40 protein-coding genes (1 of these 40 running past the window's edge) are annotated in these 42,386 nt (G+C 37.0%); 28 read left to right on the forward strand and 12 right to left on the reverse strand.

Features of this window, described 5'->3' with window-relative positions:
• The 4 genes from P2Q73_RS17370 to P2Q73_RS17385 form a co-directional block, all read left to right on the forward strand.
• On the forward strand, window positions 1-254 hold the 3' end of the coding sequence (locus P2Q73_RS17370) for a transketolase family protein (RefSeq protein WP_275789422.1). The gene continues 679 nt to the left of window position 1, outside the view; only the last 254 of its 933 coding nucleotides appear in the window; its start codon lies off the left edge, out of view; its stop codon occupies window positions 252-254.
• A 273-nt stretch (window positions 255-527) separates the two neighbouring features.
• Complete coding sequence (locus P2Q73_RS17375; RefSeq protein ID WP_275789424.1) at window positions 528-1,847, forward strand: ABC transporter substrate-binding protein; 1,320 nt, start codon at window positions 528-530, stop codon at window positions 1,845-1,847.
• Window positions 1,848-2,089: 242 nt separating this feature from the next.
• Window positions 2,090-3,001: a carbohydrate ABC transporter permease gene (locus tag P2Q73_RS17380; RefSeq protein WP_275789426.1), complete on the forward strand. Its 912-nt coding sequence runs from the start codon at window positions 2,090-2,092 to the stop codon at window positions 2,999-3,001.
• Window positions 2,998-3,855, forward strand: a complete 858-nt coding sequence (locus P2Q73_RS17385; protein WP_275789428.1) for a carbohydrate ABC transporter permease — start codon at window positions 2,998-3,000, stop codon at window positions 3,853-3,855. The genes P2Q73_RS17380 and P2Q73_RS17385 overlap by 4 nt, the downstream gene beginning before the upstream one ends.
• A gap of 339 nt (window positions 3,856-4,194) precedes the next feature.
• On the opposite strand, the gene P2Q73_RS17390 is transcribed toward P2Q73_RS17385, so the two are convergent.
• A complete protein-coding gene (locus P2Q73_RS17390; protein ID WP_345798859.1) occupies window positions 4,195-4,371 on the reverse strand; it encodes a carboxymuconolactone decarboxylase family protein in 177 nt (58 codons plus the stop codon).
• Between P2Q73_RS17390 and P2Q73_RS20350 the strand changes: the two genes are divergently transcribed.
• From P2Q73_RS20350 to P2Q73_RS17405, 4 genes are all read left to right on the forward strand, one after another.
• Window positions 4,371-4,565, forward strand: a complete 195-nt coding sequence (locus P2Q73_RS20350) for a GntR family transcriptional regulator (RefSeq protein WP_345798857.1) — start codon at window positions 4,371-4,373, stop codon at window positions 4,563-4,565. The two genes, P2Q73_RS17390 and P2Q73_RS20350, sit on opposite strands and share 1 nt — an antisense overlap.
• Window positions 4,566-4,669: 104 nt before the next feature.
• Window positions 4,670-5,401: an FCD domain-containing protein gene (locus P2Q73_RS17395; RefSeq protein ID WP_275789430.1), complete on the forward strand. Its 732-nt coding sequence runs from the start codon at window positions 4,670-4,672 to the stop codon at window positions 5,399-5,401.
• 24 nt (window positions 5,402-5,425) lie between these two features.
• Window positions 5,426-6,982, forward strand: coding sequence for a Na+/H+ antiporter NhaC family protein (locus P2Q73_RS17400; RefSeq protein WP_275789432.1), 1,557 nt, complete (start codon window positions 5,426-5,428; stop codon window positions 6,980-6,982).
• Between the two features lie 26 nt (window positions 6,983-7,008).
• Window positions 7,009-8,439 carry an amidohydrolase family protein gene (locus P2Q73_RS17405; protein ID WP_253278853.1) on the forward strand — a complete coding sequence of 477 codons (1,431 nt, stop codon included), beginning with the start codon at window positions 7,009-7,011 and terminating at the stop codon, window positions 8,437-8,439.
• A gap of 795 nt (window positions 8,440-9,234) precedes the next feature.
• On the opposite strand, the gene P2Q73_RS17410 is transcribed toward P2Q73_RS17405, so the two are convergent.
• The 4 genes from P2Q73_RS17410 to P2Q73_RS17425 form a co-directional block, all read right to left on the reverse strand.
• Window positions 9,235-9,657 carry a carboxymuconolactone decarboxylase family protein gene (locus P2Q73_RS17410; RefSeq protein ID WP_275789434.1) on the reverse strand — a complete coding sequence of 141 codons (423 nt, stop codon included), beginning with the start codon at window positions 9,655-9,657 and terminating at the stop codon, window positions 9,235-9,237.
• A complete protein-coding gene (locus tag P2Q73_RS17415; RefSeq protein ID WP_275789436.1) occupies window positions 9,620-11,254 on the reverse strand; it encodes a thiamine pyrophosphate-binding protein in 1,635 nt (544 codons plus the stop codon). Before P2Q73_RS17415 ends, P2Q73_RS17410 begins: the two co-directional genes overlap by 38 nt.
• A gap of 21 nt (window positions 11,255-11,275) precedes the next feature.
• A complete protein-coding gene (locus tag P2Q73_RS17420) occupies window positions 11,276-13,501 on the reverse strand; it encodes an EAL domain-containing protein (protein ID WP_275789439.1) in 2,226 nt (741 codons plus the stop codon).
• A 629-nt stretch (window positions 13,502-14,130) separates the two neighbouring features.
• On the reverse strand, window positions 14,131-14,913 hold the full coding sequence (locus tag P2Q73_RS17425) for a hypothetical protein (protein ID WP_275789441.1): 783 nt from the start codon (window positions 14,911-14,913) through the stop codon (window positions 14,131-14,133).
• A 603-nt stretch (window positions 14,914-15,516) separates the two neighbouring features.
• Between P2Q73_RS17425 and P2Q73_RS17430 the strand changes: the two genes are divergently transcribed.
• Together P2Q73_RS17430 and P2Q73_RS17435 are read left to right on the forward strand one after the other, a co-directional pair.
• Window positions 15,517-16,392, forward strand: a complete 876-nt coding sequence (locus tag P2Q73_RS17430; protein ID WP_275789510.1) for a helix-turn-helix domain-containing protein — start codon at window positions 15,517-15,519, stop codon at window positions 16,390-16,392.
• Window positions 16,393-16,571: 179 nt separating this feature from the next.
• Window positions 16,572-17,225: a glucose-6-phosphate isomerase gene (locus tag P2Q73_RS17435; protein WP_275789442.1), complete on the forward strand. Its 654-nt coding sequence runs from the start codon at window positions 16,572-16,574 to the stop codon at window positions 17,223-17,225.
• 134 nt (window positions 17,226-17,359) lie between these two features.
• Here the strand turns inward: P2Q73_RS17435 and P2Q73_RS20450 are convergent, their stop codons facing one another.
• On the reverse strand, window positions 17,360-17,524 hold the full coding sequence (locus P2Q73_RS20450) for a DUF2599 domain-containing protein (protein WP_481747168.1): 165 nt from the start codon (window positions 17,522-17,524) through the stop codon (window positions 17,360-17,362).
• A gap of 123 nt (window positions 17,525-17,647) precedes the next feature.
• Here P2Q73_RS20450 and P2Q73_RS17440 point away from each other — a divergent pair, with 123 nt between their 5' ends.
• Together P2Q73_RS17440 and P2Q73_RS17445 are read left to right on the forward strand one after the other, a co-directional pair.
• Window positions 17,648-18,313, forward strand: coding sequence for a ribonuclease H family protein (locus tag P2Q73_RS17440; protein ID WP_275789444.1), 666 nt, complete (start codon window positions 17,648-17,650; stop codon window positions 18,311-18,313).
• A gap of 284 nt (window positions 18,314-18,597) precedes the next feature.
• Window positions 18,598-19,791 (forward strand): M14 family zinc carboxypeptidase, encoded by a 1,194-nt coding sequence (locus tag P2Q73_RS17445; protein WP_275789446.1) that lies wholly within the window; start codon window positions 18,598-18,600, stop codon window positions 19,789-19,791.
• Window positions 19,792-19,960: 169 nt separating this feature from the next.
• Here P2Q73_RS17445 and P2Q73_RS17450 read toward each other — a convergent pair whose 3' ends face one another.
• A complete protein-coding gene (locus tag P2Q73_RS17450; protein ID WP_275789448.1) occupies window positions 19,961-20,449 on the reverse strand; it encodes a sigma-70 family RNA polymerase sigma factor in 489 nt (162 codons plus the stop codon).
• 269 nt (window positions 20,450-20,718) lie between these two features.
• On the opposite strand from P2Q73_RS17450, the gene P2Q73_RS17455 reads away from it, so the two are divergent.
• Together P2Q73_RS17455 and P2Q73_RS17460 are read left to right on the forward strand one after the other, a co-directional pair.
• Complete coding sequence (locus P2Q73_RS17455; protein WP_275789450.1) at window positions 20,719-21,171, forward strand: competence protein ComK; 453 nt, start codon at window positions 20,719-20,721, stop codon at window positions 21,169-21,171.
• A gap of 372 nt (window positions 21,172-21,543) precedes the next feature.
• A complete protein-coding gene (locus P2Q73_RS17460) occupies window positions 21,544-22,023 on the forward strand; it encodes a metal-dependent hydrolase (protein ID WP_275789452.1) in 480 nt (159 codons plus the stop codon).
• Window positions 22,024-22,177: 154 nt separating this feature from the next.
• On the opposite strand, the gene P2Q73_RS17465 is transcribed toward P2Q73_RS17460, so the two are convergent.
• From P2Q73_RS17465 to P2Q73_RS17475, 3 genes are read right to left on the reverse strand one after another with little or no spacing between them, the layout of a single operon-like run.
• Window positions 22,178-22,435, reverse strand: a complete 258-nt coding sequence (locus P2Q73_RS17465; RefSeq protein WP_275789454.1) for a hypothetical protein — start codon at window positions 22,433-22,435, stop codon at window positions 22,178-22,180.
• A gap of 16 nt (window positions 22,436-22,451) precedes the next feature.
• A complete protein-coding gene (locus P2Q73_RS17470) occupies window positions 22,452-23,510 on the reverse strand; it encodes an aspartate aminotransferase family protein (RefSeq protein WP_275789456.1) in 1,059 nt (352 codons plus the stop codon).
• Between the two features lies 1 nt (window position 23,511).
• On the reverse strand, window positions 23,512-25,248 hold the full coding sequence (locus P2Q73_RS17475; protein ID WP_275789458.1) for a sigma 54-interacting transcriptional regulator: 1,737 nt from the start codon (window positions 25,246-25,248) through the stop codon (window positions 23,512-23,514).
• A gap of 179 nt (window positions 25,249-25,427) precedes the next feature.
• On the opposite strand from P2Q73_RS17475, the gene P2Q73_RS17480 reads away from it, so the two are divergent.
• The 5 genes from P2Q73_RS17480 (at window position 25,428) to P2Q73_RS17500 (ending at window position 31,913) form a co-directional block, all read left to right on the forward strand.
• Window positions 25,428-26,585 carry an amidohydrolase family protein gene (locus tag P2Q73_RS17480; RefSeq protein ID WP_275789460.1) on the forward strand — a complete coding sequence of 386 codons (1,158 nt, stop codon included), beginning with the start codon at window positions 25,428-25,430 and terminating at the stop codon, window positions 26,583-26,585.
• Between the two features lie 19 nt (window positions 26,586-26,604).
• Complete coding sequence (locus P2Q73_RS17485; protein WP_275789462.1) at window positions 26,605-27,987, forward strand: APC family permease; 1,383 nt, start codon at window positions 26,605-26,607, stop codon at window positions 27,985-27,987.
• Window positions 27,965-29,137, forward strand: coding sequence for a M20 metallopeptidase family protein (locus tag P2Q73_RS17490; RefSeq protein WP_275789464.1), 1,173 nt, complete (start codon window positions 27,965-27,967; stop codon window positions 29,135-29,137). The genes P2Q73_RS17485 and P2Q73_RS17490 overlap by 23 nt, the downstream gene beginning before the upstream one ends.
• 19 nt (window positions 29,138-29,156) lie before the next feature.
• Window positions 29,157-30,509: a glutamine synthetase family protein gene (locus P2Q73_RS17495; protein ID WP_275789466.1), complete on the forward strand. Its 1,353-nt coding sequence runs from the start codon at window positions 29,157-29,159 to the stop codon at window positions 30,507-30,509.
• A gap of 507 nt (window positions 30,510-31,016) precedes the next feature.
• Entirely contained in the window at window positions 31,017-31,913 is an 897-nt protein-coding gene (locus P2Q73_RS17500; protein ID WP_275789468.1) for an NAD-dependent epimerase/dehydratase family protein, read from the forward strand.
• 54 nt (window positions 31,914-31,967) lie between these two features.
• On the opposite strand, the gene P2Q73_RS17505 is transcribed toward P2Q73_RS17500, so the two are convergent.
• The gene (locus tag P2Q73_RS17505) at window positions 31,968-33,236 is read right to left on the reverse strand and encodes a S8 family peptidase (protein WP_275789470.1); all 1,269 of its coding nucleotides are present in this window, start codon (window positions 33,234-33,236) and stop codon (window positions 31,968-31,970) included.
• 129 nt (window positions 33,237-33,365) lie between these two features.
• On the opposite strand from P2Q73_RS17505, the gene P2Q73_RS17510 reads away from it, so the two are divergent.
• The gene (locus P2Q73_RS17510; RefSeq protein WP_275789472.1) at window positions 33,366-34,598 is read left to right on the forward strand and encodes a helix-turn-helix domain-containing protein; all 1,233 of its coding nucleotides are present in this window, start codon (window positions 33,366-33,368) and stop codon (window positions 34,596-34,598) included.
• On the forward strand, window positions 34,595-34,729 hold the full coding sequence (locus tag P2Q73_RS17515) for a hypothetical protein (protein ID WP_256363911.1): 135 nt from the start codon (window positions 34,595-34,597) through the stop codon (window positions 34,727-34,729). The genes P2Q73_RS17510 and P2Q73_RS17515 overlap by 4 nt, the downstream gene beginning before the upstream one ends.
• A 104-nt stretch (window positions 34,730-34,833) precedes the next feature.
• On the opposite strand, the gene P2Q73_RS17520 is transcribed toward P2Q73_RS17515, so the two are convergent.
• Window positions 34,834-35,643, reverse strand: a complete 810-nt coding sequence (locus P2Q73_RS17520) for an alpha/beta fold hydrolase (protein ID WP_275789474.1) — start codon at window positions 35,641-35,643, stop codon at window positions 34,834-34,836.
• A 265-nt stretch (window positions 35,644-35,908) separates the two neighbouring features.
• Here P2Q73_RS17520 and P2Q73_RS17525 point away from each other — a divergent pair, with 265 nt between their 5' ends.
• From P2Q73_RS17525 to P2Q73_RS17555, 7 genes are all read left to right on the forward strand, one after another.
• Complete coding sequence (locus P2Q73_RS17525; protein ID WP_275789476.1) at window positions 35,909-36,649, forward strand: gluconate 2-dehydrogenase subunit 3 family protein; 741 nt, start codon at window positions 35,909-35,911, stop codon at window positions 36,647-36,649.
• Between the two features lie 24 nt (window positions 36,650-36,673).
• A complete protein-coding gene (locus P2Q73_RS17530) occupies window positions 36,674-38,386 on the forward strand; it encodes a GMC family oxidoreductase (RefSeq protein WP_056827852.1) in 1,713 nt (570 codons plus the stop codon).
• A gap of 235 nt (window positions 38,387-38,621) precedes the next feature.
• Window positions 38,622-39,164 (forward strand): peroxiredoxin, encoded by a 543-nt coding sequence (locus tag P2Q73_RS17535; protein WP_053590413.1) that lies wholly within the window; start codon window positions 38,622-38,624, stop codon window positions 39,162-39,164.
• A gap of 121 nt (window positions 39,165-39,285) precedes the next feature.
• Entirely contained in the window at window positions 39,286-39,741 is a 456-nt protein-coding gene (locus P2Q73_RS17540) for a TlpA family protein disulfide reductase (protein ID WP_053590412.1), read from the forward strand.
• A 222-nt stretch (window positions 39,742-39,963) separates the two neighbouring features.
• Window positions 39,964-40,422 carry a nucleoside deaminase gene (locus P2Q73_RS17545; protein ID WP_275789480.1) on the forward strand — a complete coding sequence of 153 codons (459 nt, stop codon included), beginning with the start codon at window positions 39,964-39,966 and terminating at the stop codon, window positions 40,420-40,422.
• Between the two features lie 102 nt (window positions 40,423-40,524).
• Window positions 40,525-41,226 carry a gamma-glutamyl-gamma-aminobutyrate hydrolase family protein gene (locus P2Q73_RS17550; RefSeq protein ID WP_275789482.1) on the forward strand — a complete coding sequence of 234 codons (702 nt, stop codon included), beginning with the start codon at window positions 40,525-40,527 and terminating at the stop codon, window positions 41,224-41,226.
• 156 nt (window positions 41,227-41,382) lie between these two features.
• Window positions 41,383-42,381, forward strand: coding sequence for a M23 family metallopeptidase (locus tag P2Q73_RS17555; protein ID WP_275789513.1), 999 nt, complete (start codon window positions 41,383-41,385; stop codon window positions 42,379-42,381).
• Window positions 42,382-42,386 lie beyond the last annotated feature (5 nt).

Here is a 42,386-nt window from a genome sequence, read left to right on the forward strand (position 1 = left end):
AAGAACTGTTATTGAAAGGTGCAAAAGCCGTGCACCTTGTCGTAACGGTGGAAGAACACTATATACGTGGGGGGTTAGGTAGCATTGTTTCGGAAATTTTATCAGAACACCTACCTAAAAAAGTCTACAGAATCGGAGTTTCCGATGCGTTCTCTGGTTGTGGGACAGATGATGAGTTATTAGAAGTGCATGGACTTTCTAGTGAAAAAATAAAAGAACAAATTATCAAAAAGTGGAACGAGGGATTCAAATGAATTCAAGAAATATATCGTTCCTATCAAAGAAGAAATACACTCATATCTAGCAACTTAATTGCATACGATTCACTTACGGTATTCCCGTTAGATTAAAACAAAACTAAGAGAAATTCTAACAGAATAAGGATTTTTTCTTCCCGTTCCGACATGTCGGAACGGTTTTTTCTTTGATTTCAAAGATTTTAGCGAAATAAAGTTTATATTCAGATAAAAGTGGGAAAAGGGGGTGTGTATTTCTATTTTTCTATTATTCTAGAGGAGGAGAATGGGTTGTTTAAAAAGAGAATATTGTTTTCCCTTGTTGTTATGATGCTGATGCTCTCGGGTTGTGCTGGCTTCCAGGTTGGGGGCGATAATGAAACAACTGTTGAGGCGGATGCAGAAGGAAAGGTAGTTGTCGATTTCTGGAGTTTTTGGGGATCGGAAATTAGACGGCCGGTAATCGAAAAGATTATAGAGGACTTCAATAAATCGCAGGATGAAATTGTTGTTAAACATACTTTTATCCCTTGGGGAGATATTTGGACGAAAGAGCTTGCGGCTATTGCAGCGGGAGATCCGCCAGATGTAGTCATTAATGATATTAATGCGACTGCACTCCGCGGAGAGAAAAAGCAGGCGATGAATTTATCGAAGTTCTTGGAGAAAGATGATATTTCGAAGCGTTTCTATCCGGAACTTTGGGATGCAACTTTATATGAAGGGGATTCATATGGAATTCCGTTTAATACAGATACACGTATTCTTTATTACAACAAAGCTGCCTTCAAAGAAGTAGGGCTTGACCCAGAAAAGCCACCAACTACTTGGGAAGAGCTTGAAGAGTATGCAGCTAAATTGGATAAGAAGAACGGCAATACATATGACCGTTTAGGTTTCTATCCGCTATTCGGTATCAATTACGACGTATGGATGTTGAACGCTTCTGGCAAGAACTTTGTCGATGCTGAAGGAAATGTCGAAGTCGATTCAGATGTAAATCGAGAGACATTAAATTGGTTATTAAATTGGAAGGAACGTTATGGCGATAACGTGGTCAATTCCTATAAATCACAAATTGACAGCCAACAGTCAAATCCATTTTTTACAGAGAAATTGGGTATGTTTATCAACACGCCAACATTCTATACACAAATTAGAGACTATGCACCTGAACTTGATTTTGGTGTAGCGATGTTGCCGGAACGTGAACCAGGTAACGGCCATACAAGCTGGGGCGGAGGCTTTGTAGCAGAAATTCCTGAAGGTTCAAGCCACCCAGAAGAAGCTTGGGAATTCATCAAATACTTGACTGACAAGGAAGCGCAAGAATACTGGGCAGTTAAAAACTATGACAATGTAGCAAATGTAGAAGCAGCCGAAGCAGCAGCAAAGAGCTCCGAAATGCCGGAGAAAGACCAAGTTGTTTATCAAATGGCAGTTGATAACATGGAACATACATTATTGACCCCAACGCCTCTTCACGCACCAGACTTCCCAACCCTTATCAATCCAGAGATTGATAATGTAATGCTAGGGAATAAGACTCCTGAACAAGCATTGAAGGATGCACAAGCAGCTGTCGAACAATTAGTGCAAGAAAACAAATAAAGATAGATAAAAGGGGAGCAGAAATGCTCTCTCAGATTAGTTACACTCCATCTTTGAAAACAGAACCTCAGACTGATGAAAACGCTTGTCAGTCGAGACACGCAGTGCGAGGCGGAAGCGAATAGACCTTGAGGTCATGAGCTTACAACGATGCGCAAGTAACGAAGAATGCGAGCGTTTGTCAACGTCTGAGGGAGCAGAAATGCTCTCCTCCTTTTCTAATTAATAAGGGGAGAGTTGCATTGAAAAAGAGAAAGTTCAACTATAAGCGACAAGAAGGTCTTGTCGGATACATATTCATCCTTCCTTGGATCATCGGTTTCCTCGTCTTTACCGCAGGGCCGCTTTTATTTTCTTTAGTTGCCAGTTTCACGAATTATAATATTACTTCTCAGATGGATTTTATCGGGACTAATAATTACGAGAAATTACTATTTAACGATCAGCTTTTTTGGACATCGCTCTACAATACGTTGTATTACGTAGCCTTTTCTGTTCCACTCACGACAATTGGGGCAATTTTCCTTTCCGTCCTACTCAATCAGGATGTACCAGGTCTACGATTCTTCCGTACCATTTATTATTTACCGGCAGTCCTATCGGGCGTAGGTGTTTATCTTCTTTGGATGCAGTTGCTCGACCCGGGTACAGGTTTCGTCAACATGTTTCTTGGCTGGTTCGGGATTGATGGGCCAAATTGGCTGTTTGATCCAGAATGGACAAAGCCTTCACTTATATTAATGAAGCTTTGGAGTGTCGGCGGTGGGATGCTTCTGTACTTGGCAAGTCTGCAGGGAGTTCCAAAGTCACTTTATGAAGCAGCGGAAATCGATGGAGCAAGTAAATGGCAGCAATTCTGCTATATAACCCTCCCGATGATTACACCGGTAATCTTTTTTGATGTAGTGACAAGTCTTATTGGCGGATTCCAGATTTTCCAGGAAGCATACGTTATGACTAATGGAGGCGGTGGAGCAGTTAATTCACTTTTTTTCTATAATTACTACATGTGGAATAAAGCTTTTAAAGTATTTGATATGGGCTATGCAATGGCGATGTCATGGATTTTGTTCATCATCGTTTTCATACTCACGATGATTAATTTGAAGCTAGCTCCTCGCTGGGTTCATTATGAAGGGGAGTCGAAACGATGAGAGAATCCTATTTTAATAGCATGGCAAATCGGAAGAAAGTACTGAAAATTGTCAACTTCATCTTATTGTGCGTCGGCAGTCTATTATTCCTTTCTCCGCTTTGGTGGATGATTTCAACTTCACTAAAGACAATGCAAGAAGTAATGAGTTTTCCGCCGACTTTCTTCCCGAAAGATTGGAAGTGGGAGAACTTCGTTAAGACTTGGGAGTCTGCGCCATTTGATTTGTATACGGTTAATACGTTGACCATTACGGTGCTGGTTGTGATTGGTCAAGTGTTTGTCAACTCATTCATTGCCTATGGCTTTGCAAAAATTCCATTTAAAGGGCGGAATGTTTTATTTACGATTGTACTTTCGACAATGATGATTCCAGGTTTCGTGACTCTGATCCCGCAGTATGTGTTGTTCTCAAAACTGGGTTGGATCAATACATACTTCCCACTCGTAATTCCTGCTTTCTTCGGAAGTGCGTTCAATATTTTCTTGCTTCGTCAATTTTATATGACGATTCCGAACGAAATGATCGAGGCAGCGAGGATGGAAGGGGCAAGTCACTTTTTGATTTGGAGAAAGATCGGAATCCCATTGACGAAGCCTGCACTAGCGACAGTAGCAATCTTTTCATTCAATGGAGCTTGGAATGACTTTTTAGGTCCACTCCTTTATGTGAACAATGAGAAACTTTATACACTTCAGTTAGGGCTTCAGGTATTTAAAGGAGAGATGAATACCCAGTGGAACTACTTGATGGCAGGTTCGTTGCTTGTCCTACTACCCGTTATCATCCTGTTCTTCTTCTTCCAAAAGTATTTTATAGATGGCATCAATTTACAATCCGGAGGAAAGTCTTGATAGGTTGTGTGTCTTGTTAGAGTGGTTGTACTTGCGATTTAAGTTGCCGTAATAATAGATTAATGCTTTAGAAAAAGAAAAAGAACGAATCGTCTCACAGTTTATTATTTGTACTTACAATGGTGATTTCAAATTTTAGCCCATTTGTAAGTATAATAGATTAAATCTTCTTCGGCTGTAAATCTAGCCCAAAAAAACCCCGCAAATGTTAGTTTAGTCTCTAACATTTACGGGGCAAATCATAAATATTCGGCTGCCATTTTTGATAAAACAAAAAGTATTTTTCTACTGTTAAAATACATAGAAACGCTAAACTCTTACCGTGTTTCCTCTGTTTCCTTAAACATCTCCCCAGATATTTCCCATTGCCTGAACGGCTTTTGGAAACCCGGCGTATCCGGCACAGTGCATGATGAGCTCAATAATTTCTTCTTTGGAGAGCCCAACGTTTAGGGCTGCCTCGATATAATATGAAATCGTACAGCAAAATAAAAAAATAGATATTTGAAGATGAATTGCAGAATGGGGAAAAAATTACAGAATTGCAGATGGCACAAGATTTAGATGTGAGCCGAACTTTTGTACGAGAGGCGATATTACTTTTGGAGTTGGAAGGTCTGCTTTTTACTGAATCAAATAAAGTATATAATCTAGATTTCCGAACAATTCACGGTCTGGGTATCTTTTTTAGGAGGGGAACTAATATCTAATCTGCACTCTTTAAAATTATTAATTCTGAAAATATAGATTGTTTTTACTAGAAAAATAAATTATAATTCAAATAGCTACTCATCAGTGAGGAGGAGGTGTTTAAATGAAGATGAGTAAAGAGCTGTTTTCCAATGAATCGGATTTTCATTACTTGATTGCTCTACAGTGTCTTTCTGATTCGGAAAAACCACTTGGATCATGGATTATGAAAGAAAAGATGGAGAGCCTAGGTGATTCGATTAGTCTGGCATCTGTCGGTAGATTATTAAAGGAGTTAGATGGGCTTGGGTGGACAGAGTTAGTATCCTCACAAGGAAGAATCCTTACAGCAAAAGGGCAACGGCAACTAGAAGCTATGCAAATTGATGTAGAAAGACTAAAGATTGAGGCGGAAATGAAAGAAGCAACTGATCCTGAGAATGCGCAAGACATTATTGATTTACTAAATGTCCGTGTGATCATCGAGTCAGAGGTTATAAAATCAGTCATTGAAAATGCGTCTGACGAAGAAATAGGTCGTTTAGAGGATTCGGTTAAGCGCCATAAACAGTGTGTAAGTATGGGGGAAGATACTGAATTACTCCCGATTAATTTTCACCAAGTATTATGTACGCTCTCTTGTAACCGCTTTCTTAATTCTGTGTTAAAACTTTTAATACATGAAGAGTTAAGACTCGAAGAGAAGTTTCCTGAGATTGCAACTAAGTTAAGGGATGCACATCATCTTGTTGAACACGAACTAATTTTAGAGGCAGTAAAATCACGAGATGTGGAGAGTGCAGTTTTACTTACGAAAAGTCATATCCAAAAGCTGATTCAAAGCGTTACCAATTAATAGTTTTATAAAGGGGACGAGAAAATGGAGTATGGGATATTATCGTTATTACCACCGGTTCTTGCAATTGTCATAGCTATCGTTACTAGACAGACAATTTTATCTTTATTTATTGGGGTTTGGTTGGGTTCTACAATTATTAGCAATTGGAATCCGTTCGTTGGTTTTACATATTCAATTACGGATGTTGTCATTCCATCAATTGCGGATCCTTGGAATGCGGGACTATTATTGCTTGTGACGCTGGCAGGAGGATTTGTCAATATTCTACGCGTTACGGGTGGTGCACGTGCGTTTGCTGAAGTGGCTACAAAAAAAGTGAATACGCGCAAGAAAGCGCAAAACTTTATATGGGGTAGTTCTTTCCTATTTTCTTATACAGAGCCAGTTTTAATCTTAGGCACGGTCACTCGTCCAATCGCGGATAAGTTAAAAGTATCGCGTGTTAAATTGGCTTATATTTTGGATTCGATGGGAAGTCCGCTTGCTGCTATGTCGCCAATAAGTAGTTATGGACCTTTTATTACTGGACTTATTGCCACGCAACTTGCTGTGCTTGGTCTAAGCGATAATCCATGGTCATTATTTATCCAAATGATTCCTTATAATTTATATGGTCTGTTCGCGATGATTGGTGTGCTATTTGTAGTGAATTTGAATTTAGATATTGGTCCGATGTATAAAGCTGAAATGTTAGCGGTAGAAACTGGGGAACTGTATGGAAAAGAAGATAAGTTGATGATAGATGAATCAATCGAAGAAGAGATGATGGTATCCAACACAAAAGCGGATATTTTTAGCTTTTTAATTCCTATGGGTTTATTAATGGGCACCATTTTTACCGTAATTTTTTGGACGGGGAATATTGGTGAGAATGGATTTCGGGGTGCTTTTTTAAATTCTAATATTGTGTTGTCGATCATTTGCGGATTTATAGCAGGTGCTGTTGGCGGAATTGTCTATGCAAAATTGAAATATAAAACATCCTTAATTTATCTCTTTGATGAATTAACAAACGGTATTTTAAAGCTGATGATTGTACCTCTTATTTTGGTCATGGCATGGTCGATTGGTTCCATCGCATCTACAATGGGATTAGGCACGTTTATTACGGAATTTGTTGGAAGCTACTTGCCAGCATTCCTTGTTCCATTAGTTATTTTTATCATTGGGGCTTTGATAGCTTTTGCGACGGGTAGTTCTTGGGGTGTCTTTGCTATTATGATTCCAATAGCTGTTCCAATGGCTGCTTCTATGGATATCAATTTAGCTTTAGCGATTGGAGCTGTAATTAGTGGGGGCTTATTTGGGGATCATTGTTCACCGATTTCCGATACGACGATCATGTCCTCTACAGGGGCAGCTGCTGATCATATTGAACATGTTCGAACGCAATTGCCATACGCTTTAGTTATTGCAATTGCCTCCGCAATCGGGTTTCTTTCCGCAGGGCTTACGCAAAATGTATTTGTTGGTTTAATTGTGACGGCAATTGTTCTATTAGTAGCTTTGTATTTATTGAATCGTCGGGTAAAAGGAAGAGATTCAAGTTTGCTTATGAAGAAGCAAGTAGTCTCTTAATATAAGTGGATAGGAAGTGATAATGTATGTTGAAGGTTGATATGATTATTCATAATGGGCATCTTCTGACAATGGAAGGTAAAGGTGTTGGATTTATTGAGAACGGAGCTATAGCGATAAAAGGTAATTTAATAGAAGCAGTTGGAGAATCGACAGAAATTTTGGCTAATTATGAGGCAGAAAAGATGATTGATGCTACCAACAAATTAATTATGCCAGGATTGATCGATGCACATATCCATACGGGCATCAGTATTTTCCGCGGAGTGGCGCAAGATATGTCAAACTGGATGCAAAAAGGTCTTTGGCCATTCCAGAAACACTTACGTCCAGAAGAAAGTGTTGTTGGGTCTATGGTCAATATTATAGAAGGTTTGAAGGCAGGAACGACTACTTTTTGCGATTACGATGGGCGTATGGACTTACTTGTACACAATTATAAAAAGATTGGTGCACGGGCAAGACTTGCCGAATTGATAAACGAGATACCGGATAATATTGGAGATTTGCCAGTAGGAGAGTTATATCCTTTTGATCCTTCTATTGGTCAAGCAAAGCTTCAACGAAATCTAGATCTATATGAGGAACATAATAATACCGAAAATGGACGAATTACAGTTATCCTTGGTCCACATGGTCCGGATATGATGAGCTTGGAGCTATTAAAAGAAATTCAAGCGCATGCCGAAAGATTAGATACAAAATTGCATATGCATGTTGCACAAGGCGACCGTGAAGTACTTCAAATTGAAAAACGGTACGGTAAGCGAACGATTGAATTTCTAAAAGAACAAGGTCTTTTAAATGAGCGACTCATCGCTGTGCATTTAACTGAGGCAACAGATGAGGAAACGGAAGTTGTTGCAAAAAGTGGAGCAAAATTAATATACTGTGCAGGTAGTATAGGTATTATCGATGGTATGGTCCCGCCAGTTCAGAAGTTTTTGGATGCAGGGGGAACGGCTTGTCTTGGGTCTGACCAAGCTCCAGGGAATAACTGTAATAATATGATTAATGAGATGAAAATGGCAGCCATTTTAAACAAAGTGAAATATAAAGATCCACGAGTATTTAATGCAACTCAGGCACTTCGAATGGCAACAATCGAAGCAGCTAAAGTGATGGGTATTGACGACCAAGTTGGTACGTTAAAAGCAGGTAAAAAAGCAGACGTTATCTTACTAGATTTGTCCACACCTACATTTTTCCCAGTGTTAACAACACCTATTCGTAATATTGTTCCGAACCTTGTGTATTCTGCACGTGGGGATGAAGTCGAAACGGTAATCATTGATGGAAACATCGTGATGGAAAACCGAGTCATTTTAACAGTAAATGAGAAAGAAGAAATACGAAAAGCACAAGCAGCAGCTGAGCAGATTTCTATTCGTGCTAAAGATGATATATTAAGTGCCCACAGTGATATTCTGCAGATGGTGCGTGATGGGTTGTTATAGGATGGTTTTTTGTTGAGCGTGTACCTGTGTATGAACTTAGGACATACAGGAAACAAATAGGGTTATCCAGTGAGCCGTATACCCCTAAATTGAAACAGGTATAGAAAATGAATCTTTTTCTACACCTGTTTTTTGTGTACTCTTTAAAAATGCATCCATGTGTTAAGGACAGTTTTGATAATTGACTACAATTCACTATTAAATAAGTAAGCGGTAGATAACATTCACCTAAGAAGAGGTGGGTTGGCGTTTACCTTTGATAAATCTCTTTTGATTCATTGTAGATAATTATTGCCTATACACAGACTAACCAATAATAAATAGATTTGTTACAATGTAACTATTAGAAAAATTATTAAAAATCATTACTTTTGTTTGATTCCTTTATTGACGAAATGGACCTAGTCCAGCCTATGATCATTGTGCCAATCAGTGAGGAATTGGAGAAGACAATAAAGCAGATGACGGCAGAAAGAAGGCTGAAACACCAAGTGATTGTTTTTGGGCGTTGTCACGGGAACGTGTCAGTTGGTTAAAAGAATATACTGGTAAATTGGGTAATAAAACATAGTATTATTAAATATTTTGAACGACAAAAAATGGATGACATTATTAGAATAGAACGGCATGAGTAATGGGCAGTGATATAAAACGAGTCCCTGTGTTAGAAACAAAATAAAATGCATTTTACATGTTCTGAAAAAGACAAAGCAGCCGAAATTGAATCCGGCTGCTTTCTTCGTTTAATACCCACCTATTTGAAGTAATCCTACTTTAAAATAAAACGCTAAACCCTTAACGTGTTTCCTCTGTTTCCTTAAATATCTCCCCAGCTATTCCCATTGCCTGAACGGCTTTTGGAAACCCGGCGTATCCGGCACAGTGCATGATGAGCTCAATAATTTCTTCTTTGGAGAGCCCAACGTTTAGAGCTGCCTGTAAGTGAACTTTCAGCTGATCGAACGCTCCTTGTGTGATAAGTGCTGTGAGTGTGATGACTTCTCGTTGTGCGTGGGAAAGCGTATTTCTACCGTAGAGATCTCCAAATCCGAAGGATACAATCATCTCCCAAAAATCTGGCGAAATATTTTTAATCCCGGCCATGCCATTTCGTACTTCTTCGGAGAATAATTCTTCCATTGCATGTAAACCGGATTCGAATCGTTCGTTATTTTCCATCTTACTGCCTCCCCATTGTTGGTGGTATTTCGTTTTCATCTACTAATACTTCAATCACGATTGGTTTATTTGTTTCTTCGATTCTATGTAATGCTTCTTTAATTCGATCAGTTAATTCATATGGATTATAACAAGTATATGCTTCCAGTCCCATCGATTCGGCAAATCGGGTGACATTGAGTGGAGTCTCATAAACACCACCTATAGATGTGCCAATCATTTTTTGCATCCCTTTTTCCACCATATCCAATCGTCCATTATTCAAAACGATGAACAAGACAGGAGAGTTATAATTGTACGCCGTGGAAAGCTCTGTACCGTGCATGAACATACATCCATCCCCAACTAAGCATACAATTGTTTCATTTGGGGCTGCTAGTTTCGCACCGATGGAATAGCCAATTCCATTGCCCATTGCACCGAATATGTCATCAAAGAAGAAAGTCCCAGGCTTGTATATATCAAAGTATTTGATACCGTAAAAAGAGTGGCTTCCATCATCTCCGAAAATAATCGCTTCATCTGGAAGCGCATAACGCATCGCCCGTAATACTTGGACTGCTGACATTCGCTCTCCTGGATTATTATCTTCAAGTGGACTTAACTCGATTGGTGCTATAAATGCTTCGCTGTCGGTTTTCGGTATATCTTTTAAAATAGCCGTTAGATTTGCTTTTATATCTCCTAGAACTGGAGTAGTTGGTACTTGGATTGATTTCCCGATAAAGGTCGGGTCATAATCGAAGTGAATAATATGCTCTGGATACATCGCTTCCGATAATCCAGCGATGGACATATCACTTAGCTTTGATCCGATGACTAACAGTAGGTCAACATTCTCTTTTAAGTATGCGGTTGCTTCGTCGGTACCCCCCAATCCGAATGCACCTAATGAAAGCGTATGATTGGAAGGAAAAACTCCTTTTCCTCCTGGTGTGGTAATGACAGGGATGTTCCAATGTTCTGCAAGATGCTGAACTTCTTCATAGGCTTTACTCGAATGAACGCCCTTTCCTAGGAATAGAAGGGGACGTTTGGCCACATTCAGTTTGTCGATTACTTCACTCGTTTTAGGTGAAATCATTTCATAGGATACTGGTAACTCTAGTTGGAACGGTTCAATCTCTTCTAATAAAATATCAAACGGGATAGACAGATGTACAGGTCCTTTTACACCCGATAGAGCTTTTTCCAGTGCATGCTGCAGGAATGGCTTTAGCATATCGCCTCGTTCTACCCGTGCACTAAACTTCGTAACAGATCTAAACATATCTACAAGATCAGCACCGAATAGGCTAGAGTCCTGTCCCATTGCTTTTCCAGTATCTTTCATCGAAGGGTGTCCAGTGATGATTAATAGTGGTAGATTAGAAGCTTTTGCCTGGCCGGCAGCTGTAAGCAGGTTAGTCCCACCAGGTCCAGATGTACCAACTGCGACCCCGATTTTCTGATTCATCAAGGCATAGCCGGAAGCTTCAAACCCTGCGGCTGCTTCGTGTTTACTTAATACAAATTCCATTTCATGGTGTAATATCTCGAATAATATAGGGGATACAGCCTTTCCTGGAATGCCAAAAATATGATGAATTCCCCAATGTTTAAAATTTGCTACTAATACAGATGAAGTAGTTTTCATGCTGTCATTCTCTCCCTATGATTAATGTTGTTCTATATAAATCTTCTCAATTTCGTCCGCGGAAAGTGGTTTGCTAAAGAAATAACCTTGTGAGATATCACACTGATGAGTTTTCAGAAAATCAAGCTGTTCTTTTGTTTCCACACCTTCTGCGATTACCTCTTTATGAAGGTTATGTGCTAATGAGATAATTGCTTTTACAATGATGGCATCCTTCTCATTGTTCATTAATTCACTCACAAAGGATTTGTCGATCTTAATATAATCAATTGGAAAATTTTTAAGATAATTGAACGAGCTATAGCCTGTTCCAAAATCATCAATACTGATGCCAATACCGAGAGCTTTTAGTTGTTCCAATACTTGAATGGAGTAGTCGTACTCCATCGCCATATATTCGGTAATTTCCACGACTACATATGCTGGATCGATAGCTGTACGTTTCAATACATTTTCCATATATGGTATCAGATTTCCGGTAAGGAATTGCTGCGTGGATAGGTTAACGGACATTTTCACAGGTGTCATTCCAGCATCATGCCATTTTTTGTTTTGAGTACAGGCCTCATCGATGACCCACTCTCCAATTTGAGTAATCAATCCGTTTTCTTCTGCTAGTTTTATAAATTTTCCTGGAGGTATCAGACCTAACGTAGGATGCTGCCAACGAATTAGCGCTTCAAATCCAACCAATTTACCGGTGTCGTTATTAATCTGGGGCTGATAATAGAGAACAAACTCATTATTCTCCAATGCTCTTCTTAAATCTACCTCGAGCATGTATTCGTCCATCATTGCATCTAATAATTCGGAGGTATGAACGACATAGCGATTTTTCCCTTGAGATTTTGCCTGGTACATCGCATTATCGGCATAAACCATGAGCTGTTCCATTGTAATTGGATGGTTGGGATAAATCGCAACCCCGATACTCGCTGTCGTATGTAATTCTTTTCCGCTGACATGAAAAGGTTGCAGCAACAGTTGGAGTATCTCTTCCGCTTTTTTCGTGACATAATCCGGTTCAACAAAATCTTTCAGTAGGAAAATAAATTCATCGCCACCCATTCGAGCGAGCATATCCTTTTCCCCAAGACAACCACTCAAACGTTTACTTACCTCGATCAGGAGTTTATCCCCGTATGAATGATTAAAGTTATCATTAATGATTTTAAAACGATCCAGGTCTATAAATAAAAGGGCTAAAGTTCTATTGCGACCAGCATTTAATTCCTTAATAATGGATTCTATTTCCTTATTAATATATCGTCTGTTTGGTAGATTTGTTAAATCATCATGATAGGCTAAGTAGTTATACTTCTCCTGCAGTATGTAACGATCTGAGATGTCCCTAAACTGACCAAAGGCTCCTATCATTTTATCTTCTTCATATATAGGCTGTGCATCGAACAAGCAGACAATGAGGTTGCCCGCGTCATCTTTAAATTTAATTTCTTCATTTTTAAATATCTTTTTCTGTTCCAGTACTTCTTTGAAATACTCGCCCGTTAGATCCGATTCAAGAATATTTCTTCCCACTACCGAATCTCTACTAATATTTGAAATTTTTTGGGCAAAGCTATTAAACTCGGTAGTGATCCCTTTCTCATCTGTAATTACAATTCCGTTTCTTGTTCTACTTAACATAATCTGATTCATAATATTAAGCTTTTTATTTTGTTTTCTTAATAATAATTCTCTTTCGATTGAATCAACTGCCTGAGTTAGCATCGTTAAGAAAAGTTCATTCTGAAACTGGATGGGCATCATGATACATACACTACCAAGCAAGTTGTTTTCATCCGTATAATGAAATGCAGTCCCGTAACAAGCAATATCATGAAGAAACGTATGATAATGTTGTTCGCCAATAATACTGATCGGATGCTTTTGTTGCAACGACAGACTAATAACATTCGTACCTGTATCTTCTTGGGTGAATAGACTGCCAGACTTGATACCGAATTGTTCAATGGTAGACTTTATCGTTTCATCTCCTTCAATTTCAAGAAGATAACCAGTTGCATCCGAAACAACAACAAGTATTGGAGTACCTTTTAAGGAATCCAGTAGCTTATTCGAGAAAAAACTTACTACTGAAAGTATTTCGCTATAAGATTTTCTCTTCTGTTCAAACTCCACTTCACTTAAAAAGGTCTTTGGTCTTGATACCACATTCGGATCCATCCCGGCCTCTATACACTTTCTCTTAGATTCTGTAATGTAGTTCGGTTCCGTCGTATTCATGTTTTCCTCCTTAAGCCTTTATATATAATTTATACCCTAGTCTAAAAGAGTTGATTTTTTATAGTAAAAAGGAATTCGTTTCCGCTCTGGTAAAATTAATACAAAATGACCGATAGAAAGAATTCCCAATGGTACTAACTTTACCGCAAAACATTGTTAAATTCAATGTCAGAGGAAACGAGTAGAAGGTTCTCCTGTCCCCTGACATCTATGGCAAGAAATCAATAAGAATCTGGAAGTTCAAAGGATTTCTTCAGTTATGTTTCAAATAACTATTAGTGTAGTCTGTGAAAAAAGAATCTTATTTTTGGTATAATTTTGATGTTAAGGAAGGACTATTACTTCGAAAATGGCAGAGGCAATTGCTAGATGCTTCTACTGATTATAGAGGAAGAAATCTCTAAATTAACTAGATTGATGCAAGAATGCTAAGGAACCAGTTATTGTGATGATTATCGGGGAGTTAAAGGCAGGGAAACAACTTTTATTAATGCCTTCTTGTGAGAAGCTTGACAATTCTGCAGTTGGAAGTAGGGGGAGCAGCACCAGTTTACAGATTGAAAGCTAAAAGCCGTCGAAATTGTATCTTCGACGGCTCTATTTTTGAAAAGAAAATGCCTATTTATTAGTTAAAATTGTTTTTGTACTTCTATGATTTTGTAGCTTCCATTGTCTGTTTTAAGCAATGTAATTGTATACGTATGAGCATCTACGAGACCATTATATTTTTGGTGTTCACTGATTTTCACAAGATTGGACATGCCTTTTTTGTTGTCTTTATCTACAGTTGGTGCTTGGTAATGGGTGATAGATGTTTTATCCGTCCATGTTAAGGTACTCACTACAAAGTAATTAGAGTTAATGTTATCCGTGTTTTGTGGGAAGTAATAATGTGTTTCACCATCAATTTCTTTTTTCAACATGCTGTTAGAAATAAATCGAGATGTAAACTCATCAGCGAAATGAGGGCTGAAAAGTGTCAGAATCTCTTGTTTTGTATGGTAGCCTCTTGTCGTGCTGATTTGTTTTGCAGCAGCTTCTTGGAAAAGTTTTTGAAAGGATAAGATTTCAAGCTTTCTCTTAGAAGGTGTTTCGTATTTGATCTTCGTATTTTTTTGTACAAAGCTTTCCGCACCTACACCATATAATCCATTTAAATTAGATTTGTAGCTGTAGACTCGGTATTCGTCGCCTTTTTTCAATGTACGAACAGTTGTAAGGGTACCATCAGATGCAAGTTTAACTAAAGGAGTATCCTGTAATACTGTCACTTTACCAATTTGTCCAATTTTTAATTCTGTTTTGCCCCACATAATTTTTGAAGGTGTGGCAGCACTTACTGAAGCAACTGATGCAAACGACAACGAAACTAATAAGACTGTTATTGCGACCATTTTTAATAAATTTTTCACTAAATATCTCTCCTTTACGTTTAGTAAGTGAGAAACTATCATAACATGCAATTTTGGTAAATTATAGATTATAAGGAACTAAAAAGTATGGCGGAGGGAGTGTCTAAAGGGGGAAAGAAAGTATTGATATACATAGTAGAGAGTTGGCCAGAGATTCTTGAAAGGAATACTAACTTGGTAGAATTCAGCTGTTTGTCGTGTTCAAGTGGTTTTTGGTTTTTTCACATTTAAAAGGTATATGAAGATGTTTGTCGAATCTTGCATTAGAGAATATAAAATTGCACAAGTTCTGATGTGGTAGCTTGTTTGGGATTTATCCAGCGTTGAAAGCAGCAAGGATGAATACGAGTAAAGCCTTAAGGTTTTAATGATCCTAACCAATGAGAATGAGGCGAATTCTATATTGAAAATTAGAAAGTAACAAGCAATCGAATAAATATTTTTGGCTGCTAATCTTTTAGTATCCTTCTATTGCAAAGTATCTTTTTGAATTTAATAAAAACAAAGCTATGCTCAAATAACTATGGGTTAAATGAAGCAAGATTTGCTATTATCTACATAGTAATTTTAGAAAAATCCAAATATGGAGTGATTTGTTTGGAAATGACATATTTAGGGCTAGAAATCAGTAAACTTAGAGCTGAATTGGGAATGTCTCAAAAGGAGCTTGCAAAAGATATTTGTACTCAGTCTACAATTAGTCGAATTGAGGCAGGTGAAGTTTATCCTGCAATAGATACTTTATTAAAAATTGCATTAAAGCTACAGGTCCCTGTTGAATATTTAATTGAAATGCTATTTTATAAGAACGTATTAGAAAGTGAAAGATTAATAAAAAATATTGAGTTTCACTTAAAAGAGCATGACTATAAAAAGATAATTTCAATTATAAATAAAAATGAAATATCCTTGGACAATATTTGGTTAAATTTTTATTTAGATTATCTTTTACAAACAGCTCATTATAATTTAAAAATGATTTCTCCAGAAGAATGTATCACCAATTTGAAGAATATTTTAATTTCATCCAATCAAACTACCATCCAGTTCCGTTTTTTGCATATAAAAATTAACAATACGATTGCCATCGTATATGCAGAAAACGGTGAAGCTAACAAAAGCTTATATTACTATAATAAAATCCTTAAGGAACATATTCAAAAAAATTATAATGATTATAAGATTTATGAAACGCTTATTACAGTACTATATAACAAGTGTAAAGTACTGTATGACATAAATAATATTGAAGAAGCACTTGATACTGCTAATCAAGGAATAAGCAAATCCAAAGAAACAGGTATTATCTCCTTAGCAGGACAATTCTTATATTATAAAGGGCAATGCTTAGAAAAAATGGATTTTCCCTTTAAAGAAATAAAAGAAGTATACACGCAATCTCTGTCTTTATTTGAATTTATGGAATTTCCTTTTTATATTAAAGCTATTAAGGAAAATAAAAAGCAGTACTTAAAGTAAGTTTAACCAGCGGTATTCTTTCTTTAAAAGTAGTCTAAAGTCACAATCAAAAGCCACTGTTTAAAAAAAATATCCATTTATGCATATCCGGAAGATTTTATAAAATATAACTATTATATTTTATAAAGGCAAACATACTTTATATAGTATTTTGTACTCCACAAAAATGAGGTTATTGCATGAATGGAACTAATATTCCACCTAATCTAGTTTTTTGGGAGAATCATGACCAAGTTATAAGTTCAATTAATGAGTTGGCGGAAGAAATACGAAATAATTCATCCATTCTAATCGTCACAGGGTTTGGAGAATTATATTATGCCACTAAGATGTATTACGAAGGATTAAAAGCCTATTTCAACTCGGATGCAAATATTCCAGAGATTATTTTTGCTGGGGAACATAGGAGTGGACTTTATATAAATCAATTGATCCAGTACATTGCATACAAAGACGTATACATTAATGTTATATCCAATTCAGGTTCTGTAAACGGACCACCCAGTGCCTATAGACTATTACGGGCTTACATGGAACGACGCTATAGGTATGAATCGACTTCCCGAGTCATTGTTACTACTGATGGCCATGATGATGCCTACAAGGTTTTGGCGACAGAGAGGGAAAACCGTACATTCGTGATTCCAAGGATAAAGAAACCTTTGGAGATTTCTCCCGTAGGATTGTTACCGCTAGCAGTTGCTGGATGTGATGTGGAAGCATTGCAAAAAATGTGTGAAGAGGTAGCATTAAAATTATTAAAAGGTAATCATGAACTCAGCATTGAAAATCTTTATAAAGCAACTAAAGAAATATTATCTGGACAAAAATAAACTTCATCTATTTATAAGTCAAAAATAGTTAAAGGGTCTGTTCTGTATGTCACTTATAGTGACTTTTGGGACAGACCCTTCCATATTCAACAAAGTGTAAGATATATAGCTAAGGAGTTAATGTAAAGCGTTGGCTATTTTGGATTACATGATCCTAAAACGGTAGAAAGGTAATATACATTTGGTCTGTGAGGTTCTAAATTCCAAGCGCTTTTTTTCTTGGAGAAGTCATAGTGACAAACAAATTGGGTTTCATTCCTCTCAGTTGCATTGGAATATAAAAAAATATGGATGTTCATTATTGAATCCCTGTGATAGCAATAAACTTATCTTATAAACTTTCATCTGATTTACTAAAGCGAGCCTTGGGTAAACTAATTTTGTATATAAACTAAAAGATAGTTAATGGTAGGAGGATGAATATGAAGATTCGAATGGAATGGACATATAAAACGCCGAAGGGAGCAGAAATAATCTTTCGTACAGATGAAATGCCAGCTGCACAGGCTCTTATGCTTGCAGAAGATATGGAGCGAACTGGTCGTACAAAAAGTTTGGTGTTTCTAGATAGTTTTGATAGTAGTTGGACAATCAAAGAATTGAAAAAATATATAAAGGGAATTGAAACAGAGCCGCATAATGTAACTGTCTATTTCGACGGGGGATATGATCGGGAATCGAGTAGGGCTGGGTTAGGCTGTGTTATTTATTATGAGCAGAGTGGTAAATCGTACAGATTACGACGGAATGCTCCTGTTGTGGGGCTCACTTCAAATAACGAGGCAGAATATGCAGCACTTCATTTAGGATTACAGGAGCTGGAGAATTTGAATGTTCACCATTTACCTGTGAGGTTCATTGGTGATTCTCAGGTAGTAATTAATCATCTGAGCGAGGAATGGCCAGTTGTCGAAAAAGATTTGTCCAGCTGGGCAGACAAAATTGAGAAAAAAATCAAAGACATCGGTATTCAACCAGAGTATGAATTGGTACAACGAAAAGGGAATGCAGAAGCCGATCGGTTGGCTACGCAGGCTTTGAATGGCATTGAAATAATTGCTACGAGTGAAGTGATAGGAGATAAGTGATTTATTGCTTGAAGTAAAACAAAGCAAAGCGTCCTTTTGTAAAGGACTCTTGTTTGTTTAGGAAGTTATTGTTGTTGATGGCTAAATAAAAGACATATGGTTAATTTTACCTAATAATTCTATCGTTTCGATAGACGAAATAATTAGTCCTTCGTGTCTCTAAAGATACAGGATGAAAATCTATTTACATTACTAACTATTCAAATATTCAAAATATATTTACTATTTAATAATCTTTTGATAATCTATAAACGAAAATAGATAAATAGAAGGAGTGAATGTAATTGAAGAAGAAAATAGTTAGTACAATTGGAATATTAGGTTTGTGTACAAGTTTGGCTCTCCCTACCTATGCGGCGGAAAAGGTGGATTCAGAAACACATCATCATGAGTACTCAATTTCTGGTTTTATAAGTCACAGTGAACTCAAAAAAAGTTTATATCAGATGGAAGCTTCCAGTAAAGGGCTTTTAGAGGTTGATGTTGCTGGTCAATCTCATAAAGGACTAGATATATACACTGTGAAGGTTGGAACTGGAGATAAGGTAATTCTAATTCAAAGTGAAATTCATGGAAACGAGAAAACTGGAACTGTGGCAATTTTGAATCTACTCAAAAATCTTTCCGCCAATTCCAAGGAAGCAAATCAAATAAGAGATGAAGTCACACTTGTTTTTATGCCGATGATGAACCCAGATGCATCTGAGGCCGATAAGCGTCGAAATAGCATGACATGGGCAGAGGTAGTAGAGGACTTTCCACAGCTAGCGAGCGCTAAACCTTCTTGGAACTACCTAGATCGAGGGATTAGCCAAAGCTATAACTATGGCGAAAACCCTGGGTTCGATGTAAATAGGGATTTCAATCCTGATCTCAATTATGTTCCAACAGCTCAAGATTTTCCAGGGGCATCCAATAAGCCTGGATGGTTTATCACACCTGAATCGCAAACTTCACGTGATGTATATAAGGCATTGAAATCGGAATATGGAAACGTAGATGTCTTCATAGATCTTCACCATCAAGGCATGTATTATGTGGATGGTACTTCCGATGAAGTGACACTATCGTTATCCGCACAGTTTGTTCCAGATCCGAATACACCAGAAGGGGCGAAATATGCACAATTTGCCGATAACTATAACTATGACTTTTCAAGACAATTGAACGTTGCAGTATATAATGAACTTCAATCCTATGGAAACTCAAAGTTTAAGAACATATCACTCTATTCCCAAGGACTTGATCTTCCGGGCACAGCACTTGGAAGCTATGCCCTTAATGGAAGTGGAACGGTGCTGTTTGAGGTGAGAGGACAGACACAAATGATGGGACAGAAAGAAAAAGGACAACTTGTGAAATCGGTTGAACGTGGCCTTGACGCAATTATTAAAGGGGTTGCAGATGGAACCGTTGAAAACTTGAACCCGGCAGACTATGAGAAGATTCCACTTACGGCATCTAAACCGACAAATTAAACAAGAAATATATATTAGAACCGCCTTCATATCCAAATGATATGAAGGCGGTTCTTTTGTGCTTTTGGTATAGCGTTTTTGAGTTTGACAGAACGTATCGCAAGATTAACTTCAATAATTTCGCAAGTTATTCTCTAAAATCTCAATATACTTACCGATGAGACTTCATTTATTTCTTGCTCTGCATCATTTCTCTTAATTTTCTCAGCATTCGTTCACGTCTTTTTTTAATTCCAGGAATGGTTATTCCAGCTCTTGTTGCTGCTTGTTGGAGGGAGATACCTTCGACGAAGATCCAAAGAATTAATGCGCGTTCGTTTGTTGTTAGCTGTTCAAGTGCAAGACTTAGATCCTCATTTTGGATACTTCTTTCTAATACATGTTCTAAGAGAAAGGAAAGTTTTTCATCTTCCATGGGATTAATTGTTTCCTCTACATGTTTTTCTTTCTTTAATTCGTCCAGGATGGACCCATAAATGCAACGGTATGCATAAGGTGCAAATTCTCCTTTAGCTTCATCAAATTTTACCCATGCTTTCCATAAGGCGATTCTGCCTGCTTGTTTGTATAAATCATGATTTTTGTAAATGTTTAATTTTCGGATGCAGGATGAAATCATGGGTTCATATTGTGTTAATATTTTTTCGAACGAGTTCAATGGGTTTTCCTTTGGAGTCGTGCACGATTCGTTTATTCCTAGGTAGCCCTAAGCATAGATGTGATTGGTATTCTTATCTAATCGTTTATTAGGGCGTTTGTTAAAGAAAAACTATACGTTTTCCATATTTAAACGAATTGTTTTATATTGGAAGAAATTCCTAATAACTATTAATAATTCAAACAATTACATATATTCAGTATAATTAGACTATACAAGTATATGGATATTTGGTAGGATGGTGCTATAGGAGGAAAAGGAGGATATTATTGAAAAAATGTTTTTTAATTGATAAAAACACGTTAATGCTTAAATCAGTGTTTACTGGAGTTTACAAATCTAAAATCATTAAGACATATGGAGTCTATTATTCACCATTGTCCGTTCAACAACTATTGGGAAATGCTTGTATTCCATATGCATCTACTTTAGAAGGGCGCATCCAAGCGATTAAAAAGATGATGAATTATTTTGTGAAGACACCTCTTCTCATTGATCCGAATGGGATAGCTGCTTTCCCAACGATTTCTTATAAAAACCTGGAGTGTGTTTGGATCTTTAATCATCATTTTGAAGTTGAATCTCTTGGAAAAGGGAAATCTAAAGTTACCTTTAGTAATGGTGAAGCTTATATCGTTCATGTATCTAAAAATGTATTATTAAAACAAAAGCAGAGGCTTCACGCCACGATCGACACCTACCGCACGATCCATCGTGATTAAAAATATATAGGAAATGATCCTATTAAAAAGAATTGTCACGATACATTTCGCATAAACATCTACCACTAAAAATTGTCTCCTATATTAAATGAGAATGTTGAAGTGTTATAGATAGAGATTATAAAAGAAATAGAAGGACGTGCGACTAGAAGATACTCACTTCAGTCGCTTTTTTGTTTTTGTATTTTAAAGAAAATATAGAGAAAGGAGTTATATGACAAAGAGATATTACTGGTGCCAGGCACCAGTAATATCTTTGTCATATGGAGAACTATAAAAATAATGCGAATATAGGTTCGATGGCTCTTTATTTCTTTTGTTAGCATAGTGTAAAGTGATAATTGACTTATTAACTAAAGGAGAATTACTAGCATGACAGGAAACACACACATCGTAGGCGGTATTGCAGCAAGTCTTGCTTTTGCTCAAGTCTCCCATTATGATCCGGTTATTTTGTTGGGGGCTGGTGTCGTTGGCGCATTGATACCGGATATTTGCCATGGAGGGAGCACAATCGGTCGGAAGCTTCCAATCGTTTCAAAGGTTATTAATACAATCTTTGGGCATCGGTCTTTTACGCATAGTTTGTTATTTTTACTTCTAATAGGGGTTTTATTAACAACATTCATGAAAAACGAGTCGGTGACAGCAGGGATATTAGTTGGGATGGTTAGTCATTATATTTTGGATATGGCAACTAAAAATGGGATTAAACTATTGTTTCCTTTGAAGGTAACAATTCGTTTTCCTCTCACAACGAGAACTGGTGGATCAGTAGAATATGTAGTATTTGCTGCATTGTCTCTGCTTTCAGTGTATTTTGGATTTGGAGCGTTCGGTGATTATTTTTAAAAATAGAAGTACTGTTCCCAAGTCAAATAGCGGATCAACTTTGAACTGTCCTCTTACATATTTTTATTATCAGATAGTGTGACAGGAGTATTACTGGTGCCAGGCACCAGTAATACTCCTGTCATAATCTTCTTTCTTCTTTCTTTTTTTATATTTATCCCCAGCCAGCGTATTCTTTGAGTTTTTCATATTGGAAGTTCCCGTTTTCGATATTATGGAACGCTTTATCTAATAATCTTAATGCTTCCTTCACTTCTGCGGTCGTTATTGTAAGTGGAGGTGTTATTTCTAACACATTTCCGTAAATTCCTACATTATAGATTAGTAGTCCAATTTCATAGCAATGGTAACAAAGAGCTGCAGTTTTTACTGCGTCTGGTTTTTTAGAGTCTCTGTCAGTTACAATTTCCACACCAATGGAAAGCCCCTTACCTCGTACATCTCCAATGCACTCGGTATTTCTCTTTTAGTTTATTTAAGCCATTTAAGAACAAAACGCCTTGTTTTTCTGCGTTTTCTAGCAAGTATTCCTCCTCGATGATTCGGATGTTTTCAATCGCTGCAGAAGTAGAAATCGGGTTTCCGCTTGTTGTAAACATGTGACCAGCTGCAACCGTGTCTAAAATTTCTTTTCGACCAACTACCGCACTGATTGGAAGTCCTGCCCCCAGTGACTTGCCTAATACGACTACGTCTGGAACAATACTGGAGTGCTCAAATGAAAACCATTTTCCTGTGCGCCCCATACCAACCTTTACCTCATCCACTATCAGATAAATTCCATGTTGGTCACAGATGTTACGGAGTGCATTCAAAAATTGTTCGGGTGGAAGAATCATTCCTCCATCGCTTTGGATAGCTTCTAAAATGACACCTGCAGTATCTTCAGCGGGGCAAATAGTAGTAAATACTTCTTCTAAGAAATGCATTGTTTGGTCAGTTAAATTTTCACTTATTCCGCTGAAAGGTCTATATACATTTGGATAAGGGATTTTTACTACATTTCCTCTACCTTCAAATTTTGATTGCGCACTATGTCCCGAAAGAGAAGAAGCACCCATCGTTTGGCCGTGATACGAACCGATAAACGAAATGATTTTATTTCGACCAGTAGCAACAGGAAGAAATTTACTAATTAAGTCATTTGCATCAGAACCAGAGTGTCCGAACCATACCTTTTTCTCGAAATTACCTGGAACAATCTCGACAAGTTTATCCGCTAATTGAATCATTGTTTCGCTTGGAGCACTTAATTGTGTCGTAAAGGAGAGCTTTATATATTGATCGTGAATAATTTTAGCGATAGATTCTCTTCCATAACCAACGTTTGCTACTGCCCAGCCAGCTGTTAAATCTAGGTATCGCTGATCATTAATATCCGTTATGTAACAACCTTTTGCCTCTTTTACTGTAAGAGGAAAGAAACGAAGCTTTAAACCTTCTGAGATAAGCTCTTTATCTTTTTTTAGTAACTCTTTTTGATCCATTCTAACTCTCTCCTCGCGTAATGGTAATTTCATATTTTTTTATTTTATAGTTTAGACTTTGCCTTGTAATACCCAGCATTTCAGCGGCATTTGTAATATGAAAATTAGCACTTGCTAATGTGTTAGCTATTATCTCTTTCTCAAAAGCTTCTACTTGCTCTGTTAAAGATAGGGAAGAAGGAAGATAGTCTCTAGGGAAATCCACTTCGTTATATGTGACTTGCTCTTTCGATATATAGCTTGGCAAATGATCAGCAGAAATGACTGTACTGTTATCTAATAGAGCAATAGCACCTTCAATGATGTATTCTAACTGTCTTACATTGCCTGGGAAATTATATTTTAATAAGATTTCAAGAGCTTCTTCTGAGATGTTATAGGAAAAATTCTCATTGAGCATAAATTGCTTTTTTAGGAAGTATTCGATTAGTAATGGAATATCCTCTTTTCTTTCACGAAGGCTGGGAACTCTCATTGAAACTCCGGCTAATATATAAAACATTTCCTCTAACAAGTGATTATTCTTAAGGGCTACCTCGGGTTTTTCGTTCATTAAAGAAATAAAACGAATCTGAATTGGTATCTCGGAAATGCCATTTCCTATAATTAATTTATTGTCACGTAATACTCTTAATAGTTTCTCTTGCACTGAAACATCGATAGTATTTACCTCATCCAATAAAATAGTTCCACCATTTGCAAGTTCTAATAAACCTTTAGAGTTACTATCCCCAAATAATGTTTTTTCCAATAAATTACTGGGTATTGCTCCACAATTTAAGTTAAAGAAAGGTGTTTGCTTCGTTCTAACTTTATTCGTTAAACGACTTGCAACAAAATTTTTTCCAACACCTTTTTCCCCGTATATGAGTACATTCGTTGTAGAACTGGAAGCGCTTTCTATATCATTAATAATTTTTAACATTGTTTTATTTTTACTTGTAAGTGAAGGTGCAGAGAGTATTTTCTTTTCTTCTTTTATAGCTAGTGTATTGTTTCCTTCAAATTTCATTTGAACCATGTCACTAATGATTGTTTCTGTTTTTGACAAGTCACGGACAATGGATAATGCACCTATTTTTTTGTTTCCCAATAAAAGAGGCTCACTCGTTTTGTTTACTGTGTATTTTTTGCCGCTATTCGAAAAAAAAGACTCATTTTGTATTATTTTTCTTTCTTTCACTAAAGAGTTTAGCAGAGGGTCCACTTTAAAATTTGCCTTTTGAAACACCGATCCATAGAGTTCTTCTCTTACCCCCAAAGGTTCTCTAGAATCTAGCTCTCCCATTTTTTTGTTATAAAAAATTACTTTTTGATTGTTATCAATAAAACAGACTCCTTCCTCCACTTTATCTAAAATACTATGAAATAGTCGTATTTGGTTATTTGCTTCTTTTAAATCATTTAATGTGTTTTGGAGGCTAGTAATATTTTTAAACACTATTAAAATATTATCTTTGTTTATATATCGAAAATTTGCGAGCAGTTGATTCAAACCAATTGAAATGTTGATATTCCTCATATCTTGTTTATTTAGCATAAACAATTCCAAATCCTTCGAATGGATGAGGAAGCAAAGTGGCTTTCCAATCAAATCACTTATAGTTAGCTTCGGAAAATAATCAATAACCGCTTTGTTTACCCCAGTTATTAAACCTTCCTTATCCGCAATGATCACCCCTTCAAAAAGAAAGGGTGCGATTTTCTCAAAATCAATATTCTTTAAAAGTTGTTTCAATTTTTGTCACCTCCGAAAAATTTCTTTCATACAGTTGTTTGTAAACTCTGAAAAATCTTATAATCGAGTCTATCATACTTAATAAATTTGTTGAACAGAATTTTCGACAAATATTTATTAAGGGAAGAAAAATATTTTTCGCAAAATTTTTGTCGTTAGGTTTAAGGAGGAGTTTACAGATGAAAGAAGTTAGTTTAAGTGGAATTAAAGTAGTGGACGTCCATGCTCACCCGTTTGCAGCTAGTAAAGAGATGGAAACACCGGTTAGTTTTTTGAGAAAGTTGTCTCTATCAGTTATTCCAGAAATGTTTTCGAGCATTGAAGGGCATCAGAAGCACCAACCTTATCCGGGATCAAATATGTGGATTCAACTACTACTAAGAACTATGTCTAACTATTACGGTTGTGAAGAAGATCTAAAGTCAATTGTAGAGATACGTAATAGAAAAGCAGAGGATTATAGTGCGTATTCAAAAGAATTATTTAAAGATGTGAACCTAGTTGGAGCAATTATGGATTTTGGTTATCCTCAACCACCATTAGATCGAAAAGAATTTGAAAAACTTTGTGGAGCTCAAGTTTGGGAAATAAGTCGAATTGAGCCAATAATGACCTCGTTAGGAAAACAAAATCTGTCTTTTGATGAGTTTGTAGAAAAATATCGAAATCAATTAGAGGAGGATTTAAGCAAGGAAGAGGTTGTTGGACTAAAAACAATCATTGCTTATCGTAGTGGACTTGAGGTTCAAGAGATGAACAAGGTAGATGCGGAAAAGGCATATCAAGAATTTCTGCTAAATGATCGTTCTCCTGCTAAAGCTTTTAGAGATTATTGCTTTCACATTGCGATGGAAGCGTGTACAAAAGCAGATAAGTTTATGCATATTCATACGGGAATCGGTGATGGTGAAGTTGTCATGACGAAAGCTAGTCCTAGTTTCTTGTTGGACACACTTCGAAAAGAAAAATATAAAAGTACGAAGGTCCACTTAGTGCATGGAGGGTATCCGTGGATGGAAGAAGCAGCTTTTATTGTTAGTATTCTTCCTAATGTGTATATGGATATCTCCTTACAAAATCCTTTTACAGGTCATGGGGTAGAGCGAATTATCTCACAAGTTCTTGAGTTGGCTCCTTTTGACAAAGTGATGTACGGTTCCGATGCATTTACTGTTCCAGAAATGAATTGGATGGGTGTTAAGCTCTTTATCGAATGTTTTGAACGTGTGTTAAGTGGTTGGGTTGAAAAGGATTATATGAGTGCCGAAAAGGCTCGATACATCGGAGAAATGATTTTGTACAAAAATTTTGAACAAGCATATCAAATAAAATTATAGATTACTAGGGGGACAAGAAATGAGTCAAAAATTAACATTAGACTTAGAGCCTAAGAGAACTTTAAAGTTTTGGCATATTTGGGCATTAGGGGTAGGAGCAGTTGTCGGTGATGGAATCTTTTTATTGATGGGGCAAGGTATTGCAATTGCAGGACCAAGTTCTATTGTATCTTATATGCTAGCAGGTTTATCTCAGCTATTTCTTATTATTGCATTAACTGAAATGGCAGTAGCTATGCCAAATGCAGGTGCCATGTCGATGTGGGTAGAGAGGTTTATGGGAAAATCATGGGGCTTTTTAGCAGGAATTACGTTTGCTATTGGATGGATTATTGCTGGGGGAAGTGTCGGTCTTGCTTTAGGGAAAATAACTATGTGGTATTTCCCAAGTTTAACAGGTGAGTGGTGGCCAGCTTTCTTTGCGATTTTATTTATTACTATTTTTGCTGGTATTAATATGTTAGGTACTGTGATAGCGGCACGTACGCAGCTATATCTAGTTCTTGCATTAGTAGGCGTAATGGTTATTTTCGCAATTCTTGGTTTAAAAGATGTTGATTTTAACAATTTTACTCCTTTTATGCCGCATGGTTTAGAAGGATTCTTTGGAGCAATTCCACTTGGAACTTATGCTTATTTGGGAGCATTGACGCTAGTGACAGCTGGTGCAGAAGCTATTAATCCAGAAAGAGATTTACCAAGAGGGTTAATTTGGTCTAGTGTAACTTTTATTGCAATCTATTCGTTTGCGCATTTTGTCCTTCAAGGTATCATCCCATGGAACCAAGTGACAATTGATAGTTCTCCATTTACTATAGCTGCTGGAAAAGTATTTGGAGTTGCAGGCGCATTCATTATGAATACGGCTGCATGGATTGCTGCTGCAACGACTATTTTAATGGGAACAATTTATGCAACGTCTCGTATTTTCTATCAACAGGCTCGAGAAGGAATGCTTCCAAAATTTTTGGGTACTATTCATCCTAAAACTTATACACCAGTTAATGCGATTATTGTGATATGGGCAGCTACTATTGTATTAATATTAATAGGTCAAATTAATCCAGACTTTATTTATATTGAGTTATCCAATCAGTTAGTAATTGCTTGGTTATTCTCTTGGTCGCTTGCACTGATCGCAGGGGTAATTTATCGAATTAAATGTAAAGAAGAGATTAGTAAATTATCTTGGAAGCAACCGCTATTTCCATTGTTTCCTGTACTAGGATTTATAAGTATAGTGGCGATTCTATACGGTTCTTTCATCAATTCATTGATGACACTTGTTCGAGGTGGAATCTGGTTAACTATATTATTTGTTTTATTTATTATTTTTAATAAAAATGCCTTTAAAGATAAGAAAGAAAAGGAAGTTTCAAATGAATCAACCAATTTTAACTGATATAAGTGATGAAATTATTAAAATACGTAGACATTTGCATCAGTATCCAGAATTGTCTTTTCAAGAGTTTGAAACCTCGGAATATATTCGTAGTGTGCTAGATGACTGGGGAATTTCTTATCAAACAATTGGGGAGACAGGCATTTATGTCGATATTGTCGGATTAAGTGATGGTCCTGCAATTGGGTTAAGAGCAGATATTGATGCATTGCCAATTAACGAAGAATCAGATGTAGATTTTATTTCAAAAAAAAATTATATTATGCATGCTTGTGGTCATGACGGTCATACAGCCATTTTACTGGGAGCAGTTTATGAATTGGATAAGCATAAGGAGCTTCTAAATGGCACGGTCCGATGTATTTTCCAACCTGGAGAAGAGGCCGATGGAGCAGCTTTAGCTCTAATTGAAAAAGGAGTATTGGCAAATCCTACTATTGAAGCCGTAGTAGGATTACATGTTTGGCCGTATATTCCTTTTGGAGCAGTTGGAATAAAAGAAGGAAGTATTACTGCTTCTTGTGATGATTTTAAAATCATTATCAAGGGGCAAGGAGGTCATAGTGCTAGACCTCATCAAGCAGTGGATGCAATTGCGATTTCTGCCCAATTGATCCAAAATCTCCAGACTATTACTGCCAAAAGCTTTAATCCCGTACATCCTATGGTTATACATGTTGGGAAAATAAGTGGTGGAGAAGCAAGTAATGTTGTAGCAGATACGGTGGTTTTAGAAGGTACTGTGCGAGCACTACAACCAGATGTAAGAAAAAAGCTAAGAATGGAAATAGAGAAAGTATGTAAAGTTGCTGAAGCTCAGTGGAATGCAAAAGTAGAAGTGAATTTTATTTTTGGTGCACCACCGATTGAAAATGATCGTTTTATCACAAAAGAGTTTGAAGAATTGGCAACGCAATTACTTGGGGTTGAAAATGTATTTGAATTAAAAGATCCTTCCATGGGAGCAGATGATTTTGGTTATTTCTCTGAGTCTGTTCCGAGTTTGTATTTTCGTTTAGGAATTAAAAAAGAAGATGAAATTTCCTATGATCTACACCATCCTAAATTTCACTTTGACGATAAGGTTTTAGCTACAGGAGTAAATCTTTATGTTAATTTTGCTATAAAATTATTAAAGAATATTAGATGAAAAATTGGTTTATGGAGTGATGAATAAAGTGACAACTAGAGAAGAAGTACTTGAGAGAATTGAAAAAGAAGGCATTGAATATATCCGCATTGAGTTTTTAGACTATACTGGCGTAACAAGAGCTCGTACGATAAATAAAGCAAGCGTTAAAAGTGCCATGGAAGATGGTGTGAATTTTAGTGCAGCGATCATGGACTTTACTATGTTTGATACGTATGTTCCAAATCCAATGTATGGACCGAATGATGGTGACTTTTTTGCAATACCTGACCCTGATACGTTCGTCGTTTTACCACACCGCCGAAAAACAGCAAGAATGTTTTGTGATTTAGTAGATGAAAACGGAAATCCATGGGAAGGTTGCCCTCGAGGAGTTCTGAAAAAATTATTAAAAGAAGCTGAGGAAGTATTAGGCGGAAAATTGTTTATGGTGTATGAGCAAGAAGCGTACTTATTAAAAGAAGAAAATGGAAGTTTAATACCTGCTGATAGCAGTGCATGTTTTTCTTCCGACGGTTTAGATATTCAAGAAGAGTTTACACAAAAATTTATTGAAACAATGGCCAAAATGGGAGTGGAAACGGAACAAATGTCTAGTGAATTTGGACCGGGACAAGTGGAGATTAACTTGAAATATGACGAATGTTTAAAAGCAACAGATGATCAGGTTACGTTTAAGCAATTGTTCAAACATTTGGCAAGAGACATGGGTATGGTCGGGACGCTTGCTCCTAAGCCATTTAACGATTTAGCAGGGAGCGGACTACATATACATATTAGTCTGTTTGATGGAGCAAAGAATTTATTCAAGGATTTGAATGACGAAAGGGGATTAGCACTTTCAGAAAAAGCGTATCATTTCATGGGAGGAATTTTGCATCATGGGAAATCGTTAGCTGCTATTGGGGCACCGACGATGAATTCCTATAAACGTATGGTTCCAGGATCATGGGCGCCTGCACATGTATGCTATGGTGCTGGAAATCGCTCTGTTCTCGTTCGTGTTTTAGAACCACGAAGAGAGAGAAGATTTGAATACCGTGGAGCAGATGGCACATGTAACCCATACCTATTATCTGCCGCACTTATCGCTGCAGGCTTACATGGGATTCAACAAAGAATGGATCCAGGTGCTCCATTAGAGAAAGATGCCGGATCTTTATCCGAACAGGAACTTGAAGCACTAGGCATTGAATGGATTCCGCGTAATTTGAAAGAAGCTCTAGACCATCTGTCTAAGGATACTGTATTGGCAGATAGAATTGGACGACCGATCTGGCAAGAGTTCATCAAAGTAAAAGAGGAAGAGTGGAACAAACACTTCTATCGTGTTGATGAATGGGAACGTAAATTGTATTCAGAGCTATTTTAATTTCACCTTTTAATAAAAGGATTGTTACTGGTGCCTGGCACCAGTAACAATCCTGTAACACAATCTGTTGTCATAAGAAAATCATAGGTAATGGAAGCGATCCTAGTAATAAAAAAGGGGCTGTCCCAGAGTCGGTTAGCGGATCGACTCTGGGAACAGCTCTTTTTGGTAGTTCATGGGTTGTGAAAGATTTTAATAGATTTACCAAAGTTGGCATACAGTAACTTATGGTTTATTTAAAAAGAGAGCTGGTCTAAATGATTAGTTTATAAAATAATTTAATAGAATTGAAAATACAAGGGGGAAGAATCTAATTAAATCGGAAATTAATTTACATATATTGTGACTTCGAGACTAATTATAGTGAAACTGAGACCAAAAATGTAATAACCAAGATTAAAATGGTAGACAGCGAGACTAATTCAGAGATTAGCGAGACCAATTTAGTTTTACAGTAATACCAAGCAAATTAGTATAATATAATTAATAGTAGAAAACGATAAGGGGATGAAAAGTTTGAAAAAGGCTTTAGTTTTAGGAGGCACACGATTTTTTGGGGTGCATTTAGTAGAAGCATTATTAGAAAAAGGGTTTGAGGTTACGATAGCGACAAGAGGGAAAACAGAAGATTCATTTTCAACTAGAGTGAATAGAATCATTGTGGATCGATTGAACCTGAAAGAATTTAAACAACTTCTAGATAAAGAGACTTGGGACATAGTTTTTGACCAAATCTGTTATTCCTCACAGGAGGCATTGGCTGCTATAGAAGTTTTCAAGGATAATACGAAGAAATATGTTTTCACTTCTTCTAAATCTGTATATGACATAGGGAATGCAGAAACTGGATATGTAGAAGAGGATTTTATTCCAACCGAGCATCCTATTGTAATTGGTCCTAAAGAAGACTTTACTTATAATGAAGGAAAACGCCAGGCGGAAGCGGTGTTATTTCAAAAGGCTCCTTTCCCCGTCGTGGCTGTCAGGTTTCCAATAGTTATTGGTGTGAATGATTATACAGAACGACTTAAATTCTATGTGGAGAAAGTAGTCAATCAAGAGGAAATTCATCTGGTGAATTTAGAAGCTGCAATGGATTTTATATCGGAAGAGGAAGCTGGACAATTTCTAGCTTGGATCGGTCTTTCTGATTTTACTGGGCCGATAAATGCAACTTCCAATGGGAGCGTTAAACTACAAGAGATGATTTATATAATAGAAGAAAAGGCAAAAGCTGCTGCGAAAATAATTTCTACTGATAATGAAGATACTATTTCTCCATACAATATTTCGGAGACTTGGTTAATAAGCAATGAAAAGGCAAAAGAATTAAGGTTTGAATTTAGAGAGTTGAAGGAGTATTTACCTGATTTAGTAGAGGATTTAATGAAGGTGGTAAAATAATTAACCCTCCACTTCGGTAAAGTGGAGGGAGGGGGGGTTATTTAAGTAAATCTTTTATTGCACACGAGCAAACCCAAAACCGGAAGCGTAATCATCGCCAGTTGTTGCGCCGATTCCACCTTTAATATCAACTGCTTTAGCACGGTTTTGTAGATTTGTACGAAGTTGTGTATTGGACCAAGTTGGATTTTGAGCCCAAACTTTAGCAGCTAGCCCAGCAACGTGAGGAGTTGCCATGGATGTACCACTAATTGTGTTATAGCCACCATTATTCCAAGTAGAATAAATTGAAGCCCCTGGTGAAGAGATTTCAATATCACCTTGTTGGATGACATAGTCACCATCAGTAGAACTGTATCCACGAGATGAAAAGTCTGCTACACGGTATGTTCCGTTTTGCTGACGATTTTCAAGTGCCGCAACTGCTATTGCATTTACAAGTGCACCTGGATAACCAATGGAGCCTTGAGCTGGTCCAGAATTTCCAGCTGCCGCAACGATAAGCACGCCTTTGCCGTATGCATAGTTTACAGCGTTAGTAATTAAGCTATTGCTTACTGAAGAGCCTAGAGACATATTGATAACAGTTTTTGTACTTGTTGCCACTGCTTGATCTGCTGTGTGTTGAATAGCCGCAGCGATATCATCGGAATAGCCAGAACCATTTGCTCCAAGGACCTTGTATGCCCATAGGTCAGCTTCAGGAGCTACTCCATAAATACCTGCTTTGTCACTACCACCATCTGCTAATGCAGTACCAGCTACATGGGTACCGTGACCATTTCCATCGGTACAGCTACCATTTACTAGAGGGGTAGAACCTGTAAAGTCTTTACATTGTTCAACTGTGTTAACTAAGTCATAATGGCTAGTGTTTACTCCCGAGTCTAGAACTGCAATATTGATACCTTGTCCACCTGAAGTGGTAGTAAGATTGCTATTATTGTAAATTGCTTTAATGCCCCATGGTACTTGTTGCGTTGGATATTCTCCTGCAAGTGCTTCAAATTCGGATGCACGTACATCCGTATCCAATGTTACGATATCCACTTTCGTTACCGTCACATTTTTATTCTTTTGCAATGCTTCAAATTGTTTTTGATTCATATCTGTAGAGAATCCGTTCTCTGTCAATTCCCAGCGTGCTTCATACTGTCCTTTTAAAGTAGATTTCGTTGTTTTGTTGTTTGCTTCCACGTAAACGCGGAATGTTTCCGAGGAGTTTTTGTCTTCACTAGGTGGTGTAGCGCCTGCGACTTGAATTGGTGCAGATAAAGTCCCTACAATTAGTGCACTTAGTACGAGCATTTTCACTTTTCTCATTCTTCTTGACTCCTTTTCGGTTTGTTTTTTAGTACACTTTTAAACTATCACATAATATACCTTTTGTTTATTGGGAAAATTTCGATTATTATATAATGATAGTAGACTGAAAGTTTAGGAGTTGAGATTGTGCAAATTGGCTCATTGATTAAGTATCACCGAACGAAAAAGGGAATAACGCAGAGGGAGCTAGCGATGGGGATTTGTTCAATTCCTCATCTCAGTAAAATAGAGAATAATGCGAAGGATGCAAACAAAGAAACGCTACGATTGTTGCTAGAACGCTTGGAGATTAACTTGCAGGATGTGGAAAAAAGCGAGCAGAATATTCGACATTTGCTCAAAGAGTTTTTAGATTATATCCAGTTTTATGAGAAAGACAAAATTACAGAAGCATTTAATCAATTAGAAAACTATGTGGATATTATAGTATTTACTGACTACGCTTATGTGTATGAACTGTATAGATTAAGATACTATGTGTTTATTCGTGATTTTAATAAGGCGGAAGAACAGTCAAAGTGGTTGCAGGCACAGAAGCAGAATTTTTCCCAACATGAAGAGTATTTATTTACTTATTTTAAGGCGCTATTTTTAGTCTTAAGAGGGAGATACGAAGAAGGAGATGAACTGTTAACTCGCTTAGTACAGACGGATAATCGAATTAACCATTTAGAAGGTGAGTTTTACTACCATTTAGGCTTAGTAAAGGGTCATTTACATCAGCATAGTCAAGCAATTTTTTATGGAAAAAAGTCTTTGGAGTCTTATTATGAAGAATACAATTTAAAAAGGATTCTACATGTAATGATGATGCTAGCAATTAATTACTCTCGTGCGGAACTTTATGATGAGGCACTTGAAATTTATAGTCATCTACTTAGAAATGCAGAAATGTTCAATCAGATTGAATTGTTACCACATATATACAACAATATAGGCGATCTTCATGATAGCATGGCAAATCACTCTATAGCCCTTGCATATTTTAAAAAAAGCGTATCACTTATGTCAAAGGATACTGATTTCTATCTGTTAAGTTTATATAATTTGGCTTATACGGAATATAAATTAGGACTGTGGGAGGATAGCAAAGATAGCTTTGAATTGTTAAAAGCGGAAGCGACGCAAATGAGAGTTGTACATTTTCGTTTATTCGCAACATTTTATTTACTATTACTAAGTGATCAAGAAGTAAAGGCAATGGACCTTCTGGAAAATAAAATATTGCCATCCTCTTCAAAACTTGCAGTGTTAATAGGAGCAAAAGAACATTACTCTTCTATACTGGCGAATTATTACAAAAGAGAAGGGAAATTTGAAAAGGCAGTTCAATATATTGATAAAGGGGAAAATGGATGAAAAAATTAATTTTGTTTATTTTAATGTTGTCAGTTACCTTTTTTGTTAATGCAAATTATAATAGTGTGAACCTTGCCTCAGATTATGAAACAAATGGAAAGGCTACATTAACAATTCCACCACCGATGTAAGCATAGTTTTAACAAAGCATCTCAAAACATTTAAATTGTTTTGGGATGCTTTTTATCATATCAGAATAAGTAGAAAATATTTTGTTATGTAAGATCTATAGACTTTATCCAATAAACCGCGTTAACTCCTGATTAAACTTCTCAACCTCGCAATAAAACAATCCGTGACCACTATATTCAAAAGGAATCAAAATAGAGTTGGTAATTTCTTGATGCAATAATTCCCCTAAAACGAAAGGGCACACTTTATCTTGTTTACCGTGCAAGATGGCGGTAGGAACTTGTATGAAAGGTAAATCATTGCGCAAGTCTTCATCTCGGAGAGAAACTAAACATTTTGCGGTTGAGTATCCCGCTGCCATTAATCCAAGTCCATGGAACCAGTCGATAAAGTCTTTTGTCAAATAACGGGCGAAAAAGGTATCTCCAAAGCCACTTAACATTTTCGGCCGATCTGCGTAAGTTTCTTCTATTAATTTATTTACTTCTTCAACAGTTATTCCATACGGGAAATCGGAGCGTCTTGTGAAAACAGGTGCAGCTGCTCCAATAAGAGCAAGCTTTGCCACTTTATGTCCACCGTGAAGAGCCATATATCGTATAGAAATAGCACCTCCCATCGAATGCCCTGCTAATGTAATATCCTCGAGGCTCAGGGTATCAATAACTATCCGAATATCATTCGCCATACGATCGTACGAATAACTTTCCCATGGTTTGCTCGATTTACCGAACCCCCTCAAGTCGATTCCAATGCACCTATACCCCATAGCTGGAAGCTGATTGAACTGATATTCAAACATTTGATGATTTGCGGGCCAGCCATGGATGAACACAATTGTTTTTCTTCCTGTCGGGTTAACATCCTCCACAAAAACATTCACACCTTTTTCCACTCTAACGTAATACCCCATTAGATTCCTCCCAAACACAGCAGATTTACTATTGTATGGGAATTTTGATGGAGATATTCGAGTTTTTTCTACGGTTTGTTACATGGTTGTTACTGGTGCCAGGCACCAGTAACAACCATGTAACAATTCATTCTTACGCGTAGAAAGAAAAAGATAAGAAAAAGATAAGAAAAATTTAGCTTGGATGATTGAGTTTGGTTAGAATTGTCAATGCTTTGGTATAGAAGAAAAATTCCAAATCATTATTTTTAAGGAGACTATGAGTATGTCAGAAGGAAAGAAAAACATTACAAGAAGAGACTTTTTAAAAACAACAGGTGTTGCTACTGGGGCTTTAATCGGTGGGGGGCTCATTGGTGGATTAGTTGGCTTTAATATGGATAAGAATGATCAGGATGTTTCCAATGCAGGCAAGGAAAATCATGTAATGGCAACACCGCGAGGAATGCAATTCTTTCAAAATACTCGTGATTTTCAGGTACTGTCTAATGCGACGGAGCGTATTTTTCCTAAAGATGATTTAGGACCAGGGGCAATTGAGTTAGGTGTACCTTATTTTATTGACAATCAATTAGCAGGGCAGTATGGAAGTAATTCGAGGGAATATATGCAAGGTCCATTTGCAGTAGGTGCAGCTACACAAGGGTATCAAAGTCGATTGACACGAGGGGCAATTTTTAGGCAAGGAATTACATTGTTAGAAGCTGAGGCGAATAAAAGATTCGACAATGGGTTTTCTAGTTTAGAAGGCGAGCAAATGGATGAAATTTTAACTGCTTTTCAAAATGATGAAATCCCTATGGCTGGAACAACTTCAGCATTTTTCTTCCGTTTGCTAAGATCTGCTACCTTGGAAGGTGCTTATGCAGATCCTATGTACGGTGGAAATAATAACATGGATGGTTGGAGAATGAAACAATTCCCTGGTCATCAGATGGCTTATATTCAATTAATTGAAAGTGATAAATTCCAAAAAATTGAGCCAATGTCACTTGGCGAAATGTAGGAAGAGAGAAGAGGGGTACTATTTATGGCTAAGACGTTACCAAAAGTAGATGTAATTGTAGTTGGCTTAGGATGGACTGGTGGTATCATTGCTGCTGAATGTGCTAAAGCCGGATTAAAAGTTATTGGTTTAGAGAGAGGCAGATCACGAGGGACTGAAGACTACCTGAGAATTCATGATGAATATCGATATGCCCTTCGCTATGAATTGATGCAAGACTTATCCAAAGAAACTATCACCATTCGGAATAACCGAAAAATGCCTGCATTGCCAATGCGTCAATTAAGTTCTTTTTTACTTGGTGAAGGACTAGGAGGTTCTGGAACGCACTGGAATGGCCATACATGGAGATTTTATCCTTATGATTTCCAAATTAAAACAATGACAGATCAAAAATATGGTCCAAATAAATTGTCTAAAGATTATCTCCTGCAAGATTGGGGAGTTACCTATGACGATTTAGAGCCGTATTTTTATAAATATGAACAAACAGCTGGAATTTCTGGAGAAGATACAAATCCTTTCTGGGGAAAAAGAGCTCAACAGTTCCCAACTCCACCTATGAAGAAAACACCTATATTGAAAAAGTTTGAAGGGGCAACTAAAAAACTCGGATATACTCCTTTTATGTTACCATCTGCAAATTTGTCTGAAGCTTATACCAATCCAGATGGCGAAGTTATTAATGCATGTCAATATTGTGGTTTCTGTGAAAGATTCGGATGTGAGTATGGCGCTAAGACGTCACCTGAAATAACGGTTATTCCGACTGCTAGAAAAACTGGTAATTTTGAAGAGAGATTTCATGCAAATGTAGTGGAAGTTATGAAAAATGGAAATAAAGTAACTGGTGTTAAATATATTGATACTCTATCTGGGGAAGAATTTATTCAAGAAGCAGAAGTAGTTGTGTTGGCTAGTTATGTTATGAATAACGCGAAACTTCTGATGGTTTCTAATATAGGGGAACAATATAATCCTGATACAGGAAGAGGAACACTTGGGAAAAACTATTGCTACCAAATACTTCCTGGAGCAACTGGTTATTTTGAAGAACAAATGAATGTTTTCATGGGTGCAGGGGCACTTGGTATGACGATCGATGATTTCAACGGGGACAACTTTGACCATAGTGATTTAGACTTTATACATGGCGGAAGTATTTCCATCACACAGACGGGATATAGACCGATTGAAACAAACCCGATACAAGTTGATACACCTACATGGGGAGCAGAATTTAAAAAGAATTCTATCTATAATTACACACGTACATTAGGAATTGGGGGACAAGGTGCATCCATGCCTCATAAAGAGAATTACCTTTCATTGGATAGTACTTATAAGGATGCTTATGGCGTACCGCTTCTTCAAATGACCTATAATTTTACGGATCAAGATCGTGCTCTGCATAAACATTTATCTGAGGTATGCTCCAATATTATGAAGGAAATGGGTGCTAAAACGGTAGATATTAAAAAACCTATTACGGACTACGATATTGTAGGTTACCAAACAACTCATAATACAGGTGGAACAATTATGGGAAGTAGTCCAGAGGATAGTGTAGTGAATTCGTATCTACAACATTGGGACGCAGAGAATTTATTTGTAGTCGGCGCAGGAAACTTTCCTCATAATGGTGGTTATAATCCTACAGGAACAGTAGCTGCACTTGCTTATAGAAGTGCGGAAGGAATTGTGAATTATAGTAAAAATGGTGGTTCACTTGTTTAATTAATTTCGATTTTTATGTATTTTTTAATAACTTCATTTTGTGACAAATTAAAATGTTATTCCCCAGGAAATACTGTTGGAATAACATTTTTCCTCTTTATAAATAGTCACATAGAAGACAAATAATTATTTGTTTCGACAAATTGTGAGTGCGAAAAATTGATTTGGAAGGGATATTTTGCTATCCTTTAATGCGTGAGTAAATTTATATAAATAACACTTTGGAGGGATTTACATGGCAGAACGTATGGTAGGTAAACAAGCACCAAAATTTACAATGGATGCAGTAATGGCGGACAAATCTTTTGGAAAAGTAAACTTAGAAGAGATTATGAAAGAAGATAAATGGACAGTATTATTCTTTTATCCAATGGACTTTACTTTTGTTTGTCCGACTGAAATTACAGCAATGTCAGATCGTTACGATGAATTCCAAGATCTAGATGCAGAAGTTATCGGAGTTTCAACAGATACAATTCACACGCATTTAGCTTGGATCAACACAGCTCGTGAAGACAACGGTTTAGGTGATTTAAAATATCCACTTGCAGCAGATCCCAACCATCAAGTTGCTCGTGAATATGGCGTACTAATTGAAGAAGAAGGAGTAGCACTTCGTGGTCTATTCATCATCAACCCAGAAGGTGAACTTCAATATCAAGTAGTAAATCACAACAACATTGGCCGTGACGTAGATGAAACACTTCGTGTATTACAAGCTCTTCAAACTGGCGGTCTTTGCCCAGCAAACTGGCGTCCAGGTCAAAAAACACTTTAATCTTATTAAGTAGTTTTAATTCTGATAAAGATTAAAGCCTCCGGTGGGTGTCACAGATTTTGTATTTTGCAAGAAATGCACCAAGGAGAATTTGACTAATTATGTAACGGAGGAACTGTAAATGAAATTACGTACACCAATGCCTGAACTTACAGGTGCTACTACATGGTTAAATGGAGAAGTCTCCACTAGCGAATTAGTCGGTGAAAAGCCAACTTTGGTTCACTTCTGGTCAATTAGTTGTGGATTATGTAAGGAAGCAATGCCGAATGTAAACGAATTTCGTGATCAATATAAAGACGAACTAAATGTTGTTGCTGTACACATGCCTCGTTCTGAAAAAGACGTGGATTTGGATGAAATTAAAAAAGTAGCAGCAGAACATAATATTACACAACCTATTTTTGTTGATAGCGAAATGAAGCTTACAGACACGTTTGAAAATCAATACGTACCAGCTTATTACGTCTTCGACAAAGATGGACAACTTCGTCATTTTCAAGCAGGCGGAAGCGGCATGAAAATGTTAGAAAAACGTGTAAATCGTGTATTAGATGAAATGCGTAACGCAGAATAATAAAAATTATTAAGCCAAGAACGGCGGATCTTTTAGAATTCGTTTAGTTCTTGGCTTTTTATTATGGCGTTTGGATACCGAATTTCAGGGATTTAACATGTAAATGGTCTTCATTATTAGTATAGAAACTCCATATATTGGGGTTATATCGCCATTTTTTATTAACTACCGTATGCGCCTTAAATTGTGCTAAAATTGCTTCAAAAGGGGGGAGACAATCGGATGGATCAGTTTATGAAGAGAGCAGTGGAGCTTGCGGTTGAGAACGTGGGAAACGGTGGACAGCCATTTGGAGCCGTGCTTGTGAAAGATGGAGAAATAATAAGCGAAGGTGTAAATGAATTACATATCAATTATGATGTTAGCGGACACGCAGAGCTACTTGCAATTCGCCGTGCCCAAGAGCAGTTACAAACAAATGATCTTTCTGGATATACAATGTATGCAAGTGGTATGCCTTGTCCTATGTGTTTTGCAGCAATGAACTTTGCAGGCTTAGATAAAGCATATTATTGTGCAACACTAGAAGAGGCTAAAGCTGTGGGGCTTGGTAAATCAGCAATCATTTATGAGGATTTGCAGAAAACAGAAAAAGAACGCACTTTTGTTATGGAACATATGAAACTTCCAGATGAATTAAGAAACCCAATGACATTATGGAAGAAACAAACGGATAAATAATTATGACAATAGTATTACGGGTGCCTGGCACCAGAAATAATACTGTCATACATCGGGCGATGGGTTAAGTGAATGAGAGAAAAATGGCATAGGGGGATTTTTGTGAAACCGATTATTGGTGTTTCTTCTAGTTTGAAAGAGGAAGCTCTTACTGTTTCTATGGACAATATTGAAGCGGTTGTTGCTTTTGGTGGTGTTCCGTTTGTTTTACCGAATCTAATCGGTGATGGGATTGATTCCATTGTTGAAAAGTTGGATGGTTTACTTTTGACGGGAGGAGGAGATATTGACCCGACTTTGTTTGGGGAAGAGCCTTTTGAAGGTCTTGGAAGTATTACTCCGGAAAGAGATGCTTTTGAAATAGCTATTATTGAAAAAATGCTTGCTCTAGATAAGCCGATATTTGGGATTTGCCGTGGTGCTCAAATTTTAAATATTGCAGTTGGTGGAGATATGTATCAAGATATTTATTCGCAAACGGAGAGTAAGCTTTTGCAGCATGATCAAAAAGCACCTCGTTGGCATGCTTCTCATTATGTGCAAGTGACGAAGAATTCCCTATTACATGAAATTACACAATCGGAAGAGTTTAAAGTAAATAGCTTCCATCATCAGGCAAACCGCATGGTCCCAACTGGTTTTGAGGTTAGTGCTGTTTCAAGTGATGGGTTTATAGAAGCATTTGAAAGTAAAAGTCACCAGTTTGTCCTTGGGGTCCAATGGCATCCTGAATGTTTATTATTGAAAAATGACATGACATCCGCTTCTATTTTTAGAGCATTTATAGAAGCATGTGTTAAATAACTGTCGAGGGAAACGACTGTTTTGGAGCAGTCGTTTTTATTATGCTCGCAAAGTTAATAATTATTTAATTGTAGGAAAGGTAATATTTTTTAGTCATGAATGTTTTCAAATTGGGGAAGCTAGATGGAGTATTAAAAAAAGGAGGTTTTTTTGCAAATGTGGCGTTTGATTACTCTCATGAGCTCCTTATGTGCATTTTTCTTTCTTAATTCCTCCGTTGCTATGGCTGCTGAAGAGCCGACGCGAGAGCAAATATTAGAAATGCGCATGGATTACTATATAAAGTACTCGAGTTTAACGTTGCCATGGTACTATTTAGCAGCAGTCGATCAATATGAACGAAACATTCAACAAGTTCGGAACGATATTCCTGAACGAGATGGCATTGTGGCTATTCAGTTTTCGGATAATTATTGGACAGGTATACTCAATCCTCAAAAAGACGATATTGACATGACCTCTATTGTTTTATTTGAAGGAAATGGGGCGGATGGCAATAAAGACGGGTATGCGGATCGTAAAAATGACGATGATGTGATGTATACAATGTCTGAACATTTAAGCGAATATGGGCCTTCGGAAAAAGATTTTAAACGAGCATTAAAGGATTATTATCATAAGGATGAAACCGTTAGACAAATTCTTACAATTGCAAAAATTTATGAAGAGTTTGAAACAATCAATTTAGATAAAAATGCCTTCCCTTTGGCGCTTCAATATAATTATAGCTATCGAAGTACATGGGGGGATAGGCGAGGTTGGGGCGGTCGAAGAATGCATGAAGGTACCGACCTGTTTGCATCTCATGGTGTTCCAGTTAAATCAACCACGTATGGAATGGTGGAAACGATGGGCTGGAATGATTATGGTGGGTGGAGAATTGGTATTCGTGATATGCACAACAACTATCATTATTATGCCCATTTAGCAAATTATAATAAAGGGATAAAGGAAGGCGATATCCTTGAACCCGGCACTATAATTGGATACGTTGGAAGTACCGGATACGGGAAAAAATGGACCTCTGGAAAATTTCCACCTCATTTACACTATGGTATTTACAAATTCAACGGCCGAATTGAATGGGCGTATGATCCTTTCCCTTCATTGAAACGCTGGGAACAAGAAGAACGAAAAGCGAAGAAAAGAAAGTAATCACT

It is taken from the genome of Bacillus sp. Cr_A10 (genome assembly GCF_029222665.1).
Classification (GTDB): Bacteria; Bacillota; Bacilli; order Bacillales_A; family Planococcaceae; genus Psychrobacillus.

Coding starts and splice junctions, on each gene's coding strand:
- P2Q73_RS17385 (WP_275789428.1), top strand. CDS start 2,998: ATGAGAGAATCCTATTTTAATAGCATGGCAAATCGGAAGAAAGTACTG.
- P2Q73_RS17395 (WP_275789430.1), top strand. CDS start 4,670: ATGAAGATGAGTAAAGAGCTGTTTTCCAATGAATCGGATTTTCATTAC.
- P2Q73_RS17400 (WP_275789432.1), top strand. CDS start 5,426: ATGGAGTATGGGATATTATCGTTATTACCACCGGTTCTTGCAATTGTC.
- P2Q73_RS17405 (WP_253278853.1), top strand. CDS start 7,009: ATGTTGAAGGTTGATATGATTATTCATAATGGGCATCTTCTGACAATG.
- P2Q73_RS17410 (WP_275789434.1), bottom strand. CDS start 9,657: ATGAAAACGAAATACCACCAACAATGGGGAGGCAGTAAGATGGAAAAT.
- P2Q73_RS17415 (WP_275789436.1), bottom strand. CDS start 11,254: ATGAAAACTACTTCATCTGTATTAGTAGCAAATTTTAAACATTGGGGA.
- P2Q73_RS17420 (WP_275789439.1), bottom strand. CDS start 13,501: ATGAATACGACGGAACCGAACTACATTACAGAATCTAAGAGAAAGTGT.
- P2Q73_RS17430 (WP_275789510.1), top strand. CDS start 15,517: ATGACATATTTAGGGCTAGAAATCAGTAAACTTAGAGCTGAATTGGGA.
- P2Q73_RS17435 (WP_275789442.1), top strand. CDS start 16,572: ATGAATGGAACTAATATTCCACCTAATCTAGTTTTTTGGGAGAATCAT.
- P2Q73_RS20450 (WP_481747168.1), bottom strand. CDS start 17,524: ATGAACATCCATATTTTTTTATATTCCAATGCAACTGAGAGGAATGAA.
- P2Q73_RS17440 (WP_275789444.1), top strand. CDS start 17,648: ATGAAGATTCGAATGGAATGGACATATAAAACGCCGAAGGGAGCAGAA.
- P2Q73_RS17460 (WP_275789452.1), top strand. CDS start 21,544: ATGACAGGAAACACACACATCGTAGGCGGTATTGCAGCAAGTCTTGCT.
- P2Q73_RS17470 (WP_275789456.1), bottom strand. CDS start 23,510: ATGGATCAAAAAGAGTTACTAAAAAAAGATAAAGAGCTTATCTCAGAA.
- P2Q73_RS17480 (WP_275789460.1), top strand. CDS start 25,428: ATGAAAGAAGTTAGTTTAAGTGGAATTAAAGTAGTGGACGTCCATGCT.
- P2Q73_RS17485 (WP_275789462.1), top strand. CDS start 26,605: ATGAGTCAAAAATTAACATTAGACTTAGAGCCTAAGAGAACTTTAAAG.
- P2Q73_RS17490 (WP_275789464.1), top strand. CDS start 27,965: ATGAATCAACCAATTTTAACTGATATAAGTGATGAAATTATTAAAATA.
- P2Q73_RS17495 (WP_275789466.1), top strand. CDS start 29,157: ATGAATAAAGTGACAACTAGAGAAGAAGTACTTGAGAGAATTGAAAAA.
- P2Q73_RS17500 (WP_275789468.1), top strand. CDS start 31,017: ATGAAAAGTTTGAAAAAGGCTTTAGTTTTAGGAGGCACACGATTTTTT.
- P2Q73_RS17505 (WP_275789470.1), bottom strand. CDS start 33,236: ATGAGAAAAGTGAAAATGCTCGTACTAAGTGCACTAATTGTAGGGACT.
- P2Q73_RS17515 (WP_256363911.1), top strand. CDS start 34,595: ATGAAAAAATTAATTTTGTTTATTTTAATGTTGTCAGTTACCTTTTTT.
- P2Q73_RS17520 (WP_275789474.1), bottom strand. CDS start 35,643: ATGGGGTATTACGTTAGAGTGGAAAAAGGTGTGAATGTTTTTGTGGAG.
- P2Q73_RS17525 (WP_275789476.1), top strand. CDS start 35,909: ATGTCAGAAGGAAAGAAAAACATTACAAGAAGAGACTTTTTAAAAACA.
- P2Q73_RS17530 (WP_056827852.1), top strand. CDS start 36,674: ATGGCTAAGACGTTACCAAAAGTAGATGTAATTGTAGTTGGCTTAGGA.
- P2Q73_RS17535 (WP_053590413.1), top strand. CDS start 38,622: ATGGCAGAACGTATGGTAGGTAAACAAGCACCAAAATTTACAATGGAT.
- P2Q73_RS17540 (WP_053590412.1), top strand. CDS start 39,286: ATGAAATTACGTACACCAATGCCTGAACTTACAGGTGCTACTACATGG.
- P2Q73_RS17545 (WP_275789480.1), top strand. CDS start 39,964: ATGGATCAGTTTATGAAGAGAGCAGTGGAGCTTGCGGTTGAGAACGTG.
- P2Q73_RS17555 (WP_275789513.1), top strand. CDS start 41,383: ATGTGGCGTTTGATTACTCTCATGAGCTCCTTATGTGCATTTTTCTTT.